Raw genomic sequence first — 55,863 nt, 5'->3', positions numbered from 1 at the left:
CCGAGGAGATGGTCGCCCGCCAAGTGCAGCTGATCGCGGGGAAGTTGCGTCCGCTGCTCGCCGACGCCTGACAGACACGAGGAGCACATCATGTCGACGACGGGAACCGGCGGGACCGAAGTGACGGCGCCGAACGGGCACTGGGCGGGAACGGGTATGCCGGAGCCGCCCCGGACCGCCGGGGGCGTGACCCTCTGCGGCGGGTGCCGCGCCCTCGGGGCGTGCCGGCTGGGGGTGGAGCGCGAACGGCTCGACGAAGGCGGCGTGGCCCGGTTCGAGTTGAGCTGCCCGCGCTCCCACGAGGGCGGGCCCGATGTCGCGCACGGCGGCTGGACGGCGGCCGTGCTGGACGACTGTCTCGGCCATCTTCCGCTGCTGCACGGCGTGATGAGCGTGACGGCCGAGCTGACGGTGAGCTTCGTGAAGCCGGTGCCGGTGGAACGGCCGCTGGAGCTGCGGGTGTGGGCCGACCGGCGGGAGGGGTCGCGTTGGTACATCGCGGGCGAGATGACGCTCGCGCCGGGCGGGGCCGTGCTGGCCCGCGCCTGCGGAATCTGGGTGACCCGCGACCGGGGCCACTACGCGCGGCACGCGAAGTGGCTGGCCGGGCAGGTCGAGGACGGCGAAGGTCAGTAGCTCCGCAGGCCCATGCTGCGGGCGATCCCGTTGCGCTGGATCTGGCTGGTCCCCCCGGAGATCGTGGCCACGATCGACTCGCGATAGCGGAAGCTCATCACGCTCTCGGTGGAGAAGCCGTGCCCGGCGCAGACCTGCATCCCGAGCCGGGCGGCAGCCACATAGGTCTCCGACCCCTTCAGCTTCGCCATCGAGCCCTCCCGCGAGCACGGCTTGCCCCTGGCGAGCAGCCAGGCGGCACGGTAGGCGAGCAGCCGGGCGGAGTCGATCTCGGTCTGGAGGTCGGCCATGGCATGGGCGAGCGACTGGAAGTTGCCGATCGGACGGCCGAACGCGTGCCGTGCGCGGGAGTATTCGAGCATCTCGTCGAGCGTGGCCTGAGCGGCGCCCAGATAGCCGCCGGTGATGATCACCTTCTCCAGCTCGATGTTGGAGAGCATCACCTTCCAGCCCTCGTCGCGCGGGCCGACGAGGTTCTCCTTGGCCACCAGGGCGCCGTTGAAGAAGACCTCGTTGGTGCCCAGGATGTGCCGGGCCAGGGTCGGCGTCCGGCGCACCTCGACGCCCTCCGTCGACGGATCGACGAGCAGCAGGCTGATGCCGCTGTGCTTGGGCTCGCGCGGTCCCGTCCGGACGTAGGTGGCGATGGTCGTGTCGGGCAGTCCGGCGCCGGTGCACCAAGCCTTCTGGCCGCTGACGCGGAAGTGGTCCCCGTGGTCCTCGGCGGTGGTCCGCAGCGCCGCGGCGTCGGACCCGCTGTCCGGCTCGCTGAGGCCGACGGCGAGCCGGTGGCGCCCCGTCATCACCTGATCCCGGATGAAGTCGCGCTGCGCCTCGTTGCCCCAGCGGAACACCGTGAGCCCGGGGATGAGCACCCCGATGTAGCACATGGCGACGTCGAAGCTGGCCCGCCCCAGCTCCTCGGCGACGAGGATCAGCTCGAGCGGTCCGCCGCCGTCGCCGCCCTCCGTCTCGCTGAACGGCAGCGAGAACCAGCCGAGCTCGGCCATTCCGCGGAACAGCTGAGGCGGTACGACCCCCTCCTCGTCCCACTGCTTGGCCTTCTCGGCCGGGCACACGTCGGCGACGAACTGCCGTGCCGTCGCGCGCAACAGAACCTGCTCGTCGGTCAACCCGAAGTCCACGGCCGCTCCTCGCCACCACTAGCGCATTCATCTATCTAATTATTCTATGTTAGCGGATAGCGTGGGGTTCAGCTCAAGCTCCCGACGACACCTGTCGGCCGAAGGCTCGCGGCGGGTGGCGTGCGCTTGGACGCCACCGCGCCGGACGCCCATCCGGTCAGCACGAAAAAAACGCCGGACACGGGGGAGCCCCATGTCCGGCGTGGTGAGGGTTTCGTCGTCGGCAGGCGGCAGGCGGCAGGCGGCCGAGAACCCAGCGGGTGGCGCACCTGACCTAGAGCAGGCGCAGGACGCCGACGACCTTCCCGAGGATCTGCGCCTGGTCGCCGCGGATCGGCGCGTAGGCCGGGTTGCGGGGCATGAGCCACACCTGCCCGTCCTGCCGGCGCAGCACCTTGACGGTGGCCTCGTCGTCCAGGAGCGCGGCGACGACGTCCCCGTGATCGGCGCTGTCCTGGCGTCGTACGGTCACGATGTCGCCGTCGCAGATCGCCGCGCCGATCATGGAGTCGCCGGAGACCGTCAGGGCGAACAGATCGCCGTCGCCCACGACTTGGCGCGGCAGGGCGTAGACGTCCTCGACCATCTCCTCGGCGAGCAGCGGGGCGCCGGCCGCGATCCGTCCGACGAGCGGCACGTCCACCCGCGTGTCGCTCCTGCCGCCCAGGTCGGGCGCCCACGAGGGCCGGACCCGGTAGGCGCGGGGACGTTGCGGATCCCGGTAGAGCACGCCCTTGCGCTCGAGGGCCATCAGCTGATGGGCGACCGAGGACGTGCTGGCGAGCTCCACGGCCTGGCCGATCTCCCGCATCGACGGCGGGTAGCCCTGCCGCTCGACCGACTCCGTGATGTAGCGGACGATGGCCGACTGGCGGCTCGTCAGCTCTCCTTCGGCGGTCCGGGGCCCCGGGGGACGGCCCCGGCGGGCGGACACGGTGTTCTCCATCCGGGGCACCTCCGTGCAAGATCGTTCGGAATGACCCTAACCTGTCATCCCCCCTAAATGGAACACCTTATCGAATCTTGCGGACTCCGGGGCCCCGGGCGCGGGTCTTCGCGGCGCCCGCGAGGACGGCCGGCGCGCGGCCCGCCGATCACTCGGCGACGGTGGCGCCGTCGTCACGCAGGAGCAGGGCGAGCAGTCCGGGGAAGCGCTCCTCGAACTCCTCGCGGCGCAGTCGGTTGACCCGCTTGGGCCCCTCGTCACGCTGTTCGACCAGGCCGGCGCCGCGCAGGACCGAGAAGTGGTGGCTGAGCGCGGCCTTGCCGACGGGCACGTCGAAGCTGCCGCAGCTACGCGTCCAGTCGGCGGAGCCCGCCAGATCGCGGATCAGCTTGATGCGCACCGGGTCGGAGACCGCGGACAGCGCCGTGAGCACGGACACCTCCTGGGGATCCGTGTGCACCGGCGCCGCACGGTGACCACCGCCCGCAGCCTCGTTCGACATGCCGCTCCCGTCCCAACGTCCGCCCGGCGGGACACCTCGCGGAGCGTCCCGGCCGGTTGCCGAGTGTTCGATGGATATCTTACAGTCCTAGTGTTCGCTTTCCATTGAACACTCATCGAAGGGTGCGGTGATCCGTCGTGCGCGCAGTCGAGTTCCATGAGTACGGCACTCCCGACGTGCTGAAGCTCGTGCAGGTCGAGACCCCCGAGCCCGGGCCGGGCCAGGTCACCGTCGACGCCGCCTACGTCGGCGTGAACTTCGCCGACCTCAAGGCGCGCGCCGAGGGATACCGGGTGCAGTCGCTGCCGTTCCGGCCGGGCCTCGAAGTGTCCGGACGCATCCGGGCCGTCGGCGACGGCGTCCAGGGGCTGCGGCCGGGGCAGGAGGTCGCCGCGCTGGTCGGCGGTGGAGCCTACGCGGAGGTGGTCGTCGCCGACGCCGTCACCGTCTTCCCGCTCCCCCAGGGCCTGGACCTGCGCACCGCGGCCACCCTGCCCACCGTGGTGCCGACCGCGTACGCCCTGCTCCACGAGGTCGGGCGGCTGCGGGCCGGGGAGAGCGTGCTGGTGCAGGGCGCGGCCGGCGGCATCGGCACGGTGGCCGGTCAGCTGGCCCGGGCGGCCGGCGCCGGGGCGGTGTACGGCGTGGTGTCGTCCGCGGCGAAGGCCGAGCACGCGCTCGAGCACGGCTACGACGAGGTGTTCGTCGGCGACGCCTTCGCCGACGACGTCCGCCGCGCCACCGACGGCAAGGGGGTCGACCTGGTGCTCGACCCGGTGGGCGGCGACACCCTGCACCGAGGCCTCGACGCGTTGGCCGTCTTCGGACGCCTGGTGTCCTTCGGCAACGCCAGTGGCGCCGAGCCGTGGCACGTCGGCCAGCCCGAGCTGTACGCGCAGGGCCGTTCGGTCGGCGGCTTCTCCATCCTGGGGCTCGCCCAGAGCGCACCCGAGGAACTGCGCGCCCTCGTCGAGCGCGCCTTCCGTACGGTCTCCGACGGCACCGTGAGCCTCCCGGTCACCGCCGAGTTCCCGCTGGCGGACGCGGCCGAGGCGCACCGACTCATGGGCGGGCGCACGTCCACGGGGAAGCTGCTCCTGCGGGTGGCCGACTGAGGGCGGCCCGTCCGGCCCACAACGACCTCGGAAGTCGCCGATCGGGCAGTCGCCCGCAGGGAACCGCATGCGAAGGCTGGGGACAGTAGCAGCGATTTCGCCGGCGCTGATGGCGGGCGGAGTGGCCGCCGCTCCGGCGGCCTTCGCCGGGGGCATGGCTGGCGCTTCCCTTGTCGCTTCGACTCGCCCCCGGCACAGGGCCGATCGAGGAACACTTCGCACATTTGTCCTGGAAGGCGCCGACCATCCCATGGGCGGATTTCCGCCAGTAGGGTGGGCGGGCGGTCGAGCGAAAGACACACCGCCACCGGGGAGTTCCGGATGTGCCGCCCTTTCGTCTGCCGCTGTTCCGGAACTTCGGGCGGCCGAACCGTTGTCGCGCCGCCCTGTGCCACCAGGGGGGCAGAGCCATGCGGGTGCTCGCGGACCGATACGAACTGGTCGAGACGGTCGGACGCGGGGGAATGGGTGAGGTCTGGCGCGCCACCGACCGGGAGCTCGGCCGCGCCGTCGCGGTGAAGGTGTTGCCGCCGGAACTCACCCGGCACGAGGAGTTCCGCGTCCGGTTCCGCCGGGAGGCGCGCACCGTGGCCTCGCTCAACCACCGCAACGTCGCCGTGCTGCACGACGTCGGCGAGGACACCACCGACGGCGAGACGACTCCGTTCCTGGTCATGGAGTTCATCGAGGGGCGCACCCTGACCGCCGCCCTGGCCGACGGCGCGTTCACGGTCGTCAGGGCGCCGGCGGTGGCCAGGGACATCGCCGACGCCCTCGCCCACAGCCACGCCCAGGGTCTGATCCACCGTGACATCAAGCCGTCCAACGTCATGCTGACGTCCCAAGGCGGCATCAAGGTACTGGACTTCGGGATCGCGAAGGTCGTCGCGGAGACCACCACCCGCCTGACCGCGACGGGCATGACGGTGGGCACCCCCGCCTACCTCTCCCCCGAGCAGCTCACGGGTCGGCCGGTGGACGGCCGCTCCGACCAGTACTCCGCGGGCTGCCTGCTCTACGAACTGCTCACCGGCCGGCCGCCGTTCCTCGGTGACTCCCCCTTCGCGGTGATGCACCAGCACATCAGCGAGGAACCGGTCCCACCCTCCCGGCTGCGCCCGCAGATCCCGGCCGTGGTGGACGACCTCGTGCTCCGGACCCTGACGAAGGACCGCGAGCAACGGCCGGGCAGCGCCGCGGAGTTGCGGGACGCCCTGGCGGCGACCCTCACCGCGCTGAGCGCACCGGTGGCCACGCCGGCCCCACGGACCGCCGCCCCCGCTCCGGGCGCGCCGCCCGCGCCCACCGTGTCGCCCGCGCGCGCGAACGCCGACTCGAAAGTGGGTCCAGGGCACACGGCGCTGGCACAGCAGGAGACCCGCACCTCGCTGACGCCGCCCAGGCCCGCCGTCCCGCCTCCCGGCGGTCCGGTCGACTCGGTCGTGCCCGGCGTCGTGGACGGCGCCCCGCCGCCGTACACCGCGCCGACGAGCGGCGACCCGACGTCCTCGCCGGGCGAACGGCGGTTCACCGTCACCACCGGCAGGATCGTCGCCCTGCTGGGGATCGTCGCCTCCGGCGTCGTCAGCATCGGCTATCAGGACACGTACGGGGACTCGTCCGACGAGCTCGTCGGTGTGTGGGTGACCGCCGTCGTGCTCGGGCTCGCCCTGTTCCGCTGGCTTCCCCTCGCCTCGACCGTCCTGTGGTGGGGGGCCGGGGCCCTGGTCATGGCGAGCGTCGCGGTCGGCGGCGGGGTCGACGACTACGGCTACCCCTCGGTCACGGAGAGCAACTTCAGCACCCTCTACTACTACGACTCCTCCTACGGCGCCTACTACCAACTACCGGCCGACTCCTCCGGCTCTTCGAGGACGACTACAGCGGCGGGTACGATCCCGCGCAGGCCGAGGTGAGCCACGACTACACCGCGCACGACAACGTCGAGATCCTCGCCGTTCCGGCACTCGCCCTCGCCGCGCTCTGCCTCGTCCGCGCGTTGAGCCGCCGACGCCCCTCGCCCCTCGCGGCGGCCGCCGGCCTGACCCTGGGCGGCCTGGGCGTCGGCTGGCTGGCCCTCGGTACGGACGAGCAGACCGGGGTGTTCACGGTCGCCTGGGCCTTGGTCGTCGTCCTCGCGGTGATCCAGGAGATCCGCGCCCGCCGGAACGCCCCGCCTCGTGTCCGCCGCCGGCTGCGGTTCGTCACGGCCGAATAGCGGGAGACGGCGCTTGCGGGAGACGGTCCGGTCGCTTGCGGGAGACGGGGAACCGCGTGACGCTCCGAGGCCTCCCCGCCCCCGAGGCGCGCGTCTCACGAGGTCGGTGCCGCCCGGTCGGCCCGGGCGAACTTCGCGATCGCCGCCGGGGTGACCGGGGTGAAGAAGTTGACGAGGTTGCCGTCGGGGTCGCGGAACAGCAGCGACCTGTTGCCCCAGGGCATGGTGGTGGGCTCGTTGACGAAGTCGGTCACGAAGCCGGTCAGGTTCCCGTGCACACGGTCCACGTCGTCGACCAGGAACTCGAGGATCACGCTGTGGTTGTCGGCCGGACGGGACGAGCCCGGCGCGAACAGCGGGACCGTACGGGTGCCGGCGACGGCGAGGGTGGCGCCGGGGGTCTCGAGTTCGGCGAAGTCCTCGGTGAACCATGTGGCGGGCACCCCGGTGGCCTTCTCGTAGAACTCGACGAGGCGTGCGACGTCACCGGTGATGATCCGGATCGAGACGAAGTCCATGGTGTTCTCCCTGGTGCGTGGAGCGGCGGCGGTGTGCCGAGCCGTTGCGCTTCGCACGCTAGAACAGATAGTGGACAGAATCGGTCCACTATCCGCGCTAGGCTCGAAACATGTCCCGCCCCACCGGCCGCGTGCTCACCCTCCTGGAACTGCTCCAGTCGGGCGGCACCCGGACCATGCGCGAACTCGCCGACCGGCTCGGCGTGGACGGCCGCACCGTGCGGCGGTACGTGGACCAACTGATCGACCTCGACGTGCCCGTCGAGTCGGTGCGCGGCCGCTACGGCGGCTACCGCCTCGCCCCCGGCCACCGCCTGCCTCCGCTCATGCTCGGCGACGACGAGGCGATCGCCGTCCTGCTCGGCCTGGTCGCCGGCCGCCGAACGGGGCTGACGACGACAGCGACCGCGAGCGAGACGGCAGCGGCCAAGATCCGGCGCGTGCTGCCCGAGCGCCTCGCCCGTCGGCTCGACACGGTCCTGGAATCCCTCGCCTTCACGGAACCGCCCGGCGAGTTCGCCACCCCTGACGCCGGGGTGCTGCTCACCGTCGCCGACGCGGTACGTCATCGCCGGCCGGTCTCGATCAGGTACACCGACCGCGACGGCCGGCGCAGCGACCGCACGCTGCACCCGTACGGGGTGGTGGCCCATGCGGGTCGTTGGTACGTCACCGGCACCGACCCCGGGATCGGGGAGGAACGGACCCTCCGGCTCGACCGCATCGCCGACGCCAGGACGCTGCCCGGATCGTTCGAGGCGCCAGCCGGACCGGACCCGGCGCAGCGTGTCCTGACGGGGTTCGCCACGGCGGCGTACCGGCATGAGGTGACCTTGCGGATCCACGGGACGGTCGAGCAGATCCGCGCCCGGCTTCCCGCCGCCGTCGCGAGCGTGGCGGATCCCGCGTCCGCGGCAGGCGTGGATCCGGCGACCGAGCGCTGGCTCCTGGTCGAGCTGCGGGCGGAGCGACTCGACTGGCTGCCGGGGGTACTCGCCTCCCTCGACCGGCCGTTCACCGTCGAGCGCCCCGACGAACTGCGCGACCTCGTCGTCGCGCTCGCGGAACGCCTCGCGGCCTACGCGCGAGGGACGGCGCCCCGCTGACGTGCGCCGTAAGGTAAGCGCTGAGGACTCATCCGTTTTGGTCCGTTCAGTCCCGCTCCAGCCGAACCGGAACGTTCATGCACTCCCCGTCCGCCGCCTCGGACGACGGCTCCGACGCCCTGTTCGGGCTCGACGCCCTCGGTCCCGGGCCCACCGCACCGAACACGGGCCGGCCGTCCTTCCGTGACTCCGACGCCGCACGGCGGCTGCTGCCCGTACGGGAGATCCACGCGGAACCCGCGGCCGCCGCCTCCCCGCGCGGCCGGCAGATCATCGCCCGCTTTCCCGAGGCGCGGCTGATCGAGGTCGAGTCCCACTGGGGCATCCCGGGGCTCCACGGCAACGAGGGCAACGTCGCGCGCTGGGTGCGCGTCAAGGGCGAGACGCTCGTCCTCGGGGAGCGGAAGGCACCGAGGACGCGTCCCAACGGCCGGTCCGCCGACTGGATCGCACCGGGCGCCTCCAACGGCTGCGCGATGGCCTGCGCCTACTGCTACGTGCCGCGCCGCAAGGGTTACGCCAACCCGGTCACCGTCTTCACCAACATCGACCGGATCATCGCCCACATCGGCCGGCACATCGCCCGGCAGGGCCCGAAGCCCGAGCCGAACCAGTGCGACCCCAAGGCCTGGGTGTACGACGTCGGCGAGAACGGCGACTGCTCGGTGGACGCGCTGATCTGCGACAACACCGCGGATCTCGTCCACGCCTTCCGGCAGTGGCCGACGGCGAAGGCCTCGTTCGCGACCAAATTCGTCAACCCGGACCTGCTGGCGTTGGACCCGCGCGGCCGGACCCGCGTCCGCTTCTCCGTCATGCCCCCGGACGACTCGCGGCTGCTGGACGTGCGCACCTCACCGGTCGCCGAGCGGATCGCCGCCGCCGCGGACTTCCTGGACGCGGGGTACGAGGTGCACTTCAACCTCTCCCCCGTCGTCGTCCGCCCTGGCTGGGAAGCGGCCTGGACGGACCTCCTCGAGCATCTCGACGACGTCCTGCCCGACCGGGTGAAGCAGCAGGCCGCAGCCGAGGTGATCATGCTGACGCACAACCGGGAACTGCACGAGGTCAACCTCGGCTGGCACCCTCGCGCCGAGGACGCCCTGTGGCGACCGGACCTCCAGGAGACCAAACGCTCCGAGAACGGCGCACTGAACGTCCGCTACGCGAGTCCGGTCAAGGCGCGGGTAGTGGACCGGCTTCGTGCGCTGATCGCCGCCCGAGCCCCCTGGCTACGCGTGCGCTACGCGTTCTGAGCCGTCGACACTCAGATCCCGCCCCACTCCGCAGCCCCTTTCATCCGCCCCCCGTTCCCAGTGTTCGGGCTGGACGGTATGGGCGCCGGTGTACAGCGGCGCGGATATCGGCGAATTGCCCGGTGGACCAGGCGAGCCTGTGAAGGGGCGCCCCCGAGGGCCCAGGGGCGAGAAGGAGAGGAGTGGAGAAGTGTCGCCTGGTGACTATCAGGTGACCGCTGCCCGCCGGGCGATTTGTCGGATCCCAGGGAACGATGGGAGCGCGTCACCACGAGCGACCAGCCGTCGGCTCGGCACACCCGTGCGGAACATCCGAACCACGCCAGAAGGACATGTCATGACCTCCACCCCTCCCAAAGCCCCGACCTCACCCGGAGTGCGGTCCTGGTGGGGAATCCCGTACGCCACCGCCGAGCGGTACCGCCGCCCCGTGGTCGCGGACTTCGATCCGGACCTCCCCTACGACCGCAAGGGCGTCGTCTCGATCCAGCCCGACAGCGGTGACTGGCTCGAAGCGGACAGCGGGATGGGCGAGGACTGTCTGAACCTGAACGTGTGGGCTCCCGAGCAGCCGGCCGGCAAGGCGTTCCCGGTGACCGTGTACATCCACGGCGGCGGATTCGAGTACGGCGCGAACACGCAGATCACCTCGAACGCCGCCGGTCTCGCCGCGACGGGGCGCGTGGTGGGCGTGTCCGTCAACTACCGGCTCGGCGCCCTGGGCCCGCTCTCGCTCTCGCAGTACGGCGGGAAGCTCGCCGAAGCCAGCAACCTCTTCCTCCAGGACATCATCGCCGCGCTCACCTGGATCCAGCGGAACATCGCCCACTTCGGCGGCGACCCCGACAACGTCACCGTCTACGGCCACAGCGGCGGCGCCTACTCCTCCCTCGGACTGCTCGGCGCCTCCTCCGCCGACGGCCTGTACCGGCGCCTGGCCGGGTTCTCCGGCGGGCCCGCCCGCTCCATCCCGGCCTGGTGGGCCGAGGAGCTCGCGCACCTGTTCGTCACCGAACTCGGTGTCGCGGACAACCCGGAGAAGCTGCTCGACCTCGACCCGCTCTCCCTGCGGGACGCCCTGCGCAAGGTCCTCCCGACGGACCTCGGAGTCCGCGGCGGGGTGGACAACAAGGCCACCGGCGTCGTCCTGGACATCGGGCAGCCCGGCGCGGTGGTGCACGCCCACCCCATGGACGTCCTCGCCTCGGGCGCGCACCGCGACGTCGACATCCTGCTGAGCATGGCCAGTGACGACATGGGCTGGTGGGTGGCGAACGACCTCGACCGGTTCGACCCGGGCACCATCGAGCGCGTCGTCGACGAAGTCGCGGGGTGGCGTATTTCCCGCTCCCGCGCCCAGAAGATCGTCGACGCCTACGACCAGGGCGGCCGTACCCCGGCCGAGGTCCGTGCCGCGGTCATGGCGGACTACCTCTTCGCGATCCCCGCCGCCCGCGGCGCCCTGGCCCACGCCGCCGCCGGCGGCAACGCCCACCTCCTGATGATCGGCCCCGCCGAAGGCGCGCCCGCGGTGCACGGCACGGAGATGTACGCCCTGGTCGGCCAGGAACAGCCGGGCCGCAGCGCCGAACAGGCCGAGCGTGACACCCGTATCCGCGACATCGTGCTCGACTTCGCCACCGGTGAGCACTCCCGCCTGTGGCCCGCCGTCACGGACAAGCCCACCTCGGAAACCGTCGGCAACTCTCCCTTCGAGGGCACCGCCCACTACCAGCAGGTCCTCGACCTGTGGGAGGGCATCGACCGCCCCTGACGGTCACCGGGCGATCCGGAAACAGCGCACCAGGGGGCGAACAGAGTGAGGAACTCGGCATGAGCCAATCGACAGCAGCCGGCGGCGCCGCACCGGCGACGATGCGGGCCGTCGTCGTCACCCGGCCCGGCGGTCTCGACGCACTGGAGATCAAGGATGTGCCGGTGCCCGTCCGCAAGCCCGGCTGGGTCCGGATCAAGGTGAAGGCGTTCGGCGTCAACGAGTCCGAAGTCACCACCCGCAAGGGCGAGTCGGATGCGGTGGTCACCTACCCGCGCGTTCCCGGCATCGAGGGCGTCGGCGTGGTGGATGACGCCGACGAGGACAGCGGGCTGCGGCCGGGACAGCAGGTGGCCACGATGATGGGCGGCATGGGCCGCTCCTACGACGGCGCGTACGCCCAGTACGTGACGGTCCCCGTGGCGCAGGTCATCCCGTTCGAGACCAGCCTGCCGTGGGACGTGGTCGGTGCACTGCCCGAGATGTTCCAGACCGCCTACGGATCCCTGACCCGCGGCCTGGACCTCAAGGCCGGGCAGACGCTGCTGATCCGCGGCGGCACCTCCACGGTCGGGCTGAGCGCGGCCACGATCGCGAAGGACCTCGGAGCGACCGTGCTGTCCACCACCCGCAGCCCCGGCCGGGCCGGGGAACTGCGGGCGGCGGGCGTCGACCATCCCCTCGTCGACGACGGCACCCTCGCCGGCCAGGTGCGCGAGCTGCTGCCGGAAGGCGTCGACGCCGCACTGGAACTGGTGGGCTGCTCGGTCCTCGCCGACACCCTCCGCACCGTCCGCCGGCACGGCACGGTCTGCTTCACCGGAGCTCTGGCGGGCCAGTGGACGATCCCCGACTTCTCCCCGTTCATGATCCCGGGCGGGGTACGCCTCACCTCCTACGGCGGTGAGGCCGCCGACCTCCCGGCCGACGTCTTCGCCCACCAGCTCCAGGCCATCGCCGCAGGCCGCCTCACGGTCCCGGTCGCGAAGGTCTACCACGGGCTGGAACAGGTCCGTGCCGCTCAGGCCGACCTCGAGTCCGGCACCACGCCGGGCAAGCACGTCGTCGTCCTGGACGACTGAGACCTGGACGACGGTTGCCCGGGCCCCTGAGACCCGGGCAACCGAGAAACGACCGCCAACCGCCCCCGATGCGCGACGGCCGACGACGGCCGACGACAGCCGGCCGCAGCTTCCGTAAGAGAAAAGGCACAGGAACAGAGATGAGCGTCGACAAGGCGGAGATCAGCGCGACCATCCTGGAGTTGGAGAAGTCCTTCAACGAACGGTGGAGCGTCGGCGACAACCGCGGCTACCTCGACAACTACGCCGAGGAGGTCAGCTACTTCGATCCGATCCTCAAGGAACTGGTCGTGGGACGCGACAAGGTCATCGCCCACATCGACTCGATCTACAAGAACCCACACATCGTGCGCAGTGAGTACCTCAACCCGGCGGTGAGCGTCGCCGACAGCGGTGACTTCGCGGTCCTGGCCTACAACCTGAACACCTACGTCCTCGACGACAACGGCAACGAACGGCCACTCCGCGCCTGGAACGCCACCGAGGCGTACCGGCTGATCGACGGCGAGTGGCGCATCGTGCACTCCCACTGGGCGTTCCCGCAGACCGCGACAACAGCCGTCGCCTCCTGACGGTCAAAGGGGCCGCCGCCGCGTTTACGTGTTCCGGCTGGTCACCGACGCGGTCGAGGATTCCTACGACCTGGCCGTCGAGCGGCTGCCCCGGCGCGACCGCCCCGCTGCCCGATGAGTGCCGCGAACAGCTCAACTCCCGCCCGAAAGCGTCCCGTTCAAGGACCCACGTACACACACCTCCGCCTCCACCCCCCAGACCCGAGAGACCGATGGAACCGACCGAAGCGACCCTGCCCCTCTTCGACGAGGAGCCCGCCCGGCCACTCGCCGACCGCCTGCGCCCCACACAGCTGGAAGACGTCGTCGGGCAGGACCACCTCCTCGCCCCGGACGCCCCGCTGGGCCGCATGGTCGCCCAGCAGCGCCTCGGCTCCGCCATCCTGTGGGGCCCGCCCGGCGTCGGGAAAACGACCATCGCCCGGCTCCTCGCGGACGGCGGCAACCTGGCCTTCGAACCCGTGTCGGCCACCTTCTCCGGCATCGCCGAACTGCGCAAGGTCTTCGCCGCCGCACGAAGCCGGCGCACCATCGGCCAGGGCACCCTGCTGTTCGTCGACGAGATCCACCGCTTCAACCGCGCCCAGCAGGACAGCTTCCTGCCCTACGTCGAGGACGGCACGATCACCCTGATCGGCGCCACCACGGAGAACCCGAGCTTCGAACTCAACGGCGCCCTCCTCTCCCGCACCCAGGTCCTCGTCCTCAAACGCCTCGACGAAGCCGCCCTGTCCACACTCCTCAACCGCGCCGAGCAGCTCACCGGCCACCGAATGCCCGTCGACGACGACGCCCGCCGCGCCCTGATCGCCATGGCCGACGGCGACGGCCGCTACCTCCTCAACATGGCCGAACAGCTCCAGGCCCTCCCGGACCCCGGCACCCCCCTGGACACCACCGCGCTCGCCCACCACATCCAGCAGCGCGCCCCGCTGTACGACAAGGCCCAGGAAGGCCACTACAACCTGATCTCCGCGCTGCACAAGTCGATGCGCGGCTCCGACCCGGACGCCGCCCTGTACTGGCTCGCCCGCATGCTCGACGGCGGCGAGGACCCGCTGTTCGTCGCCCGCCGCCTGGTCCGCTTCGCAAGCGAGGACATCGGCGTCGCCGACCCGCACGCCCTCCAGCAGGCCCTCGCCGCCTGGGACGTGTACGAGCGACTCGGCTCCCCCGAGGGCGAGTTGGCGATCGCCCAGGCCGTCGTCCACCTCGCCACCGCCCCCAAGTCCGTCGCCGTCTACCGCGGCTTCAACGCCGCACACCGTGCCGCGCGCCGCACCGGCTCACTCATGCCGCCCGCCCACATCCTCAACGCGCCGACCCGGCTGATGAAGGACCTCGGCTACGGCAAGGAATACCAGTACGACCCCGACACCGCCGACGGTTTCTCCGGCGCCCACTACTTCCCCGAGGACATGGACCGCGAGACGTACTACCGGCCCACCCGCAACGGCTACGAAGCCCAGATCAGCGAACGCCTGCGCCACTGGGCCGCCCTGCGCGCTCACCGGCAACGCGGCTGACCGGACGATCGAGGCGCTGCACGACTCTCACAAAGGGCCGAATGAGCGCTCCGTTGCGTCGCCCTCGGCCGGGCCGGCGGCTGCCGTGCTGTCGGCGGCCCGGCCGGCGGCTCGTTCCGCGCGGAGTTCTTCGGCGACCTCGTAGGCCCGGCCCGGGTCGTAGACGGTGACCGAAGTGCCAGGGCTGTACATCGCGTGTGCCCGGGGCGTGTACGAATAGCCTTCGACGCCGCGCTGGGCGGCTATGCCGTCGACCTCGCCGACGGGTACCCGCCACAGCCCGGCGGTGTGGGACGCGGTCCACCACTCGTCCGGGCGCAGGAAGTCTCGCTTGACCTCCGTCCGACGCTCCACCGCCACCTGGACCCGGCCGAGTTGCTCGGTCAACCAGCCGGTCAGCGCCTCTGCGTCGACCCGAGAGAGCGGTGCGGCCGTCGCCGGTTCACACTCCACCGTCGCTGCGGGTATGCAACACCACCTTGATCGACTGTCGCTGCCCCAGACTGAGTCGCTCGACGACGACGACTCGCTGCAGATCAGCCATCGCCATGGTCGACGAGCGCAGAAAGCGGGCGATCACGACCTGGGCCGGAGTTCCCAGGGGGCGGAACTCGACCCACCGCACCGTCATGGAGACCGTGACGTACGTCATGGCCACGGTGAGCAGGATCACTGCGACGACCATGAGCGCCAGTAGGACCCAGAAACCGCCCCAGAAGAATGAGCTCCCCGAGATCACGGCGGCCACCAGAGCGGCCAGCAGAAGTGGGGCCGCGATCATCGACGGGACCATGATGCTCGCGCCGATCCCGAAGGCCAGCTCGCGGGCCCGGCTGGGCACGAAAAGCAGCCGCCATCCGGCTGTCACGGGTGACACAACTTCCGCCAGCGGGCCGGGATGCCGAGTTTCCATGACTCAAAGGTAGGACCCTGCAAAGGAGTTCGTAAGGCCACAGCAAGCCGTACCTTCCCGTACGACCGTCAACGCCACCCGACGCCTGAGGGCATGACGACCCGGCACGGCGGCTCCACCGTGCCGGGTGGTTCAGCCCCCGTGATCGTTCACCCGTATTCCACGGCCGCGTCGAGCAGCCAGTTCGTCAGGTGGTCGGCGAAGGAGGAGCGCACCAGCACCCAGAACCCCGCCCCGGGCTCGTCGCGGGCCACCAGGACGACCTGGGTGCGGGCCAGGGTCGTCTGGGCGCACCGGCCGGGGCCGAAGACGCGCGGGTGCAGATCCAACCGGCAGCCGTGGGACAGCAGGTCGCGGGCGCGCGGGCCGCCGACCAGGACGGTGGTGCGCTGGGCGGAGACGTCGGTGACGGAGACGGGCGCGTCCCCGGCCGCCGAACGGATCCGGCTCTCCAGGTCCCGCTGGGCGCCGGGCAGGCCCACCACCAGCCACTCGTCGGGGCCGAGCCACACCGCGCGCAGATCCCCCGCGCGCACGACGGTGTCCGGCTCCAGGGGCAGTTGCAGCCCCAGGGCGAGCCCCACGGCGTCCGCCGCCGGGCCCTTGGCGTCGAGGCGGACGTTCAGCTGGGCCAGGAACGGGACTTCGGCCAGGCGGATCGCGCCCCCGCAGGAGCGCGTCGCGGCGGCGAGACGGTCGGCGGCATGCCCCAGCGGGCTGCGCTGCCGTGCGGTCGGAGCGGTGTCAGCCATCGCGGCGGGCTCCCTCGGGGTCGTAGAGGACGGGGCTTGCGACCGTCACCGGAACCAGCCGGCCGCCCACGGGGGCGTAGAGACGTTCGCCGATACGGTCCCGGCCGCCCTTGACCAGGGCGAGCGCGAAGGTACGGCCGAGGGCGGCGCTGCGGTAGCTGGAGGTGACATGGCCGAGCATCGGGACGGGCGGCGCGGGCAGCACGCTGTCGGCGACCAGGTGGGTGCCCTCCGGCAGGAAGGTCCCCGGGTCCTCGGGCAACAGACCCACCAGGTGCTTGCGGTCGGCGCGGACGGTGTCGGCGCGGGCGTACGAGCGCTTGCCGATGAAGTCGGGCTTCTTCTTCGACACCGCCCAGCCCATCCCGAGGTCCTGTGGGGTGACGGTGCCGTCGCTGTCCTGGCCGATGATCGGGTAGCCCTTCTCGGCCCGCAGGACGTGCATGGTCTCCGTGCCGTAGGGCGTGATGCCGTACGGGGCGCCCGCCTCGTACAGCGCCTCCCACAGGTCGAGCGCCTGCCACGGTGACACGTTGATCTCGTAGGCGAGTTCGCCGGAGAAGCTGATCCGGCACACCCTCGCGCCGATGCCCGCGACCTCCGTGTCCCGCCATGCCATGAACGGGAAGTCCTCGTTGGCGACGGCGAGTTCGGGTGCGAGCGAGCCGAGCACCTCGCGGGACCGCGGGCCGACCAGGGCGACGGTGGCCCACTGCTCGGTGACCGAGGTGCAGTGGACGCGGAGTTCGGGCCACTCGGTCTGGAGCCACTCCTCCATCCAGTCCAGTACGGCGGCCGCGTTGCCCGTGGTGGTGGTGACCAGGAAGCGGTCCTGGGCGAGCCGGATGACCGTTCCGTCGTCGAAGATCATGCCGTCCAGGTGGCACATGACGCCGTAGCGGATCATGCCGACCTTCAGCGTGCTCATCATGTTGGTGTAGAGCCGGTCGAGGAAGACGGCGGCGTCCGGGCCCTGGACGTCGATCTTGCCGAGGGTGGAGGCGTCCATGAAGGCGACGCTCTCGCGGGCGGCGGCGCACTCGCGCAGCACGGCCGCCTCCCGCTCCTCTCCGTCCAGCGGGTAGTACCAGGGCCGCTTCCATTGGCCGACGTTCTCGAACAGGGCGCCGTGCGCGACATGCCACGCGTGGACGGCGGTCGTGCGGATCGGGTCGGACAGGGCGCCGCGGTCGCGGCCGGCGAGGGCGGCGAAGGAGACGGGGGTGTAGGGCGGCCGGAACGTGGGCAGGCCGAGGGCCGAGACGTCCACGCCGAGGAGTTCGGCGACGATCCCGCTCGCCAGCGCCCCACCCGTCTTGCCCTGGTCGTTGGCGGTGCCGGCCGTGGTGTAGCGCTTGGTGTGCTCCACCGAGCGCAGGCCCGCACCGGTCGCCCGCGCCAGGTCGTCGACCGTGACATCGCGCTGGAGGTCGACGAACCGGGGGGCTCCGGTGAAGCTGGGGACGGCGAACACCTGCATGGGCGGGGTGTACGGCGTGGTGGTGACGGCCGGGAGGGCCGGCGAGCCGGCGGGGTGGCCCTCCGCCTCGACCGCGCGGGCGCCGGCCGCCGCGCCCTGCGCGAGGGCCGTGGCGAGATCGAGGGCCCCGTTGGCAGCGCCCGCGACCTCCACCGCCTGACGGCAGCTGTCGGGAACGAACGTGCCGAGTACGTCGTCGTGGCGGAGCTTGCCGCCCGCCTGGCTGAACAGATGCGCGACGGGGTTCCAGCCGCCGGAGACCAGGAGCAGGTCGACGGCGAACTCGCGCCGTGCCGAAGCCAGTTGCCGTTCCGTGGACTCCCCGTACGGGGCGACCGTCACGGAGGTGAGGCGGGCCCCGCCCTCCGTGTCCGTTACCGCGTGTCCTGCCAGCACCTCGATCCCGGCGGACCGGGCGCGCTCGGCCCACTCCCCCGGCTCGGACCGGGTGTCGACGATCGCCGCGACGTCCGCTCCCGCCCCAGCCAGGTCGAGCGCGGCGGCGTAGGCGCTGTCGTTGGTGGTGAACACGACCGCCCGCCGGCCGGGCAGCACCGCGTACCGGTGGAGGTACGTGCGGGCCGAGGCGGCCAGCATCACGCCGGGGCGGTCGTTGTCGCCGAACGCCAGCGAACGCTCGTGGGCGCCGGTCGCGAGGACCACGCGCCGGGCACGGATGCGCCAGACGCGCTCGCGGGAGACGTGCTCCGGGGCCCGCGCGCCCAGGTGGTTGGTGCGGCGCTCGACGGCGAGGAGGTGGTTGTCGTCGTAGTGACCGAAGACGGTGGTGCGCGCCAGGACCCGCACCTCGGGGGCGGCTTCGAGCTGTGCGCGCGTCGCCTCCACCCAGCCGAGGTGTTCGCCGGTGCCGAGCAGGCTCCCGCCGGGTTCCGGCTGGTCGTCGGCGAGGATGACGCGGGCGCCGCTCCGTGCCGCGGCCGCGGCGGCCGCGAGGCCGGCCGGGCCCGCGCCGACGACCAGCAGGTCGCAGTGGGCGTGTACGGCGTCGTAGCGGGCGGGGTCCGGTTCGGTGGCGAGGCGGCCCTGGCCCGGGAGGCCGGTCGCGACGAGGCCGTCGTACAACTCGACCGTCGTCGCGGGGAGCATCGGCTCGGGGAAGGGCTCCTCGATCTGGATGACGGCGTTGGGTTCCTCCACGCCGGCGGAGAAGATGCCGCGGGGGCGGCCTCGTTTGATGCTGGTCGCTGCCGCGATGACGCCGTTGGCGAGGAGGGCCGAGGCGAGGGTGTCGCCTCGGTAGCCCTGGTAGGCGGTGCCGTCGAAGGTGAAGGTGAGGGGTTCGTCGCGGTGGATCCGGCCACCGGCGGCCAGGCGGTGCGGTTGGCTCGCGAGCCGTGCGGGGAGTTCTGCCCCGAGCCGTGCTGGGGGCTCTGCCCCCAGACCCCCGTTCGGCCCTGAAAGGGCCTCGTCCTCAATCGCCGGACGGGCTGGAATTGCCGGACCGGGGTCCGAAGCGGCCGGACGGGGTGGGACGGCCGGGTCGGGCTTCGTGATGGTCGGGCGGGGCTCTCCCGTTCGGTACACCGCGAGGAGCTCGTTCGTCGAGGTGTCGCGTACCGCGTTGAACCACTTGCGGCAGCCCGCCGCATGGCTCCAGCGTTCGGCGAACGGGCCCTTGGGGTTGTCGCGGAAGAAGAGGTAGCGCGCCCACTCCGCGTCGGTGAGGGCGGCGGAGTCCTCGGGGTAGGGCACGTGCGCCTGGCCGCCGTAGTGGAACTCGGCCTCGTCGCGGGGCCCGCACCACGGGCAGGAAATGAGCAGCATCGTTCGGCTCCCTAGTGGGCCACCGCGGCCGCGCCGTGCTCGTCGACGAGCGCGCCGGTGGTGAAACGGTCGAGCGAGAAGGGGGCGTTGAGGGAGTGGGGGGTGTCGTGGGCGATGGTGTGGGCGTAGACCCAGCCGACGCCCGGGGTGGCCTTGAAACCGCCCGTGCCCCACCCGCAGTTGAGGTAGAGGTTGTCGACCGGGCTGAGGCCGACGATCGGTGACGCGTCCGGGCTGACGTCGACGATGCCGCCCCAGGTGCGCAGCACATGGGCGCGGGCGAAGACCGGGAAGAGTTCCAGGGCGGCCGACATCTGCTCTTCGATGATGTGGAAGGCGCCGCGCTGGGTGTAGGAGTTGTACGCGTCGATGCCGGCGCCCATCACCAGCTCGCCCTTGTGCGCCTGACTGACGTACACGTGGACGGCGTTGGACATCACCACCGTGGGGTGGACCGGCTCCAGGAGTTCGGAGACCAGGGCCTGCAACGGGTGGCTCTGGAGGGGGAGTTCGATGCCGGCCATGGCGGCGAGGACGGAGGTGTGGCCGGCCGAGCACAGGGCCACCTTGCCCGCGGCGATGGGTCCGCGCGTGGTCTGTACGCCGACCACCCGGCCGCCGACCACGTCCAGGCCGGTGACCTCGCAGTTCTGGATGATGTCGATGCCGGCGGCGTCCGCGGAGCGGGCGAACCCCCAGGCGACGTAGTCGTGCTTGGCGATGCCGGCGCGCGGCTGGTAGGTGCCGCCGAGGACCGGGTAGCGCACGTCGGGCGAGATGTTGACGATCGGGCAGACCTCTTTGACCTGCTCGGCGTCGAGCCACTCGGCGTCGACGCCGTTGAGCCGGTTGGCCTCGACCCGGCGCACGCTGTCGCGGACGTCCTGGAGGCTGTGGGCGAGGTTCAGCACGCCGCGCTGGGAGAAGAGGATCGGGTAGTCGAGCTCTTCCGCCAGCCCTTCCCAGAGTTTGAGGGCGTGCTCGTAGATGCCGGCGCTCTCGTCCCACAGGTAGTTGGAGCGGATGATCGTGGTGTTGCGGGCCATGTTGCCGCCGCCGAGCCAGCCCTTCTCCAGGACCGCGACATTGGTGATGCCGTGGTTCCTCGCCAGGTAGTGGGCGGTGGCCAGGCCGTGGCCGCCGCCGCCCACGACGATCACGTCGTACGACCGCTTGGGCTCGGGGTTGCGCCAGAGCCGATCGGGGTGGTCGGGGAGGTCGGCGCCGGGGGTGCTGGGGCTCATCGGACGTCTCCGTCGTGCGAGAGGTGCGGGGAGAGCGGGTACTCGGCCGCGAGGGCCCGGGTGCGGGCACGGGGCGGGGCGAGGGCGGGCTCGGGACGGTGGGCCGGCTCGGTCAGGTCGCGGCCTCGGGGCACGGGTACGCGGCTGTGCCGCGTGGCCCGCTCAGCCACGGAGGCGGGACATCGTCGGGTCGAACAACGGCTCCTCGGCCACGACCGCCTCGACGCGCTGGTCGAAGTAGCCGATGTGGACCGTCGTACCGGGCGTGGCGAGTTCGGCGGGGAGCCAGGCGTAGGCGATGCCCTTGCCGATGGTGTAGCCGTAGGCGGCGCTGGTGACGTAGCCGACCGCGCGGTCGCCGTCGTAGACCGGCTCCTTGCCCAGGACGACCGACCGCGGGTCGTCGATGGTGAGGCAGGTCAGCCTGCGCCGGACGTCCGCCTTGCGGCGCTCCAGGGCGGCCTTGCCGACGAAGTCGCCCTTGTCGAGCTTGACGGCGAAGCCGACGCCGGCCTCGTAGGGGTCGTGCTCGAAGGTCATGTCGGTACCGAAGGAGCGGTAACCCTTCTCCAGGCGGAGGCTGTTGAAGGCGCCGCGGCCGGCGATGACGCCGCCGAGCGGCTTCGCCGCCCGCCACAGGGTGTCCCACAGCTTCAGGCCCTGGTCGGCGGTGGTGTAGAGCTCCCAGCCGAGTTCACCGACGTACGACAGCCGCATCGCGGTGACCGGCACCGAGCCGATGTGGGCGCGCTTGGCGCGGAAGTACTTGAGGCCGTCGCCCGAGAAGTCCTCGTCGGTCAGCGGCTGGAGGACCTTGCGGGCCAACGGGCCCCACAGGCCGACGCAGCAGGTGCCGGGGGTGAGGTCGCGCACCTGGACGGTGCCGTCGGCGGGGAGCCGGCGGGCGAACCAGTCGAGGTCCAGGTTGCCGTTGGCGCCGACCTGGAAGAGGTCGTGGGCCAGGCGGGCGACGGTGACGTCGCTGCGGATGCCGCCGTCGTGGTCCAGGAGCAGGGTGTACGTCACCGAGCCGACGGTCTTGGCGACCTTGCCGGTGGTCAGCCCCTCCAGGAAGTCCGCGGCGCCCCGGCCGCTGACCTCGAGCCGCTTGAGGGCCGTCATGTCGTACATCGCGACGGTCTCGCGGGTGGCCTGCGCCTCGGCGCCGACGATGGGTGACCAGAACTGCGCGGCCCAGTCGTTGGGGGTGGGGATGTTGCGGCCCTCGGTCAGCCCGGCGTTGGCCTCGTACCACTGGGGGCGCTCCCAGCCGTTCGCCTCCAGGAAGAACGCGCCGTGCTCCTGCTGGCGGGCGTGGAAGGGGCTCGTGCGGATCGGGCGCGGGTCACCGGACGGCTGGAGGGGGTGGAGGATGTCGTAGACCTCGACGAAGTTGCGGCAGTCGCGGGCGAGGACGTACTCCGGGGACAGCTGGTGCGGTTCGAAGCGGTTGACGTCGCACTCGTGCAGGTCGAAGGACGAGCAGAAGCCGTCGACGAGCCATTCGGCCATGGCGCGGCCGACGCCCGCGGAGTGGGTGACCCAGACCGCCTCGGCCACCCAGAAGCCCTTGACGTCCGCGGACTCGCCCAGCAGCGGGAAGTTGTCGGTGGTGAAGGAGAACAGGCCGTTGATGCCCTCCTCGACCTTGGCCTCCTGGGTGGCGGGGAGCAGGGACCTGGTCTCGGTCCAGGCGTCGGCGAAGTCGTCCTCGGTGAACTTGAGGACCGACGGCATGTCGTCGGCCTCGTCGACGGAGAGGATGTCGTCGGCCGAGACGGGCATGGGGCGGTGGCCGTAGTAGCCGATGCCGACGCCGTCGAAGCGGTCGCGGTAGTAGAGGTCGGCGTCCTGGTGACGCAGGATCGGCCGTACCGCCTCCTGCGTCTGGCCCGCGAGCGCCGGGACCGGTCCGGTCCAGGCGAGTTGGTGGGCGAGCGGCGTGAGCGGGAGGTTCATGCCGACCATGCGTGCGATCCGCGGGCCCCAGATGCCGGCGCAGCACACCACGATGTCGGCCGCGAGCTCGCCCCGGTCGGTGAGGACACCGGTCACCCGGCCGTCGCTCTGGCGGACGTCGAGCACCTCGTGGCGGGCCAGGAAGGTGACGCCGCGCTCGGTGGCCCGGCGGATCTGGGCCTCGACGGCGAGGACGGCCTTGGCGATGCCGTCCGTCGGGATGAGGAGGCCGCCGAGGACCCTGTCCGGGTTGACCAGCGGGTGCTGCTCGACGCACTCGTCGGCGCTCAGCAGGCGCGCCTCGATGCCCCAGGCGGTGATCCAGCCGTGGCGGCGGCACAGTTCCGCGAGGCGCTCGGGTGTGGTGGCCACTTCGAGGCCGCCGACCTGGAGGAAGCAGGGCTTGCCGTCGACGTCGAGGGAGCAGAACTTCTCGACGGTGTAGCGGGCGAGCTCGGTCATGGTCTTGGAGGAGTTGGTCTGGAAGACCAGGCCCGGGGCGTGCGACGTGGAGCCCCCGGTCGCGGGGAGCGGGCCCTGGTCGACCACGGTCACTTCGGTCCAGCCGCGTGCGGAGATCTCGTCCGCGAGTGCCGCTCCCACGACGCCCGCTCCGATGATCACCACTCGGGGTCCCGCCATCGCCGCACCTCCGGATCGAAAACCAATCGAGTTGCTTGCTGCGCAACATGGTTCAGGTTGCGCAACTCAATGTGCCTGTCGCGGACAGGGGGTGTCAAGAGGTCCGGTGACGTCGGGAAACCGCCCGAAACGCGGCGATGCCCGGCGGGCGGCGCACACAGGTGCACACCGCCCGCCGGGCATCTCGGAACGTCCGTCGACGTGGGTTACTTGATCCAGGCGTCGACCTTGGCGCGGTTGGCGTCCACCCACTTCTTGGCCGCCGCGTCGGGCGACAGCTTGTCCACCGCGATGTACTTGGCCACGGTGTTCTGGTCGTCGTTCGTCCAGTTGAACTTCTTCACCAGGTCGTAGGCCGGACTGCCGGACTTGGCGAACTTCGCACTGACGATCTTGTCGAGGTCGTACACGGGATAGTCGCAGGCGATCTTCGCCGCGTCGGCGTCGCACCCCGTCGTGTACGCGGGCAGATCAACCTTCACCAACGGCACCTCGGACAGGAACCACTGCGGCTCGTAGAAGTAGCCGATCACCCATTCCTTGTTCTTCTCGGCCTTGCGGAAGGACTGGATGAGCGCGGTCTCGCTGCCCGCGTACACCACCTTGAAGTCCAGCTTCAGGTTCTTCACCAGCGCCTCGTCGTTGGTGACGTACGACGGGTCCCCGTCCAGCAGCTGGCCCTTGCCGCCGGACTCGGAGGTCTTGAAGTTCGCCGCGTACTTGTCGAGGTTCTTCCAGTCGGTGATGTCCGGGTGCGCCTTGGCCAGCCACGGCGGCACGTACCAGCCGATGATGCCCTTGTTGCCGGTCGAGCCGGCCGCCACGGCGGTCTTCTGCTGGGTGATGTACTTCTTCTTCAGATCGTCGTGGCCCCAGTTCTCCAGGACGGCGTCGACCTCGCCCGTCCCGAAGCCCTGCCAGGCGATCTCCTCCTTCAGGTCCTTCTTGGTGACCGTACAGCCGAGGTCGTGCTGCGCGACGTAGGCGACGACCGCCGCGTCCGCCTCGTAGCCCACCCACGGATTGACTGCGAGATTGAAGGTTCCGCACTTGCCCGAGCTGCCCGAGCTGCCCGAATCCGCTGAGTCGTCACCGACCTTCGCGCCGCCGCAGGCGGTGAGGGTCAGCCCGATGACAGTCACGACGGCTATGCCGGCCACGCCGGTTCTCCACTGTCGTACTTGTGTTGCCATGCTGGTGCTCCTTAAGCGCTCGCGCGTCGCGCCGCTGCCTGGGTGATCCGGTCGAACATGACTCCGAGAAGGACGATGGCGAGCCCCGCCGCGAGCCCCTTCCCGTACAGCTGCCCCTGCGAGAAGCCGGCCACGACGTCGTAGCCGAGGGCGCCCGCGCCTACCAGGCCGCCCACAACAACCATCGACAGCACGTAGATCAGGCCCTGGTTGGTCGCGAGCGTCAGGGCACTGCGTGACATCTGCAGTTGAACCTTGGTGATGATCTGCCAGGTGTTGCACCCGGCGGACGTGGCCGCCTCGACGGTGGTCTCGGGCACGGCCCGCACCCCGTCGGCGATGATCTTGATGGCGACCGGTGCCGCGTAGACGATCGCGGCGACGATGGCCGTGAAGCGGGTCGCGCCGAACAGCGCCAGGAACGGCACGAGATAGACGAACGGCGGCATGACCTGCGCCGCGTCCAGGGTGGGCCGCAGCAGCCGGTCCACGAGCGGACTGCGTCCCATCCACACCCCGAGGACGATGCCGAGCAGCATGACCAGCACCGTCGCCACGAGCGTCGACGCCAGCGTCGTCATGGCGTCCGACCACAGTCCGGTGCCGACCAGGAGGCCCAGGCAGACGGCCGTGGTGACCCCGGCCCGCCAGCCGCCGAGCACGGCGCCCAACGCGATCAGCACCGCGGCGACGAGCCACCACGGGGAGTCGGTGAGCAGCGACTGGAACGGGTTGAGCAGGCCGTTGGTGATGCCGTCGCGGAAGGCGTTGGTGAGGCCCGACAGGTTGTCCTGCGCCCAGCCGGTCGCGGTGTCCGCCGCGCTAGCGATGGAGCTGCCGATGGCGCCGTCGCCGGGGAACTCCGCCGCCCACAGATAGGTGTGCGACAGATAGACGAGGACCGCCGTGACCACCGCGCCCGCGCCCAGCAGCGGCCTGCGCCACTTGAGGAAGCGGTTCTTCGAACGCCGGGCCGCCTCCGCGCGGGCACTGGCCGCCGTGGTGACCCGGTCGAGGACGATCGCCATGACGACGATGGCCAGTCCCGCGTTGAAGGCCGTTCCCACGTCGAGCGACTGGAGCGCCTGGACGACGGTCTTGCCGAGGCCGGGCGCGTCGATCAGGGCCGCGATGGTCACCATGGCCAGGGCGGCCATGATCGACTGGTTGACGCCCATCACCACGGTCCTCTTGGACATGGGCAGCAGGACCTTCAGCAGCGCCTGCCCGCGTGTCGCGCCCAGCGATTCGGCGGCCTCGACGGTGGTCTCCGGCACGGAGCGGATGGCGTGCGCGGTGATACGGATCGCGGGCGGCGCCGCGTAGATCACGGTGGCGATCGTGGCGGAGGCACCGCCGATCAGGAAGAACAGGGTCAGCGGGGCGAGGTAGACGAAGGTCGGCATCGTCTGCATGAAGTCCAGGAAGGGCGTCACGATCCGGTTGACCCGGTCGGAAAGCCCCGCCCACACGCCCAGCGGGATCGCGAACAGCAGCGCCACGAAGACCGCGGAGAGGGTGAGCGACAGGGTGTCCATGCTCTCCTGCCACAGACCCTGCAGGCCCAGGAAGGTGAAGCCCGCCACGGCCAGCAGGGCGACCCGCCAGTTGCCCACGGCCCACGAGACGTAGCCCACGATGCCGACGACGCCGAGCCATCCGATCTGCGGCAGGGGGCGGCCGGCGGAAGGCTGTGAGATCAGGTGCTGGATGAAGGTCACCAGATTGTCGATGACCAGGCGGATCTCGTTGAAGAAGTACAGGAACAGCGGGTTGGAGTTGCGGTCGGCGCCGATCGAGTCGTTGACGTCGTTGAACCACCGGTGCAGGTCGGTGAGGTCCGCCGCCGCCAGCGTCAGGGTCTGCCTTCCGCGCAGGACGACGAAGAGGAGCAGCCAGGCCACCAGGATCGCGGCCACCACCGTGCGCCGGCGGACCTTGCGCACGCCGGCCAGGGGTGCCGACTTCTCCAGGGCGACGGCCATCACGCCCCGCTCTCGTGCCCGGCGACCACCGCGAGGATCTCCTCGTCGCCGACGATGCCGAGCAGCTTGCCGTCCTCCACGACCTTGACCGGCCTGTCCGCCGCCAGCACCGCCCGGGTGGCCTCCTTCACCACGACGTCCGGTCCCAGCTCGGGGCCGTCCAGCGCGTCGTCGGGCTCCGCCGGGCGCATGATCCAGCGCAGGGTGAGCACATCGCCGCGCGGCACGTCCTTGACGAACTCGCGTACGTAGTCGTCGGCCGGTGCGCCCACCAGCTCGTCGCCGGTGCCGCACTGCACCATCTTGCCGTCGCGCATGATCAGGATGCGGTCGCCCAGCTTGAGCGCCTCGGAGAGGTCGTGGGTGATGAACACCATCGTCTTGCCGACCTCGTGGTGCAGCCGGATGACCTCGTTCTGCATGTCACGGCGGATCATCGGGTCGAGCGCCGAGAAGGGCTCGTCGAAGAAGAGCACGTCCGGGTTGCCGGCCAGCGCCCGGGCGAGGCCGACGCGCTGCTGCATACCGCCCGAGAGCTGGTCGGGGTAGGAGTTCTCGTAGCCGGAGAGCCCGACCAGTTCGACGACCTCCAGGGCCCGCTTGCTGCGTTCGGCCCTGCTCATGCCGCGGATCTCCAGGCCGAAGGCCACGTTGTCGACGACCCGGCGGTGCGGCAGCAGCCCGAAGTGCTGGAAGACCATGGAGAACTTGCGGCGTCGCAGGTCGCGCAGGCGTCTGGCGTCGGCTTCGCGGATGTCCTCGCCCTCGAAGACGAGTTCGCCGGTGGTGGGTTCGATCAGCCGGGTCAGACATCGCACCAGCGTGGACTTGCCCGAGCCGGACAGGCCCATGACGACGAACACCTCGCCCTTGCGGACGTCGAAGTTCACGTCGCGCACGGCGGCGGTGCAGCCGGTACGGTCCATCAGCTCGCGGCGGGTGAGGCCGCACAACTCCTCCGAGTCCGGCACCTGGTCGGCCTTCGGCCCGAACACCTTCCACAGCCGGCGCACGGATATGACCGGAGTACCGTCCGAATCCTCGGGCGCGCCGCGCCGCTGCGGCACCTCGGTCTTCGTTGGGGTCATGATCGACCTCTCTTCGGCGTTCAGCCGCGGAACCAGTGTTGCGGCCGGGGTTGGATGTTCTGCCAGATGTGTTTGGGCTCTCGGTACTCGTTCAGGCCGGTCGGTCCCAACTCCCGGCCCACGCCCGAATGCCCGAAGCCACCCCATTCCGCTTGCGGCACGTAGGGGTGGTAGTCGTTGATCCACACCGTGCCGTGGCGCAGCCGCCGGGCCACCCGCTGGGCCTTGCCGGCGTCCTGCGTCCACACGGCCCCGGCGAGTCCGTACTCGGTGTCGTTGGCGATCCGCACGGCGTCGTCCTCGTCGGTGAAGCGCTCGACGGTGAGCACGGGCCCGAAGGACTCCTCGTGCACGACGCGCATGTCCTGCCGGCACTCGTCGAGGACGGTCGGCGGGTAGTAGAAGCCGTCGGCGAGGGCCGGGTCGTCGGGCCGTTCGCCGCCGCAGCGCAGCACGGCGCCCTCGGCGAGGCCCGCCGCGACGTACGCCTCGACCTTCTCCCGGTGCTGTGCGGAGATCAGCGCTCCGGTCTCGGCCTCGGGGTCGAAGGGCCCGCCCAGGCGGATCCGCCGGGCGCGGCGGACGATCTCGTCGACGAGCCGGTCGTGCAGCGAGTCCTCCACGATCAGCCGGGCGCCGGCCGAGCAGACCTGCCCGGAATGCAGAAAGACGGCCGTGAGAGCGAAGTCCACGGCCGTCTCGAAGTCGGCGTCGGCGAAGATCACGTTGGGGTTCTTGCCACCGAGTTCCAGCGCCACCTTCTTCACGGTCGCCGCGGCGGTGGCCATGATCCGTTTGCCGGTCTCCAGACCGCCGGTGAAGGAGACCAGGTCGACGGCCGGGTCCTCGGAGAGCGGGGCGCCGACCTCGGGCCCGGCGCCCAGGACGAGGTTGGCGGCGCCGGCCGGGAGTCCGGCCTCCGCCAGCGCCCTCATCAGCAGGATCGAGGTGGAGGGGGTGAGCTCACTGGGCTTGAGGACGATGGTGTTGCCGGCCAGGAGGGCCGGTGCGACCTTCCAACTGGCCTGTAGCAGTGGGTAGTTCCAGGGGGTGATCAGCCCGCACACGCCGATCGGCTCGTAGACGACGCGGCTGACGGCGTCGTCTCGGCCGGTGTCGATCACCCGGCCCGCGTCGGTGCCGCCGATCCCGCCGTAGTAGCGGAAGCAGGAGACGACGTCGGCGATGTCGTACTCGCTCTCCACCAGCCGTTTGCCGGTGTCCAGCGACTCCGCGCGGGCGAACTCCTTGGCGTCGCGCTCGACGATGTCGGCGGTGCGCAGCAGCAGCGCGCCGCGCTCCCGCTCGGAGGTGTGCGGCCAGGGTCCCTCGTCGAAGGCGCGGCGGGCGGCGGCGATCGCCGCCTCGGTGTCGGGACGCGTCCCCTCCGAGACGGTCGCGGTGAGGGAGCCGTCAGCGGGGCAGCGGATCTCCCGGCGCCCACCGGCCGACGGGTCCCGCCATTCCCCAGCCACATACAGGTCTGCCACGCGCCAATGCCCTTCAGCCGAATGCGTTGCGCATCATGCATTCAATTGCTTGTGGTGAAACACCTTGACGAACGCCACAGACCTGCGTCAAGGGGTTGGCGGATGACGATTTCGCCATGCGGGTACTTATGCGGCCGCCCTTGACCGAAAGCGGAGTCGAGCCGACCATGTTGCGTATCGCTCACCATGTTGTGCAATACGCACCAACGGAGGTCGCTGTGTCCCCCAAGTACCCTCGACCGCGGCCCGACCGTGAGTACGTCCTCACCCTCTCGTGTCCCGACAGTGCCGGACTGGTCCACGCAGTGAGCGGCTTCCTCGTCAGGAACTCGGGCAACATCCTCGAAAGCCAGCAGTTCGACGATCGACTCCAGGGCCGTTTCTTCATGAGGGTTCACTTCGACGTTTCCGATCCGGACGCGACGGTGAAAACACTGCGTTACCGGTTCGGTCCCGTCGCCGAGGCGTACGGCATCACCTGGACGCTGAGCGAGGCGTCGACGCCGACCCGCACGCTGATCATGGTGTCCCGGTTCGGCCACTGCCTCAACGATCTGTTGTTCCGCCAACGCACCGGCGCACTCAACATCGAGATCCCGGCGATCGTCTCCAACCACCGGGACTTCGAGGGCCTGGCGAAGACGTACGGCATCCCCTTCCACCACATCCCCGTCACCAGGGACACCAAGGCCGAGGCCGAGGCGCGCCTGCTGGAGCTGGTGCGGGACCTGGACGTCGACCTGGTGGTGCTGGCCCGCTACATGCAGATCCTCTCCGACGACCTGTGCAAGCAGCTCGAGGGTCACGCCATCAACATCCACCACTCCTTCCTCCCCAGCTTCAAGGGCGCGCGACCCTACGACCAGGCCTACGACCGTGGTGTGAAGCTCGTCGGCGCGACGGCTCACTATGTGACCCCGGACCTGGACGAGGGGCAGATCATCGAGCAGGACGTGGTCAGGGTGGACCACTCGCTCGACCCCGGGGACCTGGTCACGGTCGGCCGGGACGTGGAGGCACAGGTGCTCGCGCACGCGGTGAAGTGGCACAGCGAGAGCCGCGTCATGGTGTACGGCAACCGCACGGTGGTCTTCCGCTGAGCGGTACGACACGAGGGGGGCGGGGCTGGACCCCCAGCCCCGCCCCCTTCTCCGTATACGAACGCCGTTCAGTCTCCCAGCCGTTCCAGCACGGCGCGGCGCCACCGTTCCGTCTCCGCGATCTGGTTGAACGTGAACAGGTGCAGCCCGACCACCCCGGCCGACGGCGCGGTGAGCGTCTTCTCGGTACCCGCCAGCAGCCTGTCGGGGGAGTACCCGCCGGGCGTCGCGAACCGCAGGAACCACGAGGGGTGCCGGGTCAGGAAACGGGTCGACTCCCCCACGCCGATCTTCGCCGCCATGGACAGCAGCTTCGCCCGTTGCACCGGCCCCGCGACGCCCAGGTGGACGGGCAGGGCGATGCCCCGGCGCCTGATCCGGACGACCCAGTCCCCCAGCACCCGCGGGTCGAAGCAGAGGTTGCTCACGAGGTACGTGGCGTGCTCGCGCTTGTCCCACATGGCCTGAACGGTGATGTCGTCGTGGATGAGCGGATGACTCTCGGGGTAGCCGGCGATGCCGACCCGCGCGAAGGGCCTGCCCAGCTCGCCGAGCCTGCGCAGCACCGGCAGCGCCCCGTCGTAGGCCCCGGCCGGCGGGTCAGCGTCGCCCGCCGGGACGAAGACGTCGTCCACACCCGCCTCGCGCAGCCGCTCGGCGACCTCCTTCAGGTCCGCCTCGTCCCGCAGCAGCCGCGCGGGCACGTGCGGGACGACGCGGTAACCGTGCGCCGCGAGCCGGGTGGCGAGGTCGAGCGTCGGTTCCAGGCCCTTGACCGGCGACGCCGTCACGGTGACGACGACCTCGCGCGGGACATGGGCGAGGACCTTGTCCTCGGTCGCCTTCGCGGGCAGCACCTCGTAGCGGACGCTGTCCAGCAGCGCCCTCAGCCCTGAGCCGGCCAACGTCTACCCGGCCTGCGGCCGGTCGTCACGGTGACGGTAGAACACGGCCTTCGACGGCGCCTGCGGCTCCTTGCCGAGGATCAGGTCGGCGGCCTTCTCGGCGATCATCATCACCGGCGCGTAGATGTTGCCGTTGGTGACGTAAGGCATCACCGAGGCGTCCACCACACGCAGCCCCTCCAAGCCGTGCACCCGCATGCTGGCGGGGTCGACGACGGACATCTCGTCGGTGCCCATCTTGCAGGTGCAGGACGGGTGCAGGGCGGTCTCGCCCTCCTTCGCGACCCAGGCGAGGATCTCCTCGTCCGTCGCCACCTTCGGTCCCGGCGAGACCTCCCCGTCGTTGTAGGGGGCCATCGCGGGCTGGTTGAGGAGGTTGCGGGCCACCCGGATCGCCTCGACCCACTCGCGGCGGTCCTGCTCGGTCGAGAGGTAGTTGAAGCGCAGCGCCGGGTGCTCGCGCGGGTCCTTGCTCTTGATCTTCACCGAGCCGATGGCGTCGGAGTACATGGGGCCCACGTGCACCTGGTAGCCGTGGCCGCCGGCCGGCGAGGAGCCGTCGTAGCGGACCGCGATCGGCAGGAAGTGGAACATCAGGTTGGGGTAGTCCACGTCCTCGTTGCTGCGGGCGAAGCCGCCGGCCTCGAAGTGGTTGGTCGCGGCGGGCCCCTTGCGGAAGAGCCACTGGAGCCCGATGAAGGGGGCGCGCCACTTGGCCATGTAAGGCTGCATGGAGACCGGTTGCTTGCAGGCGTACTGGACGTAGACCTCCAGGTGGTCCTGCATGTTCTCGCCGACGCCCGGAAGGTCGTGGACGACGTCGACGCCGAGGGCGCTCAGCTCCTCCGCGTTGCCGACGCCGGAGAGCTGGAGCAGCTGCGGGGAGTTGATGGCGCCGCCGCACAGGATGACTTCCGCGGCGCGGACCCGCTGGGGCGCGCCCTTGCCGCGCCGGTACTCGACGCCGACGGCCCGCTTGCCCTCGAAGAGCACCCGCGTGACGAGGGCGCGGGTCCTGACCGTGAGGTTGGGCCGCTTCCTGACCGGCTTGAGGTACGCCTTCGAGGCCGACAGGCGACGCCCGCGGTGGACGTTGCGGTCGAACTTGGCGAAGCCCTCCTGCCGGTAGCCGTTGACGTCGTCGGTGGGTGCGTAACCCGCTTCCTGGGTGGCCTTGAGAAAGGCGCCGAAGAGCGGGTTGGTCGCCGGACCGCGTTCGAGGACGAGGGGGCCGCCGTGGCCGCGGAACTCGTCGTCCGGGTCGGCGGCCAGGCAGTTCTCCATGCGCCGGAAGTACGGCAGACAGTGCGCGTAGTCCCAGCTCTCCATCCCGGGGTCGGCCGCCCAGCGCTCGTAGTCCATCGGGTTGCCGCGCTGGAAGATCATTCCGTTGATGCTGCTGGAACCGCCCAGCACCTTGCCACGCGCGTGGTAGACGCGCCGGCCCCCCATGTGGGGCTCGGGTTCGGACTCGTACTTCCAGTCGTAGAACCGGCTGCCGATCGGATAGGTCAACGCCGCGGGCATGTGGATGAAGACATCCCACGGATAGTCGGAACGACCGGCCTCCAGCACCAGCACCCGGTTCGCCGGGTCCGCGGAGAGTCTGTTCGCCAGTGCGCTGCCGGCCGATCCGCCGCCGACGATGACGAAGTCGTATTGCAGGGGAGCCATGGTGCCTCGTCTCGCTCGCGCCGTAGATACGCGAGGCATGCTAATAGAGGTAGCGTCATGCGCACCAGGTTGCGAACGACGCAACTTGCAAGGTCTTTGTTTCGGCTTCGTTGCTTGCCGTCGTGTTGTTTACTGCGCGTATAGTTGTGTCGTGAGCAACCACAGCCAAGACACCGAAACGACAGGTTCGCAGGCCGGCGGAGTGCAGTCGGTCGATCGCGCCATCAGCGTCCTCGAGATTCTCGCGCAACGCGGCGAGGCGGGCGTCAGTGAGGTGGCCGCCGAGATCGACGTTCACAAGTCCACCGCGTTTCGTCTGCTCGGCGCCCTGGAGACGCGCGGCCTGGTGGAGCAGGCGGGCGAGCGCGGCAAGTACCGGCTCGGCTTCGGCATCGTTCGCCTGGCCGGCGCGGTCACCGGACGCATCGACATCACCCAGCAGGGCCGCCCCGTCTGCGAGCGTCTCGCCGAGGAGATCGGCGAGACGGTCAACATCGCCGTCATGCAGGAGCACTACGCGATCAACCTGTACGAGGTGCGCGGCCCCGGCGCGGTCACCGCGCACAACTGGGTCGGCGAGCTGACCCCGTTGCACGCCACCTCCAGCGGCAAGATCCTGCTGGCCCACCTGCCCGCCAAGGAGCGCGCCGCACTGCTGGCCGAGGCCGGGCTGAAGAAGGTCACGCCGCACACCATCACCGCCAAGACCAAGATCGAGAAGAACCTCGCCGAGGCCCGGGAGCGCGGCTACGCCTGGACCCTGGAGGAGCTGGAGGTCGGCCTGCACGCCATGGCCGCACCCGTCCGCAACCGTGACGGCGAGGTCATCGCGGCGCTGAGCGCCTCGGGGCCCGCGTACCGCTTCACCGAGGAGCGCCTGCACGAGCTCTCCCCGGTGCTGCTCAAGGGCGCCCAGGAGATCAGTCACCGGATGGGCTACCTGGGCTGACCGCCCGACTACTGCGGGCTGCCGCCCAGGCGCTCGTTCACCCAGTCGTGGAAGGCGCCGATGTGGTGCTCACTGGGCACCAGCACCCCGCCCTTGGCGTACATGCGGGAACTCATTCCCGGCTGTGTGCGCTCGCACGCGTCGAAGTCCTGCCGGTTGACCCGGTCGAAGAGTTCCACCGACCGGCTGACGTCCTTGCCGCTCTCGACGACGTGCGGGAGGTAGAGCCAGTCGCACTCGACGATCGTGCGGTCGACGGCCACCGGGTACATCCGGTGGAAGATCACATGGTCGGGGACGAGGTTGACGAAGACCTGCGGCCTGACGGTGATCGCGTAGTAGCGGCGGTCCTGGTCCTCCGCCACCCCGGGGATGCGGTCCAGCCCCTCGGAGCCGTCGACCGTGAACCCCTGGACCTCCTCGCCGAACTCGGCGCCGTGTCCGACGTAGTACTGCGCGGCGTATCCGTCGGCGAACTCGGGGAGCACCTCGGTGAGTTCGGGGTGGATGGTGGCGCAGTGGTAGCACTCCATGAAGTTCTCGATGATGAGCTTCCAGTTCGCCTTCACGTCATAGACGATCCGCCTGCCGACCGACAGGTTGTCGATGTCGTAGCGCTCGATCGACTCCACATCGCCGAGGCGGGCGACGACGTCGCCGATGACGGCCTCCTCGAAGGACGGCGGGTCCTCCGCGAGGCACACCCAGACGTAGCCGAGCCATTCACGGACGGCCACCGGGACCAGGCCGTACTCGGTGCGCCCGACGTCGGGCATCTTGGTGAGGTTGGGCGCCGCGACGAGTTTGCCGTTCAGGTCGTACGTCCACGCGTGGTACGGGCATTGGAAGGCTCGCTTGACCTCACCGGTCTCCTCGGTGCAGAGCTTGGCTCCGCGGTGCCGGCACACGTTGAAGTAGGCGCGAACGGCGTTGTCCCGCGCGCGGGTCACGAGGATGCTCTCGCGGCCCACGTCGACGGTACGGAAGGCGCCGGGCTTCGCCAGCTCCGAGGCGCGCGCGACGCAGAACCACATCGTCTCGAATATGCGCTCCTGCTCCTGGGCGAAGATCGCCGGATCCGTGTAGGAGGAGCCGGGGAGGGTGGCGATCAGGCTGTCCGGCAGACTGGTCGAGGTCACAGGGCACTCCTCGGGAAACGTCGTGGAGGGGACATTCACGCGCCGGGAAGAGCGACTCCGGACGGCGTTGTGTATGAAGCAACGCTGCGTGCCATAGGCAACCGCAGCATGGAATGCCACAGGGGCGGTGTCAAGACGTCGCGGCGGCGAGCTGCTTGCGCCAGCGCATGAACGCCCGCGGCTGGTTCATGCCGAGCACCGCGACCGGATCTCCGGCACGCCGGTAGACGGCCAGGACGTTGCGCTCGTCCACGGCGCCTTCCTCGACGGTCACGCTGTCGGCGCCGGCCGCGTGACCGGCGAACTGGATCCTGACGCCGTACTGGTCGGACCAGAAGTACGGCGGCCGAGGCACAGCCGGTCGCACCGCGCCCCCCGCCAGCAGCGTGGCGACGGCGGCGTCCGGGCGCTCCCGCGCGCCGGTCCAGTGCTCGACGCGGCGATGGGCGCCGGCGCGGGGGTCGTACCAGTTGGCGCAGTCGCCGACCGCGACGACCCCGGCCAGGCCGGTGCGGCCGTCGGCGCCGCACTTGACGCCGTTGTCGAGCTCGACGCCGGATCCCTCCAGCCACTCCACGCAAGGGCGGGCGCCCACACCGACGACGACGATGTCGGCCGGGACGCTACGGCCGTCCTCGAGCAGAACGGCGTCCACGCGCCGCTCCCCGCCGAGTCCCTTGACACCCACTCCGCACAGCAGCCGCACACCGTGGTCCGCGTGCAGGCCGGAGACGATGCCGCCCATGGTCTCGCCGAGCGGACCGGCCAGTGGCGTCGGAGCCACCTCGACGACCGTGACGTCGAGCCCCAGCGCGTAGGCGCTGGAGGCCACCTCGGCGCCGATGAACCCGCCGCCGATCACGACGAGCCGTCCGCCCCGGGCCAGTTCGTCACGCAGGGCGCGGGCGTCGTCCAGGGTGCGCAGGACGTGCACGCCGGCCAGGCCGTCGGCGCCGGGGAGCCTGCGCGCGGCCGCGCCGGTCGCGATCACGAGCCCGTCGACGCGGACCTCCCGCCCGTCGGCGAGCCGCACGGCACGGTCGGTGCGGTCGAGGCCGGTGGCCCGGGCGCCGAGCAGCCACTCCGCGCCCAGGTCCTCGTCATGCGCCTCCAGCGCGAGGTCCGCCTCGCCGAGGGTGCCGGCCAGGAACTCCTTGGACAGCGGCGGCCGGTCGTACGGACGATGGAGCTCGTCGCCGATGACGACGAGACGTCCGTCGTAGCCCTGCTTCCGCAGCGAGCGCGCGGCCGAGAGTCCGGCGAGCGAGGCGCCCACCACGGCCACGGTCCTCACGCGGAACCCCCGGCGAGCCGGGACGCGACACAGGGCGGCAGGTTGGGGGCGTCCGTCGACACCCGGACATGGATCACGCCGTCCTCGACGACGACCTCGTGCGTGCGCACCGGGAGCTTGGCCGGCGGGGCGTCGACGGCGCCGGTGCGCAGGTCGAACTTCGAGGCATGCAGCGGGCATTCCACCTCACAGCCCTCCAGCCAGCCGTCGGCGAGCGAGGCGTCCTGGTGGGTGCAGGTGTCGTCGATGGCGAAGAGCTCGCCGTCGTCGGTATGGAACACCGAGACCGGCGGATCGATGTCGAGCCGGAGGGCCTCACCTCGCGGGAGATCCGCGAGACGGCACGCGGGAATCTTCATGACACCTCGGTGCGTATAGCGAAACGGATTGCGGTAAGCGCAACATCAGTCTGAAGTCGGCCCGAATCCTTGTCAAGGCATTCACGGGCCGTACAACTCGGCACATGGAGTTGCACTTGACGCACTACAGTGCGCCATAGGCAACGAGACAGAGAGATTGCCCCACCCCTTCCGCAGACATGAAGGCGGCCCGCCTCCTCACCCCGTGACGGGCGAGGAAACGGGCGCGTCACCCTCGGCCTACCGGCCGGTCAGCAGCCCCGGTCGCTCCGCTCCTGGGCGTGCGGCGGGATCGGGACGCCGGTGCGCGCGGCGAGGACGGGCACGGCGTCGACGACGATCATCTCTTCGTCGCCCCCGTTGACCCACACGTCGCCCTCGACCCCCCAGGCGCCGCTGTCCAGCGAGAACGTCCCCGCGATGACCAAGCGTTCGACACGGGCGTCAGTTGTCAGAGGAGCACCACCGAACGCAGGACCTCACCGCCGTGCATCCGGTCGAACGCCTTCTCGACCTCGTCCAGGCCGATGGTCTCCGTGACGAAGGCGTCAAGATCCAGCCGTCCCTGTAGATAGAGGTCGATGAGCATCGGGAAGTCACGGGAGGGCAGGCAGTCGCCGTACCAGGACGACTTCAGCGTGCCGCCGCGTCCGAAGACGTCGAGCAGAGGCAGTTCGAGCTTCATCTCCGGGGTCGGCACACCGACCAGGACGACCGTGCCCGCGAGGTCACGGGCGTAGAAGGCCTGCTTGTAGGTCTCCGGACGGCCGACGGCCTCGATCACCACGTCCGCGCCGAAACCGCCGGTCAGCTCGCGGATCGCCTCGACCGGGTCGGACTCCCTGGAGTTGACGGTGTGGGTCGCGCCCAGCTTCCTGGCGGTGGCCAGCTTCCGGTCGTCGATGTCCACCGCGATGATCTTCGCCGCGCCCGCCAGCCGCGACCCGACGACCGCCGCGTCCCCGACACCGCCGCAGCCGATGACGGCCACACTGTCACCGCGTCCGACGTTCCCGGTGTTGATCGCGGCGCCGATGCCCGCCATCACCCCACAGCCGAGCAGTCCCGCGGCGGCCGCCGACGCGGCCCGGTCGACCTTCGTACACTGTCCGGCCGCCACCAGCGTCTTCTCCGCGAACGCGCCGATACCGAGCGCCGGGGACAGCTCCTGCCCGGTCGAGGCCAGGGTCATCCTCTGCTTGGCGTTGTGGGTGTCGAAGCAGTACCAGGGCCGCCCGCGCCGACAGGCCCGGCACCGGCCGCACACCGCACGCCAGTTGAGGATGACGAAGTCGCCGGGCGCGACATCGGTGACGCCCTCCCCCACCGACTCCACGACACCGGCGGCCTCATGCCCCAGCAGGAAGGGGAAGTCGTCGTTGATGCCGCCCTCGCGGTAGTGCAGATCGGTATGACAGACCCCGCAGGCCTCGATCTTCACCAGCGCCTCGCCCGGACCGGGATCCGGCACGATGATCGTTTCCAGGCTGACGGGGGCGCCCTTGCCCCGCGCGACGACAGCACGGACCTGGTGCGTCATGGCCACTCCTCGGCTGGTACGAGACCTCGGCTGATGTTGCTCATTACGGCACGGATCTCATGTGCCGCAACAAAGCATCGTCGAGCGCCCAACGGAGGTCAAGGGCTCCACAACCCGACAGCGCTCCGGCGAGGGGCAGGGATTCGGGCTCGGCGGCCGGCCCTGATTCACGGAGAGATCTCACGCAGAGATCGCGCCGTGGCCGATCCGGAAATGACCATCACCGTGTTCACGGTGGCCTCCCTGCCCGGCGGACCCGCCCCCGCCGAGGGTCCGCTCACCTCGGCCCGCGCGCAGAAGCTGATCCGACCCGGCCCGACCCGACCCGACTCGCGCGTAGGCGGTCTACCGCACCCGCACGGTTAGTCGGACAGTTCGTCCAGGGCCTCACCGATTCCCGAGAGCAGGGGGGCGTGGTCCGGTGAGCCCGCCAGCCAGGGCAGGAGGAAGGTCCACAACTGCGTCACGCGCTCCACCGAGAGCCAGTCGCGGTCAGCCGCGCCCAACACCTCGAACCCCGCCGTCGCCGCCACGATCACGGTCGTCGCCGCGTCGACCGAGACATCCTGAGCGAGTTCCCCCTCGCGCTGCGCCTGGACGATGAGATCGTGCACCCACGCCCGCCACCATTGCAGCATCTGCGCCCCGTTCTTCCGGGACGGATCACCGCTCAGCCGGAATCCCGCCCGGATCACGGGATCGGTGACCACGGCCAGGAGCAGACCGCAAGCCGTGTGCACGAGTGACTGCAACAGTGTGTCCGCCGCACTGCGGCAACGTTGCGCCAGTTCCTCCACGGAGTCCGCCGCCGCCCTCTCCACCTCCCCGGCGAGATCGCTCTTGCTGGCGAAATGGAAGTGCAGGGCGCCGGTGCTCACGCCGGCCCGCTCACTGATGACGGGGAGGGAAGCCCGCGCGTACCCCTCGGCGGCGAACAGCTCGGCAGCCGCTTGGACAAGAGACTGACGTGTGCGCACCGCTCGCGCCTGCATGACCATCAGGTCTCCCTCCCTCACCCTGTACAGGACGACGACGCGGGGGCCGGGCCCGCTCCTACGAAACGTGGAGAGCATCCCACCGATGATCTACAAGTAAACCGCACGTTTGGTATTTTTATACAGGATGATGTGCTCCCGATCGCCACTGGGGTGCGAAGTCCCTGTTGGGCAGGGCGAGTTGCGAATTCAGCCGATGCGGCCGTTCGCGAAGAGACCTGTCCGTTGACCCACCGCCCCGGACCGCCAGGAACGCCAGGAACGCCACGGTCTCGGCGATGTCCGGTGCCTGCCACCACCGCCTGCTGATGCCCAGCCTGCCCGTCACCGAGGAGTTCGCGACCAGCCTGATCGCAACCTGCTGCGCGGTATCCGCGCCTGCCGAGGGCTTCCAGGCCACCGGCGCGGCGCCCCGGTCCGAACGCGGGCGCCCGCCTCTTCCGGCAACGCGTTCGCTCCCGGCTCTGGCCCCGGTGACCTACCGGGCGGTATACAAGCCCAGTCGAACGGTACGCCGACCGTACGGGACGGCGTCGTCGACGGGGCCTCGGCTTCAAGGGGGAGGAACTCGATGCAGCGCGACGTACGCACCGGAGGACCGGCCGGTCACCGCCGAAAGGGCGTCACCTTCCTGGCCGCACTGGGGAGTTGTGCCCTGGTCGCCGCCTCCGCGGCACCGGCCGCGGCGCACGGCGGGGGCGGCGGTGGCGGTGGCAGCCGGTACGTGGCGCTCGGCGACTCCTACACCTCCGGTCCCCTCATCCCCCGCCAGGTAGACGCCAACTGCGCCCGCTCCGACCACAATTACCCGTCGATCGTGGCCGGGCGGCTCCGGGCGACCACGTTCAAGGACGTCAGCTGCGGCGGCGCCACGACCGAGCACATGTGGAAGGCGCAGGGCACCAACGGTCCCCAACTCGACGCGGTGGGACGGAACAGCGACATCGTGACCGTCCAGATCGGCGGCAACGACATCGGCTTCGGCACCATCATCGGCACCTGCGCCCAACTGTCCGCGCAGGACCCGACCGGCAACCCGTGCCAGCGCCACTACGGCGCCTCGGGCGTCGACCAGCTCACGGTCGCGATAGCCAAGACAGGCCCCAAGGTCGCCCGGGTGCTCCAGGCCGTGCACGACCGGGCCCCGCACGCCCGGATCCTCGTCGTCGGTTACCCGGACCTGCTGCCCGACGACGGCAGCGGCTGTGCGCCCTCCGTGCCGTTCGCGACGCAGGACTTCCCCTACCTCCGGGACACCGGCAAGCGGCTCAACCTGATGCTCCGTCTGGTGGCGCGCTGGAACCACGCCGAGTACGTCGACACCTATGGCCCGACCATCGGCCACGACATGTGCAAGGCCCCGGCGGATCGGTGGATCGAGCCGTTGCAGCCCACGTCCCCCGCGGCTCCCGCGCACCCCAACGCCAAGGGCGAGGAAGCCATGGCGGGAGCGGTGTGGCAACGCCTGACGCACGGGCGGGGCGGCCGCTGACCGACGGAGGGCCGACGGCTGACGGCTGACGGCTGACGGCTGACGGCTGACGGCTGACGGCTGATCTTCGAGGCCGTCCGACTGCGCGCCGACCGCGCGAGGCGGGGTGGGGCCGGGCGCGCCCCGCCCCACCCCGCCTCGCTCGTGCGATCGGCTCACACGTCGGAGTCGATACCGGTGACCACCGCCGGTCCCAGCGGCGCGCCGGCGTCGTCGAGCCCCGCGGCGTGCAGGGCGGAGTCCGCGAGCCTGCGGGCGTCCTCCTCCGCCTGCGGAGCGCTGTCCGCCTCGACAGCGAGCCGGATGGTGAACGTGTCGTCCTCGTTCACGGTGAGCGGGTCGAGGTCCTGCGCGCTGCCCATCCGTGTGCGGTGCGGATCGGCCGGGCGAAGGGCCCGACTCAGCCGCGTTCGCGTCTCGTCCTCGACCCCGGCGGTGAACGTGCCGGGCACGGTGATCACGTAGGTGGTCATGGTGTTCCCTTCCTCGGGTCCTCGGGCTCCCTCCCGCATACCCCGGAGCGGGGCGGTCGATCTCCCCCGTCTTGGGGAAGCTCTTGGAAGCCCGCCCCCTGCGGCCTCGGGCTGGGCCGGGCCGGGCCGAGCACAGCTCGGGCCCCGCTTGCGCCGCCCGCGCGCCCGTACGCGTAGCCCTCGCGAGACCGCGATCAGCACCGGTGCGTGCGGCACCACCGGGCCCGCGCCCGCCTGCGTGACCACCCGACCCGCGCGACACTGAAAGCCGCGGATGATCCTCAGGTGGCGCGCGGAGAGGAGCGTTGATGCCCAAGCGGCCGTCGCTCGCCGAATCCGTCCGGGCCGGCCGGCGTGCGACGCGCGTCTCGGTCGCCGCGGCGGCCGGGTTCTATCCGGCGGCGTATCTCCTCGATCAGCCCGTGACCGCTGTCTACGCCCTGTTCACGCCCATCGCGTTCGGCGTCCTCTCGCCGGTGCCGGGGTCCGGACGCCGACGCGCCGCGACCGTGCTGCGTGCCCTGCCGGCCGCCGCCGTCCTCACCGCCGCCGGCACGGCCCTCGCCGTGCAGACCTGGTCGGCCGTGGCAGGCATGCTGATCGTCGGCTTCGTCCTGATGTTCGGCTCGGTGTGCGGCCCGCGGCTGGCCGGCACCGTCCCCGGGCTTCAGCTCTTCTACATCCTCGCCTGCTTCCCGCCCTTCGCCCCGGAGACGCTGCCCCAACGGCTGACCGGCGTCGCCGTCGGCGGGGTGTGTCTCGTCCTGTGCGAGGTGGCGGTGCTCCCGGACCCGCCGGATCCGTCGTACCGCGACCGGATCGCCGACACGCTGGACCTCGCGGTCCACGCCACCCGCTCCCTGGTCCATACCGACGGCCCGGAACCCGGGCTGGCCGGACGGCTGAGGGCGGCCGGCCGGGGCCTGCGTTTCTCGCAGCAGCCCGCCGGCGCCCGCCCGACCGGAGCGGGCAGGACGGACCGCGCGCTCGCCCAGGCGGGGTCTGCCGCCCGGCGGCTCGTCGACCAGTTGGCCGTCCTCACCGAGATGCGTCACGCGCCCTCGGACATGGCCTCGCAGAACCTGCTGCGCGGCACCGCGGCGGCCTGCGCGGGAACGGCCGGCGCGCTGCGCCGATCGGGCCCCGCGGCGGGGCCCGAGCTGATCGAGGAGATGATCGCCCAGTTCCTCGCCGCACGCGACGGCGACCCCACCGAGCGCGTCGCCCGCCCGCACGAGGTGCTGCTGCGGCAGTCGACGGTGCTGACGATCGCGATCTCCGCCGTGACCGTGCGCACCGCCGTCGCCCTGGCGCTCGGCGGCCGTCACCCGGTGCACGGCCTGCCCCGGGAGCAGTTCTGGTACGCGCGGACGCCCACGGCCCGCCTGTTCAGCCTCCGCCTCACCGGCAACCTGACGCGGCGCTCCGTCGTCTTCCAGAACGCGCTGCGCAGCGCGTGCGGTCTCGCACTCGCCCGTTTGGTGGCGGGCTCACTCGACCTGTCGCACGGCTTCTGGGTGCTGCTGACCGTACTGACCCTCGGGCGGACCACGGCGGTGGCCACCTGGTCCGCCGTCCGCGCGGCCGTCATGGGCACACTGGCCGGTGCGCTCGCCGCCGGTCTGCTCCTCATCGGGGCGGGCCAGGCCACCGAGGTGTACGCGTACCTGCTCGTGCCGATGATGCTGATCGCTTTCGCGGTGGGACCCCTGGAAGGACCGGCCTGGGCGCAGGGACTGTTCACCCTGGTCGTCTCCACGGCGTTCGCGCAGATCGAACCCGTGACGTGGCGGCTCGCGGAGATGCGTGTCGTGGACGTGCTGACGGGGAGCGCGGTCGGGCTGCTGTGCGGTGTGCTCGCCTGGCCTTTCGGGGCCCGCGCCGAGACGCGGCGCAGCATGGCGTCACTGCTCCGGGCCGCCGCGCCCTTGGTACGGGCCACCACCGCCGCCGCGACCGGCGACGGGGCGGCCGACCTCGGCGACACGACCCGTCAGGGCGTCCGGCTGACCCTGCACCGGCTTCGCATCGCGGAGGGCTCGTACGCGCAGTACCGCACCGAGCCCTCCGCCCCTGCCCGCGCATCCGAACCCGACTACCTCGCCGCCCTCAACTTCGGTTCCCGGGTCCTGGTCGGCGCCTACTGGCTGCCCCGGACGGACCGTCCGCCCGAGCTGCCTCCCGCCGCGCTGAACTGGGCCCGGCACATCAGCGAGGAGGCCGAAACAGCCATCGTCCGGGCGGCCGAATTCCCCCCGGGCGGCATCCATGTCCCATTGACGCCGCCCCCGTCCTCGCTGTCCGAGTCACCGCCACGGGTCCAGTCCCTCCTGACCGACATCGAGGTATGGCTCAACGCGCTCGCGACGGACCTCACAACCAGCGCCGGCACCAGTAGCAGTACCGGCACCGGCCCGAACGCCAACGTCAACGCCAACACCGGCCGACGGGCGACCCGGACGACCACCTGTTGAACAACCGCCGGGCGGAGACGCTCCGTGGCGGAGGGACCGTCCTCGACCCGCGTGGCCTAGGAGACCAAGGTCGCGACGGTCGGGCCGTCGGGGCGGACTGTCATGCCGTACGCCGCCTTGGTGGGGGTGTCGGAGAAGGCCAGGGTGTGGACCGGCAGCAGGTGTTCGAGCAGGACGGTCGACTCGCGGAGCGCGAACTGCACTCCGAGGCACGCACGGGGACCGACCCCGAAGGGGAAGTAGGCGCCCAGGTGCGCAGGCCGACCGCCCGGGGTGACGAACCTCCGGGGATCGAAGCGCTCCGGGTCCGGCCACAGTTCGGGATCGCGGTGCGTGAGGTACGGGCAGACGAGGATGTCGGTGCCCGCCTCGACGGTGTGGCCGGTGAGGATGTCGTCCTCGACGGCGTGGCGGGGCAGGATCCACGCGGACGGATAGAGCCGGAGCGTTTCGTGGATCAGGGCCTGGATGGCCTGGCGGCGTTGCGATGAGCCTTCGCCACCGGCGGCGAGAGCCTCTTCGCGGGCGGCCGGGTACTGGTCGAGGAGCAGATACTGCCAGGTCAGAGTGGTCGCGGTGGTCTCGTGCCCGGCCGCGAGCAGCGTGACCAGCTCGTCACGGATCAGCTGGTCGGTGTACTCGGGATGGTCGGTGGCGGCGTCGGTCAGGACGCGCAGAAGGCCCGGGCCGTCCGGGCCGGCCGCCCCGTTTCGGGCGGCCTCGATGGCGTGCCGGGCGACCGCGTCGATCCGGGCGAGATCGGCGGCGACGGCGTCCCTGGCGTCCGAGGTATCGGCGGGCAGCGTCGGGAGGGCGGCCGTCACGGCTGCCACGGCGTCCAGTTCGTGCTCGGTCCCGTCGTCGAGGGGGTGCCCGGTGAGAGAGCGCCAGATGGCGTCCAGGGCGAAGCGGCGCATCTCCCGCCCGACATCGACGCTCTGCCCGGTTCGGGCGTATCCGGCCCAGCGCTCGGCGGTGGTCCGGGCGGCCTCGGTGATCCGCTCTTCGTAGCGGCGCATCCCGGTACCGGTGAACTGGGACTGCAACAAGCGGCGTTGGCCCTTCCACGCCGTGCCGGTGGCGGCCAGGACCCCGTCGCCGATCAGCAGACGGGCGCGGTGGGAGCGCTTGACGTACCGCTCCGGGTACCGGGCGAGCACGTGCTGGACCGCGGACGGGTCGGTGACGAGCACGGTGGGAGTCGGCCCGAGCCGGAACGCGGCGACGCCGCCGAACCGCTCACGTACCTGGGCCAGCAACTCGACCAGCTCGCCTCTCTCCGAGCGCCACCGCTCCACGAGTTTGGGCTCGGCTTCGGGGACCGGCCGCCCCGTTCCGGAATCGACCGACAGAGAGCCGTGACCGGCTTCGGATTCCATGATTCTTCTCCTGGTCAACCGCTGTGCTGGGCCGCGCGACGGAGCACTGACGCTGTGCGGACTGTACGGGATCGGACACCATCGGTGACAGCGCCCCGGTCGGCCCGATCAGCCCGGCCGGCCTGATCAGCCCGATCACGGTGAACACGACCACAGCCGTACCCGTACCCCATGACGGACAGACACCACCGATGAGCCCGGTTCACAGGGTCCGCCTAGGATGATCCCCGATGAAGAGTCGTGAGCAGCAGCCCCTTTCGCGACCGCCCGTGCGGCGGTGGCGGGCGCTGCTCGTGCTCGGACTGCTCGCCGGGCTACTGGCGATGCACGCTCTGGCCCCCGGCGGCACCGTCCACGAACATGCCGAACCACACCACGTGTCGGCGGTCGTGGTCAGCGCTCATGACGACTGCGCGGGGCATGGCGGGGACTGCGGCGGAGGACACCTCCATCACGCCGACCCGACCTGCGTGGCCGCCGCGGTGAGCGGCGCGCCGGCCCTGCCCGCGCTCGTTCCCGACCCGGTGACCGCCCCCGTACGCGCCGAGGCTGCCCGCTCGTACATGGCCGAGTCCCCGGACAGCGCACGCGCGCCACCCTCCCTGTCGGAACTCCAACTCCTGCGGATCTAGACACGCGCGGCACCACGTCACCAGTACGGCGACGCGGTGCGCCTCCCCACGTCCAGATCCCTTTTCGCACAGCACAGCAGGAGTTTCCGCATGCGCAACACCCGTACCCTGAACACCCGTACCCTGACCGGCCGCGCCGCGATGGCGGCCGCGTTCGTCACCGCCGCGCTCGTCCTCGCCGCATGCGGCAACGACGACAGCAGCAGCACCGGACAGGCGGGCGGTCACAGCTCCGCTTCGTCGTCGGCGAGCGCCGACGCCACGGCCGGAGCGCACAACGCCCAGGACGTGTCCTTCGCGCAGGGCATGATCCCCCACCACCAGCAGGCCCTGGAGATGGCGGAACTCGCCGCCGACCGGGCCTCGTCCGACAAGGTCAAGGACCTCGCCTCGCGCATCGAAGGGGCGCAGGGCCCGGAGATCAAGACCCTCAGCGGCTGGCTGACGTCGTGGGGCGAGGACGTCCCGACGACGTCCGGCAGTGCGGCGGAGTCGATGCCCGGCATGGACCACTCGGCCGGGTCCGCGATGCCCGGCATGATGGACGGCTCGGACATGGACGAACTGGAGAAGTCATCCGGCGCGGACTTCGACACCATGTTCCTGACCATGATGATCGACCATCACAAGGGCGCCGTGGACATGGCCGCCGCAGAGAAGAACAAGGGCGAGTACGGCCCCGCCACGACCATGGCCGACGGCATCGTCACCACGCAGACGGCTGAGATCGCCGAGATGAACAAGCTCCTCGGCAAGAACTGACGAACAGGTGGAGGGGGCCGGGCCCCGGCGGGCCGGAGGCCGGTTTCCGCTCCGGCCCCCTCCACCCCGGCCCCGTCACCCGAAGACCTGGACGGCGCAGAGGGGAGCCCAGCGGACGGCCGGCTGCGCAGAACACCCTGGCGGGACCGTGGGCGGAGAGATCATCATGTGAGGATGCCTCAGCACCCATCCTCCGTAGCCCCGACCGCAGTGCGGCTCCTTCAGTACACGAGGGCGGAGCAGGACGAGATCCTCGGCGGCGGCGACGATCCCTTCGGTGTCGCCGCGACCGGTTTGAGGTGGCTGCCCAAAGAAGATCACTTCGGCGTCAGACAGGGCGACCGGCTGGTGGCACACGCGGGCCTGCTGCGGCTGTCCGTATCGGTCGACGACATCGAGACGCAGGTCGTGGGCGTCGGCGGAGTGGCCGTCGCCCCCGATGTGCGAGGCCAGGGGCTGGCCCGACTGGTGATCGCGGCGGCACTCGAGCACGCCCGCACGATGGGTCCTCGACACGCGCTTCTGTTCTGTCGGCCCCCGCTCGTGCCGCTGTACCAGCGCCTCGGGTGGCATCCGCTCGACGAAGACGTACGCGTCGAGCAACCCGAAAACCGCCCGGTGACCATGCCGTTGAGCACCATGGTGACGCCCCTGCACGACCACGCGCACTGGCCTTCGGGGGCGGTGCGCCTGTTCTCCCTCCCGATGTGACGGCCTACCGGCGTCGGCCCTGGACCGCCCAGGCGCGAGCGGTGAGCGCGATCGATCCGTCCGGCCGTGCGGGCACGGCCCCGCGGAGCGCATCACGCAACCGGTCCCGGGCCGCCGGAGCGAGGCCGGCGACGTAGTCGGGCGCGGGGCCCTGACCGCCGAGGAACGGCTCCCACAGATCCGCGAAGTCGGCGAAGACGGTGGGCACCTCGATCGGGGAGACCTCCCCGTCGTCAAGTCCCGCCTGCGTCCACAGCGTTCGCAGCCGTTCCGGTCGACACAGCGGGAACCTGCGGCCCTCGTCCAGCGCGGCGGCGGAGGGGTCCACCGAGATCGCGGCATCCCAGAAGCGCCGCAGGAGCGTCATTCCCTCGCCGTAGTCCCACACGTACGCCGCGACCAGTCCGCCCGGTCGCACCACCCGGGTCGCCTCGGTCACCGCCGCGCCCGGCGTGGGAAGGAAGTTGAGCGCCAGTCCGCTGACGACAACGTCGCACGCCTGGCCCCGTACCGGCAGCGCCAGTGCGTCCCCCTGTACACAGCACACCGGTGCGGCAGCAGTCTCACGGGCCGAGGCCACGAACCCCGCGGAGCGGTCCAGCGCGACCACGGCCGAGGGCCGGCAGCGGGCGGCCACCACTGCCGTCAGGGCTCCCGTCCCGCACCCCACGTCCAGCCAGCGCAGACCGTCTTCGCGGCCGAGCCAGTCCACGAACCCCTCCGCGACCGATCGGCTCCACCGACCCATGTACCGCTCGTAGGCGTCCCCGACCGCCCACATGTCACGCCGCTCCCGCATGCCTCCCACGATCCCCCAGCGGCTCGGCGACGGCCACGGACACGCGGTACCCAGCGGCAGCACCGAGCCGCGATCAGCGCGTACGTGTCACCCGCCGACGGGGCCCACGACCTGCTGTGACCTCGATCTCGATCTTCACGCGGGGATCGGCGAGGCCGCACCCAGGCATCGTGGCGCCGGTCGGACCTGGCCGAGCACCCAGCGGATCACGCACGCTCCCCCGGCCGACGTCCGCATGGGCTCAGTACACGTCGATCGGACCCGTGCGGTCGATGAAGCGTCCCGAGCCGGCGCCGGGCCCCTCGGTTGCGAGGCGGACGATCGCGTCGGTGCCCTCGGTGACGGACTGCGGGCCGCTGTGGCCGTTGAGATCGGTCGCCGTGTAGCCGGGATCGGCGGCGTTGACCCGGATGTCCTTCAGACCCTTGGCGTACTGCGTGGTCAACATGGTGAGGGCGGCCTTCGAGGCGGCGTAGAGAGGGGCGACGGCGGAGGACTCGATCCGTGACGGGTCATGGGTGAGGGCAAGCGATCCCATGCCGCTGCTGACGTTGACGACGACCGGGTCGGGCGACCGGCGCAGCAGCGGGAGGAAGGCGGTGGTCGTCCGGACCACGCCGAAGAGGTTGACGTCGAAGACGCCCAGAGCGTCCGCACCGGTCAGGTCGCCGGGATCACCGTGCGGACCGTGCACGCCGGCGTTGTTGATCAGAACGTCGAGTACGCCTTCGTGTGCGGCGACATCGGCCGCCGCGGCGGCGACGGAGGCGTCGTCGGTGACATCGATACGGACGAACCGCGCGCCCAGCGAGGCCGCGGCCGCCGCGCCCCGCTCCGGGTCACGGGCTCCCACGATCACGGTGTGACCGAGTTCGATGAGGCGGCGAGCGGTCTCGTGGCCGAGACCCTTGTTGGCTCCGGTGATGAACGTGGTGGTCATGGGTCGATCGTCCACACCGCGCCGGGGCCGGTCCAGGGACGCTTCGACCGTAGGAACGGCAGTACCACGATCACCGCGATCACGGTCGGGGAGGGAGGGGAGAGAATCGGGCAGGATGGTGGCATGGCGACGAAAGCGGAAGCGGGACTGGGCGCGACGATCCGTGCCTGGCGAGAGCGGCTGTCCCCGTCCACCGTGGGGCTGCCGTCGTCCCGGAGCCGCCGCGCGGCCGGGCTGCGTCGCGAAGAACTCGCCGAACGCGCCGGTGTGTCGGTCGACTACGTGGTGCGCCTGGAGCAGGGGCGGGCCACGGCCCCGTCGGCCCAGGTCGTCGCCTCTCTCGCCCGCGCTCTGCGACTGACCGTCCCCGAGCGCGACCACCTGTACCTCCTGGCCGGGCTGGTCCCGCCGCACGACGACCTGATCCGCGACGACATCCCGCCGGGCGTGCACCGCGTGCTGAACCGGCTCGGTGACGTCGCGGTCGCCGTGTTCGCCGCGGACTGGCAGATGATCTGGTGGAACCCCGGGTGGGCGGCGCTGCTCGGCGATCCCTCGACCACTCCGCCGGAAGGGCGCAACTTCGCCCGTGAGCGGTTCCCGGTCGGTTCCGACACCGCGCGCATCGCCTCCTGGCCGGTGGTCGTGGAGAACAGCGCCGACTCGGACCTCGCCATCGTGTCCGACCTGCGCCGCGCCACCGGTCGCTTCCCCGACGACGTACGCCTGGCCGAGCTGGTCCGTGCCCTCACCCTGGGCAGCCCGAGGTTCGCCCGGCTGTGGGCGAGCGGCGCGGTGGGCGCCCATCGCGAGGACCGCAAGACGATCGAGCATCCGGAGGTCGGGCCCGTCGAGGTGGACTGCGATGTGCTGACGGACGGCGAGTCGGACCTCAAGATCGTGATCCTGAGCGCGTTGCCCGGCAGTGCGCACGCGGCCAGGTTGAGAAAAGCGTTCGCCACCGGCATCGTCAGCGCGCCCACGCACATCTTCTGACCACCCACGAACGCACTCACGTACGTCCGCCTGCCGCCTGCCGCCGGCCCCCGGTCACCGGTCTCGCCTGCCCCCGGTCGCCGGTCGCGCCGGGAATCCGCCCGCCGACGTGACCGTCGCCCGTTCGCGGAGCGATCCGCGAACGGGCGACGGGACCGGCAGGGCCTGCGGTCAGCGCGCGGCGAGCAGTTCGAGGGTGTCGATCACACGGTGGGAGAAGCCCCACTCGTTGTCGTACCAGGCGACCACCTTGACGTGGCGGCCGTCGACGCGGGTGAGGGCCGAGTCGAAGATCGACGACGCCGGATTGCCGGTGATGTCGGACGACACGAGCGGGTCCTCCGAGTACTCGAGGACACCGGCGAGCGGGCCCTCGGCCGCGGTGCGGTACGCCGCCAGCACGTCCTCGCGCGTCACCTCGCGGGAGACGGTCGTGTTGAGCTCGACGATCGAACCCACCGGGACCGGCACCCGGATCGAGTCCCCCGACAGCTTGCCCTCGAGGTTCGGCAGCACGAGGCCGATCGCCTTGGCGGCGCCCGTCGTGGTCGGCACGATGTTGACGCCGGCGGCGCGGGCGCGGCGCGGGTCGCGGTGCGGACCGTCCTGGAGGTTCTGCTCCTGCGTGTAGGCGTGCACCGTCGTCATGAAGCCGTGCTCGATCCCGGCGAGCTCGTCGAGTACGGCGGCCAGCGGGGCGAGCGCGTTGGTCGTGCACGAGGCGTTCGAGACGATCGTGTGCAGCTCGGGGTCGTAGGCGCCGGTGTTGACGCCGTACGCGAGAGTGACATCCGCTCCGTCCGAGGGTGCGCTGACCAGGACCTTCTTCGCGCCCGCGTCGAGGTGGGCACGGGCAGCCTTCGCCGAGGTGAACCGGCCGGTCGCCTCCAGCACGATGTCTACCTCGAGCTCGGCCCACGGCAGTCGCGCCGGCTCGCGCTCGGCGAGCACCTTGATGCGACGGCCGTCGACGACGAGGACATCGCCGTCGACGCCGACCGGGCGGCCCAGTCGGCCGGCCGTCGAGTCGAAGGCGAGCAGTCGCGCGAGCGTGGCGGGTTCCGTGAGGTCGTTGACGGCGACGATCTCGAGGTCGCTGTCGCGCTGGAGGAGCGCGCGCAGCACGTTGCGTCCGATGCGGCCGAATCCGTTGACGGCGATGCGAGTCATGAGTGATGTCCCTTCGGTTCGCCACCAGCCTCGCGTGCACCGCGCGTCAGTGACCAGGGCGTGAGCGCCATGGTTCGAAAGGATCTCGCCACGCATGCCACGCATGCCACGCACCCACGCACGCCACGTACCCGGCCGGTGTTCGTCGCCGAGTCCGGCCGTGCGGCGAAGAAGACCGCCACATTGCGGGCCCCTTCGTGCAGGCCCCGCCCGTGCGGGCCCCTTCGCTCGCACCCCGCCCGTCCGGGGTACCGGCTACTCGCCCTTCGCGAAGGTGCGCCGGTATTCGCTCGGTGTGGTGCCGAGGATCTGCTGGAAATGCGTCCGCAGATTCGCCCCCGTACCCAGTCCGACGTCACCCGCGATCTGCTCGACGCTGCGCTCGGAGCGTTCGAGCAGCTCACGGGCCATGTCGATACGAGCGCGCATCACCCACTGCATGGGCGTGTACCCCGTGTCCTCGACGAAGCGCCGCGAGAAGGTGCGTTCCGAGACCGCGGCATGCCGGGCCAGCGTCTCCAGGGTGAGGGGCTCGTCGAGGCGGTGCAGCGCCCACTCGCGGGTGGCGGCGAACCGCTCACCCAGCGGCTCCGGCACGCTGCGCGGCACGTACTGCGCCTGACCGCCGCTGCGGTAGGGCGCGGCGACCAGGCGCCGGGCCGCGTGGTTCGAGGCGGCCACCCCGAGGTCGCGGCGCAGGACGTGCAGACACAGGTCGATCCCCGAGGCGGCGCCGGCCGACGTCAGCACACGGCCTTCGTCGACGAACAGGACGTTCTCGTCGACCTGGACCGACGGGTGCTTCGCCGCCAGCGCCCGGGTGTAGTGCCAGTGGGTCGTGGCGCGTCTGCCGTCGAGCAGGCCCGTGGCGGCGAGCGCGAAGGCCCCCGTCGAGATGGCGGCCAGCCGAGCGCCGCGGGCGTGTGCGGCCAGTAGCGCTTGCAGGACCTCCCGCGGCGGGTCGTCGAGGTCCGGAAAACGGTAGCCGGGAAGAAAGACGACGTCGGCCCACTCGACCGCGTCCAGGCCGTGGGCCACGTGATACGACAATCCGTCCCCGCCGGTCACCAGGCCGGGCGCCGCGCCACACACCCGCACCTCGTACGGCATGCTCGCGCGGGTCGCGAACACCTGCGCGGGGATGCCGACGTCAAGCGGCTTGGCGCCTTCGAGCACCAGGACGGCGACGCGTTGCAGACGGGAGGACGACACCCGGAACAGGGTACGGGGGTGCGAACGCACGACGGGCGTCGACTGCACGGTCAGGTCAAGAAGCCCGCGCCCGACTGACCCCCTGACCACCTGACCACCGGGCCGCCGGGCCGCCTACAGAGCCGTCCGAGTCTGCCTGACAAGGATGACCTGCGGCCGAGTTGCCCACCGCCTCACCAGGTGACGACGCTCCAGGTCACTCCTGTGCCCTGATCATGATTTGGCGCCGCCGCCGAGGCGAGACTTCCGTGAATGGTCAGTGGTCGCACCGGTGTTGGGCGAAGGACTGCGCTACGAAGGGCGACCGGCGTGCGGATGCGGCAAGGAGCCCGCACACCGTCCGCGGACGCGTGCCGAACTGCGGGTGCGTCGGATCGTTGCCGCGAGAGACGGACTGCCTCTGTCCGGACACTGTCCCGACCGGATCACCTGCCCCCGACGACCGACTGACCTCGCACGAACAGGCTCATGCCCTGCGCGAGCACGCCCTCCCGTCCTGGACAGCCATCCGACCTTTCCCAGGCCGGAGCCCAGTGCCGACTACGCGGCACGCATTGAGCGCCTGCCGGATCTGGCGGATCTGGCGGATCGGTTGTTCCGAGGCGAGCACTCCTGATATGCGGTAGCCACCTGAAACGTGGTTCTGTACCTTGCCCCCATGACCGACAACCGAAGAGGCAATGCCGCGTAGGCGTCCCTCAGCCCTGCGGGGCGACCTCCCTGTCCGCCCTCTGCGGCGGCGACGGTACCCATTCATAGATCGCCTTTCGGGGTCTTGCACGGCCGACCTGCGTCGGCTGGAACGGACACGATTCTGTCCCGAAGCCACGGAAGAGGCGTTCTGGCACTGGAAGGCCCTCGCCCATGGCCCTATCGGACAACTTGTAGACCCGCTCGCGGGTCCTGATTGCGGCGTCCCTCAATGCGGTTGCTACGGCGCCGGCGTCCGTGGGCACCTCGAAGCCGTGCTACACGCACTGCTCAGGAAGAGCGCGCGTGAGTTGCGCGCCCTCGTGTGGGCCCTCGACAGGAAGGTTCTGGCGAGGGCCAAGGTCATCCCGGCCGACAGCCTGGAAGTGCCTTGGTGGCTGGGCCAGTTCTAGGCCCCGGCGCGGCCGTCTCAGAGGGAGCGACAACTGCCGGATACCGGGCCTGCTGCGCGAGTGCGGGCTCGTCGCGCGCATCGCGCGACCCGGTATCGAGTCCGGCGAACGCCTCGGTCGGCCCCGCTGGAAGATCGAACGGTCGATCGCCTGGCTCTTCGGCAACCGCCGCCTCACCGTCCGATACGAACGAAAAGGCCCGCACTTCCTCGCCTTCCCCTCCTTCCCCGCCTTCCCCGCCTTCCTCGGCCTGGCCGCCGCCCTGACCTGCTACAACAAGCTCGCGAAACTCGCCCCGTGAGACACCCTCTTGAGCTGCACGATCTCAGCGATGCGGATCCCGTCGGCCGCGCTCACGGCTGGACCACCGGGGCGATCTCGTCGACCAGGCCGCGGATGCGCTTCTCGATCTCGTCGCGGATCGGGCGGACCGCGGCCACCCCCTGGCCGGCCGGGTCGGGGAGCTCCCAGTCGAGGTAGCGCTTGCCGGGGAAGACCGGGCAGGTGTCGCCGCATCCCATCGTGATCACGACGTCGGACGCCTGCACGGCCTCCACGGTGAGGACCTTGGGGACCTCGGTCGAGATGTCGATGCCCACCTCGGCCAAGGCCTCCACCACGGCGGGGTTCACGGTGTCGGCGGGAGCGGAGCCGGCAGAGCGCACCTGGACGCGGTCGCCCGCAAGGTGAGTGAGGAAGGCGGCGGCCATCTGCGAGCGGCCGGCGTTGTGGACACAGACGAACAGGACGGACGGGCGCTGGGCGGGAGTGGTCATAGCGGGTGTCTTTCTGGGGCGGGGCGGGTCAGGGGGTGGCGGGAGCGGCGAGTTCGGGTTCGCCCTGGACGGGGACGGCGCCGGTCCGGTCCGGTGCGGGGTGGGCGAATAGGGCGGCCACCAGGCCGAGGCCGACGACGGCACCGACGAGCTGGGCCACGATGAACGGGCCGACCGTGGCGGGTGCGATGCCAGCGAACGTGTCCGTGAAGGCGCGGCCGATGGTGACGGCCGGATTGGCGAACGACGTGGAGGACGTGAACCAGTACGCCGCACCGATGTAGGAGGCCACGGCGACGGGGGCGAGCTGGGCGCGGCCGGTGCGGGTGAGGCCGAAGATCAGCAGGATGAGACCGGCGGTCGCGACCAATTCCCCGAGCCAGAGGTGACCGGCGGAGCGGTCATGTGTGGACCACTGGACCAGCGGCTTGGCGAACATGGCGTCGGACAGGACGGCGCCCCCGATCGCCCCGGCCGTCTGGGCCGGGAGGTACGCGGCCAGGTCCCGGAGGGTCAGCCCGTCGGGGGTGCGGCGGCCGGTGAACCAGGCCGCGAGCGTCACCACGGGGTTGAAGTGCGCGCCGGAGACCGGCCCGAACAACGCGATGAGCGCGCCCAGGCCGAACACGGTGGCCAGCGAGTTGGCCAGCAGTTGCACCCCGACGTCGTCGGTCAGTTCGGTGGCCTGGATGCCGGAACCGACCACCACCGCGACCAGCGCGGCCGACCCGACCGCCTCAGCGAGGGCCCGGCGGCCGAGCGATGCGCTCACGCGGTCGCCTCAGCCGTCTGTGTCGTCGCCAGGAACGCGGACAACCGGTCCAAGGTGCCGGGAAGCACCCAGTAATAGACCCACGTCCCCCGACGCTCGCAGTCGATCAGACCCGCCTGCCGAAGCAACTTGAGATGATGCGAGATCGTCGGTTGCGAGAGGTTGAAGGCCGGGGTCAGGTCGCACACGCAGACTTCGCCGCCCGACCGCGAAGCGATCATCGACAGCAGCCGCAGTCGTACCGGGTCGCCCAGCGCCTTGAAGATCTTCGCCAGGTCGGCCGCCTGGACGTCATCCAAAGGGGCCGTCACCAGCCCCGGGCAGCAACCGGCGGACCCGTCGTCCTGCCCGATCACCACAAGTTCTTGCTTCGACATTCTTCTATGTTGACGTTTCTCGAAGCAAGGTGCAAGCTCTGTATCGACAGACATCAATTCAAGCAGATCGGAGCCATCCCATGTCCCGTGCCCAGCTCGCCCTGCGTGTCAGTGACCTCGAAGCCTCGGTCACCTTCTACTCCAAGCTCTTCGGCACCGAACCGGCCAAGCGGCGCGAGGGCTACGCCAACTTCGCCATCGCCGAACCCCCGCTCAAGCTCGTACTCATCGAGGGCGAGCCCGGCGAGGAGACCCGCCTGGACCACCTCGGCGTCGAGGTCGAGTCCACCGACCAGGTCAACGCCGCCACCACCCGACTCAAGGACGCCGGCCTGGCCACCTTCGAGGAGAACGACACCTCCTGCTGCTACGCACTCCAGGACAAGGTGTGGGTCCACGGCCCCGGCAAGGAGCCGTGGGAGGTCTACGTCGTCAAGGCCGACGCCGCGACCCTCGGCAAGAGCGCCGACCCCGACGCCACCGGCGACGGTTGCTGCACCGGCCAGGCCACCGACGAGACCCCGGCCGGTGTCGGGTGTTCCTGCGGCTGACCAGCCACGCTACGGGCGCGAGCGGGCAGTTGCCGTACAGCAGCAAAGCACAGCAACCAGCGTGACCGCAGTCGACCACCAACAGCCATCAACGGCCGACCGACCAGCCCACCAGACCCCGGTGACCTCCCAGCCGAGAGTTCGGGACGAAGAGGTCGTGGGCAAATCCCGCCACCCCGACACAGGTCAGCGATCCAGCGCACCTTCGGTGCGCGCCGGGGGCGTGGTAAATCCCGTGGGCTGCGCTGAGGTGCTTCTGTCCGCCCCGACATGGGCTGATGCCGGTCCGGGAAGCTGGAGGGGTTCGTTCCGGCCGAAGTCGATGTCTCTGTGATGCCGGTGAGCTCGCAGGTCAGCGTGAC

The 55,863-nt window shown here is 70.8% G+C and carries 53 protein-coding genes and 1 pseudogene (1 of these 54 only partly in view); 21 read left to right on the top strand and 33 right to left on the bottom strand.

The window, feature by feature from the left end; genetic code table 11:
* A protein-coding gene (locus tag ACIRPU_RS37270) for an LLM class flavin-dependent oxidoreductase (RefSeq protein ID WP_403875416.1) crosses the window boundary here: on the top strand, window positions 1-71 show its 3' portion. Its footprint begins 904 nt before the window's first position; 71 of the gene's 975 nt are visible here — the last part of the coding sequence; the start codon falls outside the window, past its left edge; the stop codon is at window positions 69-71.
* Between the two features lie 19 nt (window positions 72-90).
* Window positions 91-636, top strand: a complete 546-nt coding sequence (locus tag ACIRPU_RS37265; RefSeq protein WP_403875413.1) for a PaaI family thioesterase — start codon at window positions 91-93, stop codon at window positions 634-636.
* Here the strand turns inward: ACIRPU_RS37265 and ACIRPU_RS37260 are convergent.
* The 3 genes from ACIRPU_RS37260 to ACIRPU_RS37250 all read right to left on the bottom strand — a co-directional run bounded on the left by ACIRPU_RS37260 (window position 630) and on the right by ACIRPU_RS37250 (window position 3,229).
* Window positions 630-1,781, bottom strand: coding sequence for an acyl-CoA dehydrogenase family protein (locus ACIRPU_RS37260; RefSeq protein WP_403875410.1), 1,152 nt, complete (start codon window positions 1,779-1,781; stop codon window positions 630-632). The two genes, ACIRPU_RS37265 and ACIRPU_RS37260, sit on opposite strands and share 7 nt — an antisense overlap.
* A gap of 274 nt (window positions 1,782-2,055) precedes the next feature.
* Entirely contained in the window at window positions 2,056-2,727 is a 672-nt protein-coding gene (gene lexA, locus ACIRPU_RS37255) for a transcriptional repressor LexA (RefSeq protein WP_403875406.1), read from the bottom strand.
* A gap of 148 nt (window positions 2,728-2,875) precedes the next feature.
* Complete coding sequence (locus ACIRPU_RS37250) at window positions 2,876-3,229, bottom strand: ArsR/SmtB family transcription factor (RefSeq protein ID WP_403875403.1); 354 nt, start codon at window positions 3,227-3,229, stop codon at window positions 2,876-2,878.
* A gap of 137 nt (window positions 3,230-3,366) precedes the next feature.
* Between ACIRPU_RS37250 and ACIRPU_RS37245 the strand changes: the two genes are divergently transcribed.
* From ACIRPU_RS37245 to ACIRPU_RS37235, 3 genes are all read left to right on the top strand, one after another.
* Window positions 3,367-4,344 carry a zinc-binding alcohol dehydrogenase family protein gene (locus tag ACIRPU_RS37245; protein WP_403875400.1) on the top strand — a complete coding sequence of 326 codons (978 nt, stop codon included), beginning with the start codon at window positions 3,367-3,369 and terminating at the stop codon, window positions 4,342-4,344.
* Between the two features lie 410 nt (window positions 4,345-4,754).
* On the top strand, window positions 4,755-6,260 hold the full coding sequence (locus ACIRPU_RS37240) for a serine/threonine-protein kinase (protein ID WP_403875396.1): 1,506 nt from the start codon (window positions 4,755-4,757) through the stop codon (window positions 6,258-6,260).
* The gene (locus tag ACIRPU_RS37235) at window positions 6,257-6,562 is read left to right on the top strand and encodes a hypothetical protein (RefSeq protein ID WP_403875394.1); all 306 of its coding nucleotides are present in this window, start codon (window positions 6,257-6,259) and stop codon (window positions 6,560-6,562) included. The genes ACIRPU_RS37240 and ACIRPU_RS37235 overlap by 4 nt, the downstream gene beginning before the upstream one ends.
* A gap of 95 nt (window positions 6,563-6,657) precedes the next feature.
* Here the strand turns inward: ACIRPU_RS37235 and ACIRPU_RS37230 are convergent, their stop codons facing one another.
* Window positions 6,658-7,080 carry a VOC family protein gene (locus ACIRPU_RS37230; RefSeq protein WP_403875391.1) on the bottom strand — a complete coding sequence of 141 codons (423 nt, stop codon included), beginning with the start codon at window positions 7,078-7,080 and terminating at the stop codon, window positions 6,658-6,660.
* A 110-nt stretch (window positions 7,081-7,190) separates the two neighbouring features.
* Here ACIRPU_RS37230 and ACIRPU_RS37225 point away from each other — a divergent pair, with 110 nt between their 5' ends.
* From ACIRPU_RS37225 to ACIRPU_RS37200, 6 genes are all read left to right on the top strand, one after another.
* Entirely contained in the window at window positions 7,191-8,186 is a 996-nt protein-coding gene (locus ACIRPU_RS37225; protein ID WP_403875388.1) for a helix-turn-helix transcriptional regulator, read from the top strand.
* A gap of 77 nt (window positions 8,187-8,263) precedes the next feature.
* Window positions 8,264-9,442, top strand: coding sequence for a spore photoproduct lyase family protein (locus tag ACIRPU_RS37220; RefSeq protein ID WP_403875386.1), 1,179 nt, complete (start codon window positions 8,264-8,266; stop codon window positions 9,440-9,442).
* A 310-nt stretch (window positions 9,443-9,752) separates the two neighbouring features.
* On the top strand, window positions 9,753-11,216 hold the full coding sequence (locus ACIRPU_RS37215) for a carboxylesterase family protein (RefSeq protein ID WP_403875582.1): 1,464 nt from the start codon (window positions 9,753-9,755) through the stop codon (window positions 11,214-11,216).
* A gap of 59 nt (window positions 11,217-11,275) precedes the next feature.
* Window positions 11,276-12,298 (top strand): alcohol dehydrogenase catalytic domain-containing protein, encoded by a 1,023-nt coding sequence (locus tag ACIRPU_RS37210; RefSeq protein ID WP_403875383.1) that lies wholly within the window; start codon window positions 11,276-11,278, stop codon window positions 12,296-12,298.
* 140 nt (window positions 12,299-12,438) lie between these two features.
* Window positions 12,439-12,870: a YybH family protein gene (locus tag ACIRPU_RS37205; RefSeq protein WP_403875380.1), complete on the top strand. Its 432-nt coding sequence runs from the start codon at window positions 12,439-12,441 to the stop codon at window positions 12,868-12,870.
* 212 nt (window positions 12,871-13,082) lie between these two features.
* Entirely contained in the window at window positions 13,083-14,396 is a 1,314-nt protein-coding gene (locus ACIRPU_RS37200) for a replication-associated recombination protein A (RefSeq protein WP_403875377.1), read from the top strand.
* 27 nt (window positions 14,397-14,423) lie between these two features.
* Here ACIRPU_RS37200 and ACIRPU_RS37195 read toward each other — a convergent pair whose 3' ends face one another.
* The 11 genes from ACIRPU_RS37195 to ACIRPU_RS37145 form a co-directional block, all read right to left on the bottom strand.
* Window positions 14,424-14,849 (bottom strand): hypothetical protein, encoded by a 426-nt coding sequence (locus ACIRPU_RS37195; protein WP_403875374.1) that lies wholly within the window; start codon window positions 14,847-14,849, stop codon window positions 14,424-14,426.
* Window positions 14,839-15,264, bottom strand: coding sequence for a hypothetical protein (locus tag ACIRPU_RS37190; RefSeq protein WP_403875371.1), 426 nt, complete (start codon window positions 15,262-15,264; stop codon window positions 14,839-14,841). Before ACIRPU_RS37190 ends, ACIRPU_RS37195 begins: the two co-directional genes overlap by 11 nt.
* A gap of 194 nt (window positions 15,265-15,458) precedes the next feature.
* Window positions 15,459-16,061 carry a sarcosine oxidase subunit gamma gene (locus ACIRPU_RS37185; RefSeq protein ID WP_403875368.1) on the bottom strand — a complete coding sequence of 201 codons (603 nt, stop codon included), beginning with the start codon at window positions 16,059-16,061 and terminating at the stop codon, window positions 15,459-15,461.
* A complete protein-coding gene (locus ACIRPU_RS37180; RefSeq protein WP_403875365.1) occupies window positions 16,054-19,326 on the bottom strand; it encodes a sarcosine oxidase subunit delta family protein in 3,273 nt (1,090 codons plus the stop codon). Before ACIRPU_RS37180 ends, ACIRPU_RS37185 begins: the two co-directional genes overlap by 8 nt.
* An 11-nt stretch (window positions 19,327-19,337) precedes the next feature.
* Window positions 19,338-20,570: a sarcosine oxidase subunit beta family protein gene (locus tag ACIRPU_RS37175; protein ID WP_403875362.1), complete on the bottom strand. Its 1,233-nt coding sequence runs from the start codon at window positions 20,568-20,570 to the stop codon at window positions 19,338-19,340.
* Window positions 20,567-20,704, bottom strand: a complete 138-nt coding sequence (locus ACIRPU_RS37170) for a hypothetical protein (protein ID WP_403875359.1) — start codon at window positions 20,702-20,704, stop codon at window positions 20,567-20,569. The genes ACIRPU_RS37175 and ACIRPU_RS37170 overlap by 4 nt, the downstream gene beginning before the upstream one ends.
* Window positions 20,705-20,732: 28 nt before the next feature.
* A complete protein-coding gene (locus ACIRPU_RS37165) occupies window positions 20,733-23,171 on the bottom strand; it encodes an FAD-dependent oxidoreductase (RefSeq protein WP_403875356.1) in 2,439 nt (812 codons plus the stop codon).
* Between the two features lie 206 nt (window positions 23,172-23,377).
* Complete coding sequence (locus ACIRPU_RS37160) at window positions 23,378-24,364, bottom strand: ABC transporter substrate-binding protein (protein WP_355705582.1); 987 nt, start codon at window positions 24,362-24,364, stop codon at window positions 23,378-23,380.
* 11 nt (window positions 24,365-24,375) lie between these two features.
* Window positions 24,376-26,349, bottom strand: a complete 1,974-nt coding sequence (locus ACIRPU_RS37155; RefSeq protein ID WP_403875353.1) for an ABC transporter permease — start codon at window positions 26,347-26,349, stop codon at window positions 24,376-24,378.
* Window positions 26,349-27,437: a glycine betaine/L-proline ABC transporter ATP-binding protein gene (locus ACIRPU_RS37150; RefSeq protein WP_403875350.1), complete on the bottom strand. Its 1,089-nt coding sequence runs from the start codon at window positions 27,435-27,437 to the stop codon at window positions 26,349-26,351. The genes ACIRPU_RS37155 and ACIRPU_RS37150 overlap by 1 nt, the downstream gene beginning before the upstream one ends.
* Before the next feature lie 20 nt (window positions 27,438-27,457).
* Window positions 27,458-28,927 carry an aldehyde dehydrogenase family protein gene (locus tag ACIRPU_RS37145; protein WP_355705584.1) on the bottom strand — a complete coding sequence of 490 codons (1,470 nt, stop codon included), beginning with the start codon at window positions 28,925-28,927 and terminating at the stop codon, window positions 27,458-27,460.
* A gap of 218 nt (window positions 28,928-29,145) precedes the next feature.
* Here ACIRPU_RS37145 and purU point away from each other — a divergent pair, with 218 nt between their 5' ends.
* Window positions 29,146-30,027: a formyltetrahydrofolate deformylase gene (gene purU / locus ACIRPU_RS37140; protein WP_403875346.1), complete on the top strand. Its 882-nt coding sequence runs from the start codon at window positions 29,146-29,148 to the stop codon at window positions 30,025-30,027.
* Between the two features lie 68 nt (window positions 30,028-30,095).
* Here the strand turns inward: purU and ACIRPU_RS37135 are convergent, their stop codons facing one another.
* Window positions 30,096-30,932, bottom strand: coding sequence for a 5,10-methylenetetrahydrofolate reductase (locus tag ACIRPU_RS37135; protein ID WP_403875343.1), 837 nt, complete (start codon window positions 30,930-30,932; stop codon window positions 30,096-30,098).
* Window positions 30,933-30,935: 3 nt separating this feature from the next.
* On the bottom strand, window positions 30,936-32,606 hold the full coding sequence (gene betA, locus ACIRPU_RS37130) for a choline dehydrogenase (RefSeq protein ID WP_403875340.1): 1,671 nt from the start codon (window positions 32,604-32,606) through the stop codon (window positions 30,936-30,938).
* A 202-nt stretch (window positions 32,607-32,808) separates the two neighbouring features.
* Here betA and ACIRPU_RS37125 point away from each other — a divergent pair, with 202 nt between their 5' ends.
* Window positions 32,809-33,555, top strand: a complete 747-nt coding sequence (locus tag ACIRPU_RS37125) for an IclR family transcriptional regulator (RefSeq protein WP_355705644.1) — start codon at window positions 32,809-32,811, stop codon at window positions 33,553-33,555.
* A gap of 8 nt (window positions 33,556-33,563) precedes the next feature.
* Here the strand turns inward: ACIRPU_RS37125 and ACIRPU_RS37120 are convergent, their stop codons facing one another.
* From ACIRPU_RS37120 to ACIRPU_RS37100, 5 genes are all read right to left on the bottom strand, one after another.
* Window positions 33,564-34,694, bottom strand: a complete 1,131-nt coding sequence (locus ACIRPU_RS37120) for an aromatic ring-hydroxylating dioxygenase subunit alpha (RefSeq protein WP_384111125.1) — start codon at window positions 34,692-34,694, stop codon at window positions 33,564-33,566.
* Window positions 34,695-34,824: 130 nt separating this feature from the next.
* Complete coding sequence (locus tag ACIRPU_RS37115) at window positions 34,825-35,988, bottom strand: NAD(P)/FAD-dependent oxidoreductase (protein ID WP_403875336.1); 1,164 nt, start codon at window positions 35,986-35,988, stop codon at window positions 34,825-34,827.
* On the bottom strand, window positions 35,985-36,347 hold the full coding sequence (locus ACIRPU_RS37110; RefSeq protein WP_355705590.1) for a bifunctional 3-phenylpropionate/cinnamic acid dioxygenase ferredoxin subunit: 363 nt from the start codon (window positions 36,345-36,347) through the stop codon (window positions 35,985-35,987). Before ACIRPU_RS37110 ends, ACIRPU_RS37115 begins: the two co-directional genes overlap by 4 nt.
* 251 nt (window positions 36,348-36,598) lie before the next feature.
* On the bottom strand, window positions 36,599-36,775 hold the full coding sequence (locus ACIRPU_RS37105) for a hypothetical protein (protein ID WP_403875332.1): 177 nt from the start codon (window positions 36,773-36,775) through the stop codon (window positions 36,599-36,601).
* Between the two features lie 23 nt (window positions 36,776-36,798).
* Window positions 36,799-37,887, bottom strand: coding sequence for an S-(hydroxymethyl)mycothiol dehydrogenase (locus ACIRPU_RS37100; protein ID WP_403875330.1), 1,089 nt, complete (start codon window positions 37,885-37,887; stop codon window positions 36,799-36,801).
* A 213-nt stretch (window positions 37,888-38,100) separates the two neighbouring features.
* Between ACIRPU_RS37100 and ACIRPU_RS37095 the strand changes: the two genes are divergently transcribed.
* Window positions 38,101-38,253: a hypothetical protein gene (locus tag ACIRPU_RS37095; protein WP_403875327.1), complete on the top strand. Its 153-nt coding sequence runs from the start codon at window positions 38,101-38,103 to the stop codon at window positions 38,251-38,253.
* Here ACIRPU_RS37095 and ACIRPU_RS37090 read toward each other — a convergent pair.
* Window positions 38,250-38,879 carry a ScbR family autoregulator-binding transcription factor gene (locus ACIRPU_RS37090; protein ID WP_403875324.1) on the bottom strand — a complete coding sequence of 210 codons (630 nt, stop codon included), beginning with the start codon at window positions 38,877-38,879 and terminating at the stop codon, window positions 38,250-38,252. The genes ACIRPU_RS37095 and ACIRPU_RS37090 overlap by 4 nt on opposite strands.
* Window positions 38,880-39,453: 574 nt before the next feature.
* On the opposite strand from ACIRPU_RS37090, the gene ACIRPU_RS37085 reads away from it, so the two are divergent.
* Complete coding sequence (locus ACIRPU_RS37085; RefSeq protein WP_403875321.1) at window positions 39,454-40,374, top strand: SGNH/GDSL hydrolase family protein; 921 nt, start codon at window positions 39,454-39,456, stop codon at window positions 40,372-40,374.
* 155 nt (window positions 40,375-40,529) lie between these two features.
* Here the strand turns inward: ACIRPU_RS37085 and ACIRPU_RS37080 are convergent, their stop codons facing one another.
* Window positions 40,530-40,847 (bottom strand): hypothetical protein, encoded by a 318-nt coding sequence (locus tag ACIRPU_RS37080; RefSeq protein WP_385570420.1) that lies wholly within the window; start codon window positions 40,845-40,847, stop codon window positions 40,530-40,532.
* Between the two features lie 308 nt (window positions 40,848-41,155).
* On the opposite strand from ACIRPU_RS37080, the gene ACIRPU_RS37075 reads away from it, so the two are divergent.
* Window positions 41,156-43,321, top strand: coding sequence for an FUSC family protein (locus ACIRPU_RS37075; protein ID WP_403875318.1), 2,166 nt, complete (start codon window positions 41,156-41,158; stop codon window positions 43,319-43,321).
* A 56-nt stretch (window positions 43,322-43,377) separates the two neighbouring features.
* Here the strand turns inward: ACIRPU_RS37075 and ACIRPU_RS37070 are convergent, their stop codons facing one another.
* A complete protein-coding gene (locus tag ACIRPU_RS37070; RefSeq protein ID WP_403875316.1) occupies window positions 43,378-44,700 on the bottom strand; it encodes a cytochrome P450 in 1,323 nt (440 codons plus the stop codon).
* 230 nt (window positions 44,701-44,930) lie between these two features.
* Here ACIRPU_RS37070 and ACIRPU_RS37065 point away from each other — a divergent pair, with 230 nt between their 5' ends.
* The 3 genes from ACIRPU_RS37065 to ACIRPU_RS37055 all read left to right on the top strand — a co-directional run bounded on the left by ACIRPU_RS37065 (window position 44,931) and on the right by ACIRPU_RS37055 (window position 46,805).
* Complete coding sequence (locus ACIRPU_RS37065; RefSeq protein WP_403875313.1) at window positions 44,931-45,332, top strand: DUF6153 family protein; 402 nt, start codon at window positions 44,931-44,933, stop codon at window positions 45,330-45,332.
* Between the two features lie 90 nt (window positions 45,333-45,422).
* On the top strand, window positions 45,423-46,094 hold the full coding sequence (locus tag ACIRPU_RS37060; protein ID WP_403875310.1) for a DUF305 domain-containing protein: 672 nt from the start codon (window positions 45,423-45,425) through the stop codon (window positions 46,092-46,094).
* Window positions 46,095-46,268: 174 nt separating this feature from the next.
* A complete protein-coding gene (locus ACIRPU_RS37055; RefSeq protein WP_403875308.1) occupies window positions 46,269-46,805 on the top strand; it encodes a GNAT family N-acetyltransferase in 537 nt (178 codons plus the stop codon).
* 4 nt (window positions 46,806-46,809) lie between these two features.
* On the opposite strand, the gene ACIRPU_RS37050 is transcribed toward ACIRPU_RS37055, so the two are convergent.
* The 3 genes and pseudogenes from ACIRPU_RS37050 to ACIRPU_RS37040 all read right to left on the bottom strand — a co-directional run bounded on the left by ACIRPU_RS37050 (window position 46,810) and on the right by ACIRPU_RS37040 (window position 48,544).
* Entirely contained in the window at window positions 46,810-47,604 is a 795-nt protein-coding gene (locus ACIRPU_RS37050) for a class I SAM-dependent methyltransferase (protein ID WP_403875305.1), read from the bottom strand.
* A 73-nt stretch (window positions 47,605-47,677) separates the two neighbouring features.
* Window positions 47,678-47,799 (bottom strand): annotated as a pseudogene (locus tag ACIRPU_RS37045) (RidA family protein); the annotation flags it as partial.
* Window positions 47,800-47,845: 46 nt separating this feature from the next.
* Window positions 47,846-48,544 carry an SDR family NAD(P)-dependent oxidoreductase gene (locus ACIRPU_RS37040; protein WP_384111159.1) on the bottom strand — a complete coding sequence of 233 codons (699 nt, stop codon included), beginning with the start codon at window positions 48,542-48,544 and terminating at the stop codon, window positions 47,846-47,848.
* A 123-nt stretch (window positions 48,545-48,667) separates the two neighbouring features.
* On the opposite strand from ACIRPU_RS37040, the gene ACIRPU_RS37035 reads away from it, so the two are divergent.
* Window positions 48,668-49,540, top strand: coding sequence for a helix-turn-helix transcriptional regulator (locus tag ACIRPU_RS37035; protein ID WP_403875301.1), 873 nt, complete (start codon window positions 48,668-48,670; stop codon window positions 49,538-49,540).
* A 171-nt stretch (window positions 49,541-49,711) separates the two neighbouring features.
* Here the strand turns inward: ACIRPU_RS37035 and gap are convergent, their stop codons facing one another.
* The 5 genes from gap to ACIRPU_RS37010 all read right to left on the bottom strand — a co-directional run bounded on the left by gap (window position 49,712) and on the right by ACIRPU_RS37010 (window position 54,950).
* Complete coding sequence (gene gap / locus ACIRPU_RS37030; RefSeq protein WP_403875298.1) at window positions 49,712-50,710, bottom strand: type I glyceraldehyde-3-phosphate dehydrogenase; 999 nt, start codon at window positions 50,708-50,710, stop codon at window positions 49,712-49,714.
* A 255-nt stretch (window positions 50,711-50,965) separates the two neighbouring features.
* Entirely contained in the window at window positions 50,966-51,922 is a 957-nt protein-coding gene (locus ACIRPU_RS37025; RefSeq protein WP_403875295.1) for a GlxA family transcriptional regulator, read from the bottom strand.
* Window positions 51,923-53,378: 1,456 nt separating this feature from the next.
* On the bottom strand, window positions 53,379-53,801 hold the full coding sequence (locus ACIRPU_RS37020; protein ID WP_403875293.1) for an arsenate reductase ArsC: 423 nt from the start codon (window positions 53,799-53,801) through the stop codon (window positions 53,379-53,381).
* A 28-nt stretch (window positions 53,802-53,829) separates the two neighbouring features.
* On the bottom strand, window positions 53,830-54,573 hold the full coding sequence (locus ACIRPU_RS37015) for an aquaporin (RefSeq protein WP_403875291.1): 744 nt from the start codon (window positions 54,571-54,573) through the stop codon (window positions 53,830-53,832).
* Window positions 54,570-54,950, bottom strand: a complete 381-nt coding sequence (locus ACIRPU_RS37010) for an ArsR/SmtB family transcription factor (RefSeq protein ID WP_403875289.1) — start codon at window positions 54,948-54,950, stop codon at window positions 54,570-54,572. Before ACIRPU_RS37010 ends, ACIRPU_RS37015 begins: the two co-directional genes overlap by 4 nt.
* 80 nt (window positions 54,951-55,030) lie before the next feature.
* On the opposite strand from ACIRPU_RS37010, the gene ACIRPU_RS37005 reads away from it, so the two are divergent.
* Window positions 55,031-55,501: an ArsI/CadI family heavy metal resistance metalloenzyme gene (locus ACIRPU_RS37005; RefSeq protein WP_403875287.1), complete on the top strand. Its 471-nt coding sequence runs from the start codon at window positions 55,031-55,033 to the stop codon at window positions 55,499-55,501.
* Window positions 55,502-55,863: the final 362 nt, after the last annotated feature.

The sequence above is a fragment of the Streptomyces sp. NPDC102259 genome, from assembly GCF_044766465.1.
Lineage (GTDB): Bacteria > Actinomycetota > Actinomycetes > Streptomycetales > Streptomycetaceae > Streptomyces.
Note: the sequence above shows the minus strand (reverse complement) of the source record. Positions and strands in the feature narration are given on the sequence as shown.

Coding starts and splice junctions, on each gene's coding strand:
- ACIRPU_RS37265 (WP_403875413.1), top strand. CDS start 91: ATGTCGACGACGGGAACCGGCGGGACCGAAGTGACGGCGCCGAACGGG.
- lexA (WP_403875406.1), bottom strand. CDS start 2,727: ATGGAGAACACCGTGTCCGCCCGCCGGGGCCGTCCCCCGGGGCCCCGG.
- ACIRPU_RS37250 (WP_403875403.1), bottom strand. CDS start 3,229: ATGTCGAACGAGGCTGCGGGCGGTGGTCACCGTGCGGCGCCGGTGCAC.
- ACIRPU_RS37240 (WP_403875396.1), top strand. CDS start 4,755: ATGCGGGTGCTCGCGGACCGATACGAACTGGTCGAGACGGTCGGACGC.
- ACIRPU_RS37230 (WP_403875391.1), bottom strand. CDS start 7,080: ATGGACTTCGTCTCGATCCGGATCATCACCGGTGACGTCGCACGCCTC.
- ACIRPU_RS37225 (WP_403875388.1), top strand. CDS start 7,191: ATGTCCCGCCCCACCGGCCGCGTGCTCACCCTCCTGGAACTGCTCCAG.
- ACIRPU_RS37220 (WP_403875386.1), top strand. CDS start 8,264: ATGCACTCCCCGTCCGCCGCCTCGGACGACGGCTCCGACGCCCTGTTC.
- ACIRPU_RS37210 (WP_403875383.1), top strand. CDS start 11,276: ATGAGCCAATCGACAGCAGCCGGCGGCGCCGCACCGGCGACGATGCGG.
- ACIRPU_RS37205 (WP_403875380.1), top strand. CDS start 12,439: ATGAGCGTCGACAAGGCGGAGATCAGCGCGACCATCCTGGAGTTGGAG.
- ACIRPU_RS37200 (WP_403875377.1), top strand. CDS start 13,083: ATGGAACCGACCGAAGCGACCCTGCCCCTCTTCGACGAGGAGCCCGCC.
- ACIRPU_RS37185 (WP_403875368.1), bottom strand. CDS start 16,061: ATGGCTGACACCGCTCCGACCGCACGGCAGCGCAGCCCGCTGGGGCAT.
- ACIRPU_RS37180 (WP_403875365.1), bottom strand. CDS start 19,326: ATGCTGCTCATTTCCTGCCCGTGGTGCGGGCCCCGCGACGAGGCCGAG.
- ACIRPU_RS37175 (WP_403875362.1), bottom strand. CDS start 20,570: ATGAGCCCCAGCACCCCCGGCGCCGACCTCCCCGACCACCCCGATCGG.
- ACIRPU_RS37165 (WP_403875356.1), bottom strand. CDS start 23,171: ATGGCGGGACCCCGAGTGGTGATCATCGGAGCGGGCGTCGTGGGAGCG.
- ACIRPU_RS37160 (WP_355705582.1), bottom strand. CDS start 24,364: ATGGCAACACAAGTACGACAGTGGAGAACCGGCGTGGCCGGCATAGCC.
- ACIRPU_RS37155 (WP_403875353.1), bottom strand. CDS start 26,349: ATGGCCGTCGCCCTGGAGAAGTCGGCACCCCTGGCCGGCGTGCGCAAG.
- ACIRPU_RS37150 (WP_403875350.1), bottom strand. CDS start 27,437: ATGACCCCAACGAAGACCGAGGTGCCGCAGCGGCGCGGCGCGCCCGAG.
- betA (WP_403875340.1), bottom strand. CDS start 32,606: ATGGCTCCCCTGCAATACGACTTCGTCATCGTCGGCGGCGGATCGGCC.
- ACIRPU_RS37110 (WP_355705590.1), bottom strand. CDS start 36,347: ATGAAGATTCCCGCGTGCCGTCTCGCGGATCTCCCGCGAGGTGAGGCC.
- ACIRPU_RS37100 (WP_403875330.1), bottom strand. CDS start 37,887: ATGACGCACCAGGTCCGTGCTGTCGTCGCGCGGGGCAAGGGCGCCCCC.
- ACIRPU_RS37095 (WP_403875327.1), top strand. CDS start 38,101: ATGACCATCACCGTGTTCACGGTGGCCTCCCTGCCCGGCGGACCCGCC.
- ACIRPU_RS37090 (WP_403875324.1), bottom strand. CDS start 38,879: ATGCAGGCGCGAGCGGTGCGCACACGTCAGTCTCTTGTCCAAGCGGCT.
- ACIRPU_RS37085 (WP_403875321.1), top strand. CDS start 39,454: ATGCAGCGCGACGTACGCACCGGAGGACCGGCCGGTCACCGCCGAAAG.
- ACIRPU_RS37080 (WP_385570420.1), bottom strand. CDS start 40,847: ATGACCACCTACGTGATCACCGTGCCCGGCACGTTCACCGCCGGGGTC.
- ACIRPU_RS37075 (WP_403875318.1), top strand. CDS start 41,156: ATGCCCAAGCGGCCGTCGCTCGCCGAATCCGTCCGGGCCGGCCGGCGT.
- ACIRPU_RS37070 (WP_403875316.1), bottom strand. CDS start 44,700: ATGGAATCCGAAGCCGGTCACGGCTCTCTGTCGGTCGATTCCGGAACG.
- ACIRPU_RS37065 (WP_403875313.1), top strand. CDS start 44,931: ATGAAGAGTCGTGAGCAGCAGCCCCTTTCGCGACCGCCCGTGCGGCGG.
- ACIRPU_RS37060 (WP_403875310.1), top strand. CDS start 45,423: ATGCGCAACACCCGTACCCTGAACACCCGTACCCTGACCGGCCGCGCC.
- ACIRPU_RS37055 (WP_403875308.1), top strand. CDS start 46,269: ATGCCTCAGCACCCATCCTCCGTAGCCCCGACCGCAGTGCGGCTCCTT.
- ACIRPU_RS37050 (WP_403875305.1), bottom strand. CDS start 47,604: ATGCGGGAGCGGCGTGACATGTGGGCGGTCGGGGACGCCTACGAGCGG.
- ACIRPU_RS37040 (WP_384111159.1), bottom strand. CDS start 48,544: ATGACCACCACGTTCATCACCGGAGCCAACAAGGGTCTCGGCCACGAG.
- ACIRPU_RS37035 (WP_403875301.1), top strand. CDS start 48,668: ATGGCGACGAAAGCGGAAGCGGGACTGGGCGCGACGATCCGTGCCTGG.
- gap (WP_403875298.1), bottom strand. CDS start 50,710: ATGACTCGCATCGCCGTCAACGGATTCGGCCGCATCGGACGCAACGTG.
- ACIRPU_RS37020 (WP_403875293.1), bottom strand. CDS start 53,801: ATGACCACTCCCGCCCAGCGCCCGTCCGTCCTGTTCGTCTGTGTCCAC.
- ACIRPU_RS37010 (WP_403875289.1), bottom strand. CDS start 54,950: ATGTCGAAGCAAGAACTTGTGGTGATCGGGCAGGACGACGGGTCCGCC.
- ACIRPU_RS37005 (WP_403875287.1), top strand. CDS start 55,031: ATGTCCCGTGCCCAGCTCGCCCTGCGTGTCAGTGACCTCGAAGCCTCG.